The organism is Luteimonas sp. TWI382, assembly GCF_039674545.1.
Taxonomy (GTDB): domain Bacteria; phylum Pseudomonadota; class Gammaproteobacteria; order Xanthomonadales; family Xanthomonadaceae; genus Luteimonas.
In genome coordinates, this window is record NZ_JBDJNS010000004.1 from 1 (window position 1) to 55452 (window position 55452).

Sequence of the window (55452 nt, forward strand, 5' to 3'; positions counted from 1 at the left end):
ACTGGGCCTTATCGAGCGCCTTGACCGTGTGCCAACCCAGTTGGAAAAAGCGGGCAACAGCCAGGATGTTGCTGGATTCAAGCAGCTGGCTGACCGCCTCGGCCAACCGGTTGGTCACCCGCTGGTAGCGCCCCAGCCAGCTCAACTTTTCAGTCGCGGACCGCCGCACTGGTCGCACCAGACGCGCCGGCGCGGCACCAACAATCGCACTTGAAGTGCCATCAGCGGTAGGTCACGCACCCGCCGCGCAGTCGTCTCATGCACCTGCCGGCACCGACTGCCGCAGTGCTGGCAGTGCATCATGCGGGCGCTGGGCTTGAGGTAGATCGTCACGGTCCGGCTGCCGCCCTCGGGCCACGCGATGCGCTCCACCCGATAGCCTTCCCACCCGCCCAGCCTCTTGATCGTCTTCCGGTCGAACATCCCCTCACCCTTGCGCCCTGGAATCAGGCATCAAGCGTAACGGTGGCTGGCAAAGGACTCCCCGCTAATCTGCGAAGAACCTTCTTTTTGGCCCTCTCGGCGAGCCAGCGTCTGTGCCGCAACGCGCGCTCGATCGCGGGCATCACTGCGCTGGGCAGCAGATCCCACAGCGCGCCCGACGCATACGGGCGGCGAGACGGCCCCGCCCTGCCTCGCCAGCCGGCCGGATCCGGGTGCGGGCCACGACCGTGCCGAGACGATCAGTCCGCGCTTTCGCGTCGGTACCGCGGGCGCGGCGCGGGCGCCTACACCGCCATGTCGGGCGGTGCGATGCCGTACTGGCTCGCCAACCGCGCCAATGCGATCGCATCCTGGATCTGCAGTTTTTCGAACAGCCGCGATTTGTGGGTATTGACCGTCTTCGCGCTCAGGCTCAGCCGCCGGGCGATGTCCTCCTGCCGCAGGCCGTGCAGCAACAGCATCGCAACCTCGAGCTCGCGACTGGACAGCGCATCGAACGGCGTGCCATCGCCGTCGACGCCGGCCAGCGCCAGGTTCTGCGCAATCGTGCTGGCGAGATAACGCTTGCCGCGCGCGACGTCGCGCACCGCACGTACCAGCTCTGCGGCATCGCCGCCCTTGCCCACGTAGCCCGAGGCGCCGGCTTCGATCAGCCGACGCGGCATCGGCCCGTCCTCGAGGATCGAGACCACGATCACGCGCGTCGGCGAGCCGCCGCGCACGATGCGCTCGGTGACCTCCAGACCGCTGACGCCGGGCAGGTGCAGGTCGCACAGCACGATATCGGGCTGCAGCTTGCGGATCTGCGGCAGCGCGTCCTCGCCGCTGTGGGCCTCGCCGACGACCTCGATGTCGGACTGTCCGTCGAGGATCATGCGCATGCCGGTACGTACCAATGCATGGTCATCGACCATGAACACACGAATCTTCATCCTTGTTGTCCCGTTGTATTCCCCAGAACGAGGCTAAGCGGTGCATCGCGGTGGCCGCAAGTCGGAGAAGTCCGACCGCAAGGTCAGTCGGTTCCGCGCTCGCGCGTCATCAAGACCCGCAGGTCGTCGACCATCTGCGCGACCGGCTGATCGTACTGGAACGCCAGCTGCAGCCGGCCGTCCGGCCCGATCACGTAATTGACCATGGTGTGGTCCATCGCATACGACGAGCGGGTGGGCACCTGCCGGTAGGTCACACGGAAGGTCTGCGCCGCCAGTCGCGTCTGCATCGCATCGCCGCGCAACGCGACGATGCCGTCGCCGAACGCGCGCACGTACTCATCGAGCACCGCTCCGGTATCGCGCTCGGGATCGACGGTGACGAACACGATCCTGAGCCGGTCGCCGTCCTCGCCCAGCGCTCGGCGCACCTGGGTGGCCTTGAGCAGGCTCGTCGGGCAGACCTCGGGACAATGGGTGTAGCCGAACGAGAGCAGGACGTAATCGCCTCGGAAGTCGCCCAGGCCGCGCGGGCGGCCCTCGGTGTCCTGCAAGTCCAGGCTGCGCCCGTAGGACACACCCGACAGGTCGGTGCCGTGGAACGGGCCGGCAGGCGGCGACGCGCACGCAGACAGCGCGAGCGTGAGACAGAGAACGGACGGCAGCAACGATCGCACGGGGACGCTTGAGGGTTCGGGAAGGACAATCGCGGCGCCGCGTGGGCCGCGAGGTCCCATGATTCTAGGCGCTGGGCCCTGAAGGCGCGGTTGCGACCGATCGTCGCAGCCCCGCCACCACGGCCCGGCGGCCCGGCGGCCCGGCGGCCCGGCGGCCCGGCGGCAGGCTACAGCGTGCGCAGCCGCGCGATCGCCGCATCGAGCGTCGCCGGATTTTTCGCAAAGCACAGCCGCGCCAGCCGCTGGCCCTGCGGTGGCCTGGCGTAGAACGGCGAAAGCGGGATCGCGGCCACGCCCTTGTCGATCGTCAGCCAACGGCAGAACGCCACATCGTCGAGTTCGCTGACCTGGGCGTAATCGACGAGCTGAAAATAGCCGCCCGGGACCGGCAACGGCCGCAGGCGCGTGTTCGCCAACTGCGCGGCGAACGCGTCGCGCTTGGCCTGGTAAAACGCGCCGAGCTGCTCGTAATGCGCCGGCTCCTCGCGCAACATCTCGGCAAACGCATGCTGGGCCGGTGCGAACGTGCAGAACACGTTGTACTGGTGGACCTTGCGGAACTCCGCGCTCAACGCCGGCGGTGCGATGCAGTAGCCAAGCTTCCAACCGGTGCAGTGATAGGTCTTGCCGAAACTCGAGACCACGAATGCGCGCTCGCGCAGCGCCGGGTAGCGCAGTGCCGACTCGTGCCGCGCGCCGTCGAAGACGATGTGCTCATAGACCTCGTCCGACAGCAGGTAGATGCCGGTGTCGGCGACGATGTCGGCGATCGCCTGCATGTCGTGGGCCGCGAACATCGCGCCTGAGGGGTTGTGCGGGCTGTTGACGATCAGCAGGCGGGTGCGCGGTGTGACGGCCTCGCGCACGCGCTGCCAGTCCGGCGCAAAGGTGGCCGGATCCAGCGGCACATGCACCGCGACCGCACCGGCCAGTTCGATCGCCGGCGCGTAGCTGTCGTAGGCCGGGTCGAGCACGATCACCTCCTCGCCGACGCGCACGACCGCGTGGATCGCGTTGAACAGCGCCTCGGTCGCGCCGCTGGTCACGGTGACTTCGGTCTCGGGATCGGGAAGATGGCCGTAGACACGCGCGGTCTTCTCTGCGATCGCCTGGCGCAGCGCCGGGATGCCGGTCATCGGCGCGTACTGGTTGTGACCGTCGCGCATCGCCGCGGCGAGTGCATCGACCAGGCGCGGGGGCACCTCGAAATCCGGGAAGCCCTGCCCGAGATTGACCGCGCCGTGCTCGGCCGCCAGCTGCGACATCACGGTGAAGATCGTGGTGCCGACCTTGGGCAGCTTGGTCCGGATCATCTGGCCTGCGTCCATCGTGAAAGGGGCACCGAGTGTACGGGGCCACCCACCCCAAAACCGGGGTCAGCGTGCAAATCGCCCATTATTTTCCCCGCTGACCCCGGTTTTGGACCCCGGTTTTAGGGGCGGGCATCGGTGGCGGCATTGACCCAGCGCAATGCCGGGGTCGGCGGCAGTCCCTAGAATGCAACTCCGACGCGGCCCTTCCGCCCGCCGACCGCCCGCCCATGCCTGCTGCTGTTTCGCCCCTGCTCGCCACCCGCGGCCTGCGCTTCTCGCGTGACGAGCGGCCGGTCTTCGGGCCGCTGGACTTCGCGGTGCAGTCCGGCGAAGCGCTGCTGGTGCGCGGCGGCAACGGCGTCGGCAAGACCACGTTGCTGCGCGTGCTCGCCGGGTTGCTCGAGGCCGACGAGGGCACGGTCGAGGTCGCCGGCCGCCCGGTCGCGCGCGCGATGCGCGCCGGCACCATGGCCTATCTGGGCCATCTGCCAGGGCTGAAGGCCGACCTGGACGCGGCCGAGAACCTCGCCTTCCTGGCGCGCCTGCAGGGCTGCCGGGCCAGCCAGACCGCCGAGCGCGCGCTTGGTGTCGTCGGGCTGGCCGCGCACGCGCATCTGTTGGTGCGGCAGATGTCGGCCGGGCAGAAGAAGCGGCTGTCGCTGGCGCGGCTGTGGATGTCGCCCGCGCCCCTGTGGCTGCTCGACGAGCCTTACGCCAATCTCGACCTGCAGGGCATCGAGCTGGTCAATCGCATGGTCCGTGCCCAACTCGACGACGGCGGCGCGGCGCTGGTCACCACCCACGGCGCCTACGCCGCGCCGCCGGTGCGCACGCGCGAGCTGTGCCTGGACCCGGCCGCATGAGCACACCGCTGCCCACGCTGGCCGGCAGTGCCCGCGCGCTGATCGCGCGCGACCTGCGACTGCTGTGGCGCCGGCGCGGCGACGCGCTCCAGCCGGCCCTGTTCGCATTGATCGTGATCGTGCTGTTTGCACTGGCGCTGGGCAGCGACGCGGCGATGCTGGCCCGGGTCGCGCCGGGCGTGCTGTGGGTCGCGGCGCTGCTGTCGGGGTTGCTGGCCCTCGACACGCTGTTCCGCGGGGACGCCGACGACGGCTCGCTCGAGCAATGGATGCTCGCCCCGGTCCCCCTGGCCTGGCTGGTGCTGGTGCGCACGGTGTCGCATTGGGCGACCACGACGCTGCCGCTGCTGCTGGCCACGCCGCTGCTGGCCGAACTGCTTGGACTGCCGCGCGCGCAATTGCCGGTGCTGCTGGCGGGACTGGCATTGGGCACGCCGCTGCTGAGCCTGCTCGGCGCGGTCGTCGCCGCGCTGACCATCGGCATGCGGCGTTCCGGTATCCTGTTGGCGCTGCTCGCACTGCCGCTGTACGTCCCGGTGCTCGTGTTCGGGGCCGGCAGCGTGGCGATCTCGGCCCAGGGCCACGATCCGACCGGCGGCCTGCTGCTGCTCGGTGCCGGCCTTGCCGCCGCCGTGGTGTTGGCGCCCGTCGCCGCCGCCGCCGCCATTCGCATCGCGCTGACCTGACCGCATGCAGCGACCGCCCGCCATCGACGCGCCACCGTTCCGCCCGCGGCCGGATGCCGCGCCGCACGATTCCGCCAGCCCGTCCACGCCAGCACGCCCGCCCGCATGAATCCCATCGTCCTCTGGTTCCATCAGCTCGGCTCGCCGCCGACATTCGACCGCTTCGCGCGGCGCTGGGCGCCGTGGGCCTACGGGCTGGGGCTGCTGACGATGGCCGTCGGCCTGTACGGTGCGCTGTTCCAGGTCCCGGCCGACTACCAGCAGGGCGACAGTTTCCGGATCCTCTACATCCATGTGCCGAGCGCCTGGATGAGTCTGGCGGTGTTCGCGCTGATGGCGCTCTACGGCGCGATCGCGCTGGTCTGGCGGATCAAGCTGTGCGAGATCCTGGCGATGGCCTGCGCGCCGATCGGCGCAGCCTTCACTGTGATCACGCTGGTCACCGGGTCGATCTGGGGCAAGCCGATGTGGGGCACCTGGTGGGACTGGGACCCGCGCCTGACCACCCAGCTGATCCTGCTGTTCCTCTACCTCGGGGTGATCGGCCTGTACCAGTCGATCGAGGACCGCCGCACGGCGGCGCGCGCGGCATCGCTGCTGGCGATCGTCGGGGTCGCGTTGCTGCCGATCATCCGCTACTCGGTGGTGTGGTGGGACTCGCTGCACCAGGGACAGACGATCCGCGTATTCGGTCAGTCGAGCATGGACGCGAGCATGATCGGCCCGCTGCTGTGGATGATCGTGGCGACCAAGTTCTGGTTCGTCGGGTCGCTGCTGGCGCGCGCACGCGCCGACAACCTGCGCCGCGAGGCGGGCAAGGACTGGGTGCGGCGGATGGCCGGCGCACCGGGAGAACGCGCATGAGCTATCTGGAATACGTCATCGCCGCCTATGCGGTGTTCGCAGCCGTGCTGGTGTGGGACTTCGTCGCCCCGCGGATCCGCATCGCGCAAACGCTGCGTGCGGTGCGCACCCTCGAGGCCCGCCGCCGGGCCTCCGTCGTTCCCGCCCCCGATACGGAGCTGACCCGATGAACCCCATCCGCAAACGCCGCCTGGGCTTCGTCGTCGCGCTCGCCGCCGCCGGTGCGCTGTCGGCCACGCTGATCGCCTTCGCGCTGCAGCGCAACGTCTCCTATCTCTACACCCCGGCCGAGGTGCTGGGCGGCGCCGCAGGGCCGGCGGTCGCCTCGGGCGAGGCGCGCTTCCGCCTCGGCGGGATGGTCGCCGACGGCTCGTTCGCGCGTGAGAGCGGATCGATGGAGGCGCATTTCCGCGTCACCGATGGCGATGCAGAACTGCCGGTCAGCTATACCGGCATCCTGCCCGACCTGTTCCGCGAGAACCAGGCGGTGGTCGCGACCGGGCGCATGGCCGACGGCGTGTTCGTCGCCGAGCAGGTGCTGGCCAAGCACGACGAGACCTACGTGCCCAAGGAGGTCGCCGACAAGATGGGCCTGGCCCACGACAAGCACGGGGTCGCGACGCCGGCCGAGGGCGCGCAATGACGGCTTGGGTCTGCGGGCCGCGCCCGGAGCGCACCGATGCTGCCTGAACTCGGTCAGATCACTCTGCTGCTGGCGCTGGTCGCCTCACTGCTGCAGACCCTGTTGCCGCTGCTCGGCGCACGTCGCGGCATCGCGCCGTGGATGGCGACGGCGCGACCGGCCGCCTACGCGCAGGCGATCCTGCTGCTCGCCGCCTGGGGGCTGCTCACCGTCGCCTTCATGGTGCAGGACTTCTCGGTGCGCTACGTGGCCGAGAACTCCAACCTGCTGCTGCCGATGATTTATCGGATCACGGCGGTCTGGGGCGGTCACGAAGGCTCGCTGCTGCTGTGGGTGTTCCTGCTGGCGTGCTGGAACGGCGCCGTGGCCTGGGGCTCGCGCGAGGTGCCCGACCTGGTGCTGGCCCGCGTGCTCGGCGTGATGGGCGCGATCTGCTTCGGCTTCCTGGCGTTTCTGATCTTCACCAGCAATCCCTTCGATCGCATCCTGCCGATGCCGCTCGACGGCCGCGATCTCAACCCGCTGCTGCAGGACCCGGGGATGATCGTGCACCCGCCGATGCTCTATATCGGCTACTCGGGCTTCATGGTGCCGTTCGCGTTCGCGATCGCCGCGCTGCTCGACGGCCGCATCGATGCGCGCTGGCTGCGCTGGACGCGGCCCTGGACCAACGTGGCCTGGGCCTTCCTGACCATCGGCATCGCGCTCGGCTCCTGGTGGGCGTATGCCGAGCTGGGCTGGGGCGGCTGGTGGTTCTGGGATCCGGTCGAGAACGCGAGCTTCATGCCCTGGCTGGCCGGCGCGGCGCTGCTTCATTCGCAGGCGGTGACCGAGAAGCGCGGCAGCTTCCACGGCTGGACGCTGTTGCTGGCGATCGCCACGTTCTCGCTGTCGCTGCTGGGCGCGTTCCTGGTGCGCTCGGGCGTGCTGACCAGCGTGCACAGTTTCGCCGCCGATCCGGCGCGCGGCCTGTTCATCCTGGTGTTCCTGGGGATCGTCGTCGGCGGCTCGCTGCTGCTCTATGCGCTGCGCGCACCCGATGGCCGCGGCGGCAAGCCGTTCACCGCGACCTCGCGCGAGACGCTGCTGCTGGCCAACAACCTGCTGCTGGTGGCCGCGTGCGCGATGGTGCTGCTGGGCACGCTGTATCCGCTGCTGGCCGATGCGCTGGACCTGGGCAAGATCTCGGTCGGTCCGCCGTACTTCTCGCTGCTGTTCCTGGTGCTGATGGCGCCACTGGTGCTGCTGCTGCCGTTCGGGCCGCTGACCCGCTGGCAGAACGATGCCGCCAGCCGGCCGCTGCGGATGCTCGCGCCGTGGGCAGTGCTCGCACTGGTGCTGGGCGCGGTCGGCTTCTATCTCGCTCCGCAGGGCCCGTGGAAGGTTGCGATGGGCATCGCCGGCGCGGTGTGGGTCGCCGCCGGCACGCTGCGCTTCGTCTGGGTGCGGCTGCGCACCGGCTCCAGGCGCTTCACGCCCGAGATGACCGGCATGCTGCTCGGCCACCTGGGCATCGCGGTGTTCCTGGTCGGCGCACTGCTGGTCGAGGCGCTCAACGTCCAACGCGAAGTCGCACTGGCGCCCGGGCAGACGCTGGAGATGGGCCGCGATGCGTTCGTGCTCGATGGCGTCGAGCACCATGAGGGGCCGAACTACATCTCCGACCGCGGTACCGTGCGCATGCTGCGCGACGACCGCCTGATCGCCACGCTGCATCCGGAGAAACGCGCCTACGTCAGCGGCGGCCAGGTGATGACCGAAAGCGCGATCCGCGCGGGCGTGACTCGCGACGTCTACGTCGCGCTCGGCGAGCCGCTCGGTGGCGATGCCTGGGCATTGCGTGTGCACGTCAAGCCGTTCGTGCGCTGGATCTGGGCCGGCGCGTTCCTGATGGCGCTGGGGGCATTCGTCGTCGCCGGCGATCGCCGTTTCCGCCGCCCGCCATCGCCGCGCAGGGAGCCGTCCGCATGACCACGTCCCCGACCCGCCGCTCCCACGGCCGCTGGTTGCCGCTGGCGGTCTTCGCCGCGATCGCCGTGCTGCTCGCCGCAGGCGTCTGGCTCAGCCGCAATCCCAACCGCGACGCCCTCCCCTCGCCGCTGATCGGAAAGCCCGCGCCGGACTTTCGCCTGCCGGTGCTGCACGAACCGGGCCGAATGGTGACCGCGGCCGAACTGCGCGGCGAACCCTACCTGCTCAACGTCTGGGGCAGTTGGTGCCCGGGCTGCCGCGAGGAACATCCGGTCATCAGCGAGTTCGCCAAGACCAAGCGGGTGCGCGTCATCGGCTACAACTGGAAGGACGAGCACAGCGATGCGCTGCGCTGGCTGGAGCAGTTCGGCAATCCGTACTGGCTGGTGCTGGTGGACTACGAGGGGCACGCGGCGATCGACTGGGGCATCTATGGCGCACCGGAGACCTTCCTGGTCGATGGCGACGGCACCATCGTCTGGAAATACGTCGGCCCGATGACCCCTGAGGTGCTGCGCACGCAACTGCTGCCGCAGGTCGAACGGCTGGAGGCGCCATGATCCGTGCGCTGCTGCTCGCGCTGGCACTGTGCCTGGCCTGGCCGCCCGCGGCCCGCGCGCAGGCCGCCGTCGATCCGGCGCCGCTGACATTCGAGAACCCCGCCGAGGAAAAGCGCTTCCGCAGCCTGATCCTCGAGCTGCGCTGCGTGATGTGCCAGAACCAGTCGCTGGCCGATTCCAATGCCCAGATCGCCCACGACCTGCGCCGCGAAGTGCTCACGCTGATGCGTCGCGGGCAAAGCGATACGCAGATCCGCGAGCATCTGGTCGCACGTTACGGCGAGTTCGTGCTCTATCGCCCGCGCGTCGGGCCGGCGACCTGGCTGCTGTGGTTCGGCCCGCTGGTGGTGCTCGGTGCCGGTGGCGTGGTGATCTGGCGGATCGTGGCCGCGCGTCGCCGCGAGCCACTGTCGCCGATCGATGACTCCCAGGAGTGGTAATGGCCGTTTTCGTTGCGATCGCGATCTGCATCACGCTGGCGACCGTCGCCATGCTGGTCCACGCCCTGCGCGCCGGGGCGCCACGCGTGGCGCTGGCGGTGGCCGTGCTGGTGCCGGTGCTGGTCGGCGGCCTGTACACGATCGTCGGCACCCCCGCCGCGCTCGATCCGCAATCGCTGCGCGCGCCCGGTTCGCTGGAAGAGGCGATCACCCGGCTGCAGGCCGACCTGGAACGCGACCCGCGCCAGCCCGAAGGTTGGCTGCTGCTGGGCCGCAGCTATGCGGCGATGCAAGAGCCGGGCAAGGCGCGCGACGCGATCGAGCGTGCGGCCAAGCTGCTGCCCGACGACGATGCGCTGCAGGTCGAGTACGCACGGGCGCGCGCCGAGGCGCATCCACAGCGCCGCTTCGATCAGACCGCCGTCGAGATCCTGCGCACGGTGCTCGCACGCAATCCCGAACAGCAGCACGCGCGCTGGTTCCTGGGCATCGCCCAGCGCCAGGCCGGCGACGATGCGGCTGCGGTCGCGACCTGGGAGCCGCTGCTGGCCCAGCTCGACGGCGAGACCGCCGCGACGCTGCGCGAGCAGATCGCTGCCGCACGCGAGGCTGCGGGCATGCCCGCGTCGACCGCCCCGGCCACCGAGGCGACGGCCGCGGTCCCGGCGCGCGCACTGCACGTGCGCGTGCGCATCGCGGGCGACGCTGCGGCCCTGGCCGCGCGACTGCCGCCCGAGGCCAGTGTGTTCGTGATGGCCCGCCAGCCCGGCGGCCCGCCGATGCCGGTGGCCGCGCAGCGCCACCGCCTGTCCGCGCTGCCGCTGGACATCGTGCTCGACGACGGCGACAGCCCGATGCCGACCCAGCCGCTGTCGGCGCTCGACGAGGTCGAAGTCGTCGCCCGGATTGCGGCCCGCGGCATCGCCGAGCGCAGCGCCGACGCCCTGGAATCGGCGCCGGTGCGCGTGAGCCTGCCCACCACGGACACGATCGAGCTGGTGATCGAAGCCCCCCGCCCCTAGCGGCGAGGGGCGCGGCTGGCGATGGCTTTTCGCCGGTCGAACCGCGATCATGCAACGCCACGCGCCACCGGCACGCCATCGCGCCTCCGGGCGCCAGATCCGATGACCGAATTCATCCCGCCGGGCAGCCGCTTCGTCGCGCTGCCCTCGCCGTTCCCGATGAAACGCGGCGGCATGCTGCACGGCGCACGCGTCGCCTATGAGACCTGGGGCCGGCTCGACCCCGCCGCCGGCAATGCGATCCTGATCGTCACCGGCCTGTCGCCCGACGCCCATGCCGCCGCGCACAGCGACGACCCGTCGCCGGGCTGGTGGGAGGCGATGGTCGGCCCGGGCCGTCCGATCGACACCGATCGCTGGTTCGTGGTCTGCGTCAACTCGCTGGGCAGCTGCAAGGGCTCCACCGGGCCGGCCTCGGCCGATCCGACCACCGGCGCGCCGTATCGCCTGGCGTTTCCCGAACTGGCGATCGAGGACGTCGCCGACGCCGCCGCGCATGTCGTGCGTGCCTTGGGCATTGCGCAACTGGCCTGCGTGATCGGCAACTCGATGGGCGGCATGACCGCGCTGTCGCTGCTGGCACGCCACCCGGGCCTGGCGCGCACGCACGTCAACATCTGCGGCGCGGCGCGCGCGCTGCCGTTCTCGATCGCGATCCGCTCCCTGCAGCGCGAGGCGATCCGGCTCGACCCGATGTGGAACGGCGGCGACTACAGTGATGCGGCCTACCCCGAGAGCGGCATGCGCATGGCGCGCAAACTCGGCGTCATCACCTATCGTTCGGCGCTCGAATGGGACGGCCGCTTCGGGCGCGTGCGCCTGGAGTCGGACCGCCGCGACGACGAGGATCCATTTGGCCTGGAGTTCGAGGTCGAAAGCTACCTCGAAGGCCATGCACGGCGCTTCGTACGCCGCTTCGATCCCAACTGCTATCTCTACCTGAGCCGGTCGATGGACTGGTTCGACATCGGCGATCACTGCGGCGGTGATACCGATGCGGGCCTGGCGGCGCTGCGGGTCGAGCGCGCGCTGAGCATCGGCGTGCACACCGACATCCTGTTCCCGTTGCAGCAGCAGCGCCAGATCGCCGACGGCCTGCGCGCCGGCGGTGTCGATGCGCAGTTCCTGCCGCTCGCGTCGCCGCAGGGCCATGACGCGTTCCTGGTCGACATCGCTCGCTTCGGGCCGGCGCTGCGCGGCTTCCTCGATGCGCTCGCGCCCTGAGCGCAGGGCCGCGACACGGCGCACCGATCGCAGCGGCTAGACTGGACCGCATGCCCGAGACCACCTCGCCACTGCCCGACATCCGTTATCCCGGCCGCGATCGGCTGATCGCCGCTGTCGATGCCGCACTCGTCCACGACGACGCGCATACCGTCACCGCGGCGCTGCGCGAGACGATGCAGGCGTTGATCCGCGATCCTGCGGTGCGCCTGCCGCCGTGCGTGCATGCGCCGGTCGACGGCCACTACGCGCGCCGCGAGCTCTACCGCAGCCCGCAGCACGGCTACAGCATCGTCGCGATGACCTGGGCCCCCGGCCAAGGCACGCCGCTGCACGATCACGACGAACTGTGGTGCGTGGAAGGGGTGTGGCACGGCGCGCTCGAGATCGTGCAGTACGAACATCTCGCCCAGGACGGCGCGCGCCACCGCTTCCGGCCGGCGAGCACCGTGCAGGCGCAGACCGGCAGCGCCGGCAGCCTGATCCCGCCGCACGAGTACCACATCATCCGCAACGTCGACCCCGCGCTGGTCGCGGTTTCGCTGCACATCTATCAGGCGCCGATCCTGCGCTGCGCACTGTTCGATCCGCAGGATGGGGACTGGTACCTGCGCCGCGAGACGCTCATGCAGACCGACGCCTTCGACCCAGGCGACTAGCTGCACGCGCAGATCGCGGCGCAGCGTCTGCAAACACGGCTAGTCGAGCAGGCGCTCGACCTCAACGCGCAAGGTCTGGCCACCGTCGTCGAGCCAGGCCCGGCCCTGCACGACGATCCCGTCTCCCTGATGCGCCCGGTCGACCAGGCCATCTTCGATCGGCCCGCCCGAGGCCGCATCGAAGCGCACCTGCTGCGGCAACCGCGAGACCGGTTGGGGCACATCGGGGCGCAACGCCGCAGGCTGTCCCTCGACGTCGGACACCATGTAGCCGTTGGGACAGGGCGCACGCACGCAGCGGATGTTGCTCAGGTGCACGCGGAAGACGCCCTGCGCCAGACGCAGCTGTCCGGATGGCTGCACCGGCACCCGCAACACTGCAGGATCGAGCACCCGTTCGCCGACGGGCTCGGCGGCGCCCACGTGCCGGCCGGATGGGCTTGCGCATGCGGCCAGCGCCAGGAGCAGCATGCCGACCGGCACGCCTACGAGCCGTCGCCCCAAGCGGTCTGCGCGCCCGCGTCCACGTTGACTGCCCGCCATGCCCGTCTCCTGCTGCCACCGGCACGCGCCGGCCCGCGGAGCATGCCAGGCGGGATGTTCGGATGGCGCGAATGCGTTGTCCGCTCCACCGCCGGACGATCCGCTATACTCGCCCTCCGCGCCGGAGTGGCGGAATGGTAGACGCAGTGGACTCAAAATCCACCGCCTTTAAAAGCGTGCGGGTTCGAGTCCCGCCTCCGGTACCAGCAGGCCGCATCCCGATCGGCCTGGACGCAATCTTGGCGTCATTTCAGCAGGGCAGCCCAGCCAGTGCGCACGGCGCCGCCCCGCATTCGACTAGCATCGGCGCATGTGCCTGATCGCCGTCGCCTGGAACACCCGCCCCGACCTGCCGCTGGCGCTGATCGCCAATCGCGACGAGGCGCATGCGCGTCCGACCGCGGCGGCCGGCGCCGACCCCGAGGCGCCGCATGTGTTCGGCGGCCGCGACCTGCGGTCGGGCGGCAGTTGGCTGCAGGCCTCGTCGCGCCGCCGGTTGGCGGCGGTGACCAATGTCCGCGCCGGCGTGGCGCCGGAGACCGCGCCATTGTCGCGCGGCTGGCTGGTGCGCGACTTCGTCCGCGGCGACGCGTCGGCCGAACGCTTCGCCCATGCCTTGGCCGACAATGCTGCAGGCTACGGGCGCTTCAACCTGCTGCTGTGGGACGGCGACGCGCTGTGGTTCGCCAGCAACCATCCCCGCTTCGCGGTCGCCGAGGTCGCACCGGGATTGCACGCGATGTCCAACGGCGCATTCGATGCGCCCTGGCCCAAGAGCAACGCGGCCACACGCACTTTGCACGACTGGCTGGCCGCGTCGCCTGACGCTTCAGGGTCTCTGGCGCCGCTGTTCGCCGGCCTGCGCGACGTGCGCCCCGCCGACGATGCGCAACTGCCCGATACCGGCGTCGGCCTCGCGCTGGAACGGCGCCTGTCGCCGCCCTTCATCGAGGATCCGGTCTACGGCACGCGCAGCAGCACCGTGGTCCTGGCAGGCAACGACGACATCATGTTCGCCGAACGGCGCTTCGCTGCAGACGGGGTGCCGGCGGGTGAAACCTGCGTGCAGCTCGGGCGCTGAATCGGGACGCCTCCAGTCACGGCGTCGGCCACGGCCACCAGCCGTGCCCGGTCAGCGCATAGCGGTCGGCGGCGCGTTCGAAGCGGTTGCGCACGCTGACGCCGCCGCACAGCAGATACAACGGCAAGAACAGCGGACCGAGCACCATGTACTGGTAGACATGGGCGCGCTCGTGGTCGCTCAGGCGGATCGGCGCCTCCACGCACAGTGCGGCGCGGTGCGCGTACGTGTAGCAGGCGCAGTCGAGCGAGTCGCCGGTATGCAGGATCGTGTTGCCGAACGTGATCGCCCCGCCCGGCCCCCAGGGCCAGCGGTCGAACACCAACGCCCAGTCGTCGCCGCGCCATCGGGCGCGCGCGCCGAACGGCAGGCCGGCCAGCCCGCCGAGCAGGCCGATGGCGGTGTTGGGCAAGGTCCACACCGCCCCCAAGGCCGGCAACAGCGCACGCAATGGGGCCGGCAGGCGTCGCCCACGCTGCATCGCCTCAGGTCTCGCCTTCGGGCATCAGCAGCCACAGCAACAGGTAGACCAGCACGCCAGGAAACGCTGCCGAGAGCACCGACACCACGACATAGAGCGCGCGCACCAGCGTGGAATTCCAGTCGAACCGACGCGCCACCCCGCCCAGCACGCCGGCCAGGACACGGTCGCTGCGGGAACGGCTCAAGCTTGGGGCGGGGCTGGACATCGATCGGCTCCTGACGGACGGGGAAGACAGCGGTTAGGCGGCGCGATCAGTTGCGCTGTGCGAGCCAGTCGCAGATGGCCGCAGGCACCTGCGCCTGCGCCCGTCCGGACACGTAGATGCCGATATGCCCGCCGCGGAACGAGAACTCGGTGTAGTCGTCGGTGCCGACCAGACCGCGCATTGCGCGCGATGCGTCGGGCGGCACCATGTGGTCCTGCTCGGCGTAGATGTTGAGCACCGGCATCGTGACCCGCGCCAGCTCCACCGCGCGCTCGCCGATCACCAGGCTGCCGGCGACGAAGCCGTTGTCCTGGTAGAACTGGCGCACGAACTGGCGGAACGCCTCGCCGGCCTGGTCGGGCGAATCGAAGATCCACTTTTCCATCCGCAGGAAATCCTCGACCCCCTTCGGATCGTCGAGGATGTCGATCAGCCCCACGTACTTGTGCACCAGCAGCCGCCACGGCTTCATCATCAGGTAGCAGGCATTCATCATGTCCGCCGGGACGTTGCCCAGCGTCTCGACGAACAGGTCGACATCCAGATCCCGCGCCCAATGCGCGAGCATGTTGTCGTCGGTGTGGAAGTCCACCGGCGTGACCATCGTGATCAGATTGCGCACGCGCTCGGGATGCAGCGCCGCATAGCTGAGCGCGAACGTGCCGCCTTGGCAGATGCCGAGCAGGTCGATCGCAGGCAGACCGAAGCGGCGGCGCAGATGATCCACAGCGCCGCCCAGAAAGCGCTCGATGTAATCCTCCAGCGTGAGGAACCGGTCCGAGCGATCGGCATAGCCCCAGTCCAGCACGTAGACGTCCTGCCCGCGCGCCAGCAAGCCGGCCACGATCGAGCGGTCGGCCTGCAGGTCGATCATGTACGGCCGGTTGACCAGCGCATAGGCGACCAGCAGCGGCGTACGCGAGGTCGGCGCCTGCGCGCCGATGAAGCGGTACAGCACGACCTTGCCGTCGCGCCAGACCTCCTCGCGGGGCGTGGCGCCATAGTCCACGTCGCCGACATCGCGCAGCGTCGCCAGGCCGGCCAGGAGCTTGCGCTGGACCTGCAGGGCCTCTTCGGCAATGCGTTCGGGCGTGATGCGCACCGGTCCCGCCATGTCAGCGCTTCCGGGTACGCGGCTTGGCGGACGTCAGCGGTGCGGGCGCCTGCGGGATCGTCGCCGACAAGTGCTTGGCCTTGGCCGCACGCTTGGCGGGCGCACGCTTTGCGCCCGGGCGCTGCGCCGCGGCGGTCTTCCTCGCAGCCTGCCGCGGCGCGGTCTTGGCAGCCGCCTTCTTCGGCGCGCGGCTTGGCCGTGCAGGCTTCTCGGGCTCCTGACTGGACCCGGCTGACGGCGCGGTGCGCGCCGCCTCGACGTCATCGAGGCGATCGCGCATCCGGCGCACGGTCCGCTCCAGATCGGCGATCTTGCGGTGCGCGCCGTCGAGTTCGCTGCGCGTCGGCAGGTCGAGCAACCGACAGGCCTGCTCGACCTCGCGCTGCAGCGCCTGGCGCAGGCGCATCTGCCCGGCGACCATCTGCGCATAGGCGCTGCGGAACCCCGGCGACAATGCGACTTCGGCGTAGGCCTCTTCGGCGGCCTCGACCCACAGATCGAACAAAGCACGTGGCGACTCGATCGTCACCGCCTCGGCATCGAGGTTGGACAGTCGGCGCTCGAAGCGTGCGAACGCGGCCTGCGAGGCCTGCAACAGCAGGCCCTGGTAGGCCTGCTGCGTCCTGGGATACTCGGCGAACGCGTGGAGCAGCGCCTGCCAGCGCAACTGGTGCTCGCGCAATGGCCCCAACGCGGGCCAGGGCCCGTCAGCGGACCCATCGCCGCGCAGGGCATCGACCAGCGGCTGCAGCGCCCGCAGCCAGCCATCCCAGCCCTCGACGCCGGTGCCGCCCAGCCCACCGAACATCTGTGCGAACGGATTGGCCGCATCGCCGCCCAGCGCGTCGCGCCAGGTGCGTGCCACGGTCTCGGGCGACGGCTGCTGGCCGGCGAACCCCTCGGCCACGCGCTGCATCCGCGTCCACCAGTCACCTGCCTGCCGGTTGAAGCGCTGCAACACGTCCTCGATGCCGGCCTTGCCGCTCGGCGACGACGGCATCCAGGCCTCGAACATCGCCTGCCAGGGCGCGGTCGGCCGGGCGGCCGCGTCGTTCGGGAAGCCGGGCGCAGCGCCGGGCATCGTGCGTTGCAATGCGGCCTGCCAGGCATCCCAGTAGCGGCGCGCGAGCCGCTCGAGTTCCTCGCCCGGCGCTGCCGGGTCCCACGCACTGTTGGCCATCGTTCGCTCCCGCCGCGATGGCCCGATCATAGCAACAGCGGCGGCGCGCCCGGCGCCCTTGCACGCCCCATCTCGAGCCGCCACGAAGCTGCCCTAAGGCTTGGGAATGCGCAGCGTCTTGCTGATCATCAGCGACCCCGACAGCGCGAACATCAGCACCAGCGGGTGCAGCGACCAGGGGCCGAGCCGAACGTCGCCCAGCCACAGCGCATCGCCGATCCGGCCCTGCGATGCGGCGATTGCGAGCACCACGACCAGCAGCAGGCTGCTGGGGATCGGCGTGCCCTCGAAGAACTTCACTTTGTCGCCGCCATCGGCCAGGGTCTCAGCGGTGACGTTGTAACGGGCCAGCCGGCTGACGCCGCAGCCGACGAAGAAACTGAGCACGATCCAGTCCCAGCCGCCCTGCATGCCGCAGGCATAGGCCAGCGCCGCTGGTGCCAGGCCGAACGAGATCACGTCGGCCAGCGAATCGAGCTCGCGCCCCAGCGTGGAGGCAACCTTGCGCCAGCGCGCGATGCGGCCGTCGAGCGCATCGAACACGAACGCCAATGGAATCAGCGCCATCCCGATCATCAGATCGCGCACGCCGCCGTCCTGGAGGAACCGCATTGCCGCAAACACCGCGCCGGTACCGCAGAACGCGTTGGCCAGCGTGAACCAGTCGGCCAGATGGAAGTCGCGCAGCATCGAGAAATGACGAGGGCGGTGCATCGGGGCTCCAGGGCTGGGGGGCATCCGCATCGTGCCGCGGCGGCAGGCAGGCGCATGTGAGCGCCGCTTGACAGAATGATATCGCATCGATATCACTTGGCGAACTCTTGGGAGATGCCGCATGAAAGAGAATCCGATCCGCTCCTTCCCCGGCATCCCGGTGGTGGGCCTGCAACTGGTCGCGATCGCCGCCTGCGCCTGGATGATGCTCAACACCGGCGGCGCCCTACCCGTGCTTGCGGTCGTGGCCGCGCTACTGATCGCGTTCTCCGCGCTCGGCCTGTACATGGTCGAGCCCAACCAGGCCGCCGTGCTGAGCCTGTTCGGCCGCTATGTCGGCACCGCCAAGGACAACGGGCTGCGCTGGAACAACCCGTTCCTGACCAAGAAGAAGGTGTCCTTGCGCGTGCGCAACTTCGAGAGCGGTCGGCTGAAGGTCAACGAGCTCGACGGCAGCCCGATCGAGATCGCGGCGGTGATCGTCTGGCGCGTGGTCGACTCGGCCGAAGCGGTGTTCAACGTCGACAACTACGAGAGCTTCGTGCACATCCAGTCCGAAGCCGCGTTGCGCGCGATGGCCACCAGCTATCCCTACGACCAGCACGAGGACGGGCAGATCTCGCTGCGCAGCCACCCGGTCGAGATCTCCGACCGGCTCAAGGAACATCTCGACGAGCGCCTGGCGGCGGCAGGCGTGGAGGTGCTCGAAGCGCGGATCAGCCACCTGGCCTACGCGCCGGAGATCGCCCACGCGATGCTGCAGCGCCAGCAGGCCAACGCGGTGATCGCGGCGCGCACGCGGATCGTCGCCGGCGCGGTGGGCATGGTCGAAATGGCGCTGTCGGAGCTGCAGAAGAGCGGCGTGGTCCAACTCGACGAGGAGCGGCGCGCGGCAATGGTCAGCAACCTGCTGGTCGTGCTGTGCGCCGACCGCGGCACCCAGCCGGTGGTCAACGCCGGCTCGCTGTACTGATGGCGGCCCATCATGTCGTCGCGCTGGTGTTCGCGGTCTTCGCGCTGCCGGCGTTCGTGTTCGCGCGCTGGCTCGGCGATGGCCGGCTGCCGCTGGCCGGCGACAGTCGCATGACGGTCCGCGACAAGGCGTTGCTCGACAGCCGACTGGCGCGGCTGATGCGGATGGTCGGCGTGGCCACGCTGGCCACCGCGGCCGGTATCGCACTGTGGGGCGACGACGACCGCCGATTGTCGATCCTGGCGGTGGTCATGGTGCTTGTGGTCAACGGGCTGGCGATCGCCTTCGTCTACACCGTTGCCCGCAGCAAGCGGCGCGCGCGTGGCGGGCGCGGGTGAGCGCCCGCAAGGCCTATCCGCTGCGGATCGATGCCACGGTGCTGGCCGCAGTGCAGCGCTGGGCCGATGATGAACTGCGCAGCGTGAACGCGCAGATCGAATACGTATTGCGCGACGCGCTGCGCCGGTCCGGCCGGCTGCCGGCCCCCGGGCACCCCGATCGCACGCCATCCAAGGGAGATTCGCATGAGTGAGCGCTGGCAGTACAAAGTGCAGGAGATCAAGCCGGGCATGTTCGGCCTCAAGACCGAGACGGTCGAAGCCGAACTGCAGGCGCTCGGCCAGCAGGGCTGGGAGCTGGTCGATGTCGTGCAAGCAGCACCGTGGCAACCGATGATGTTGTTCCTGAAGCGCCGGACATGAGCGCCGCCGCAGCACCCCGCGTCCGTCAGGACCTGCGCGTGGCGGTCGCGCTTGCCGCGGCCGCGGCGCTGTCGACGGTCGCGGTGTTCCCGTACCTGATGCAGCTCGCCCCCGGACAGATCGAGGCGTTGCCGGTGTCGCTGCCGGCACTGATCGCGATCCAGGCGATGCAGATGTTCGTGCTCGCCGCGCTGTTGGCGTGGGCCGGATTGCGCATGGGGCATCGCGTCGGGCTGGGCGCACCGCTGCTGCAACGCTGGCTCAACCGCCATGGTCAGGCGCGACTGGCGCCGCTGCAGCCCTGGCGCGCCGCCGGCCTGGGCGCTGCCGCAGCGGTGGTCGTGCTGGTCTTGTCCGCCCTGCTCGACCCGCTGCTGCTGCCGCCGGCCAAGGTCGCGATGCAGGACATCGACGGCGCGCGCAGCGCGGCATACGGGCTGCTCGCCTCGTTCTACGGCGGCATCGTCGAGGAACTGCAACTGCGGCTGTTTCTGATGACCCTGCTGGCCTGGGCTGTCACCTGGCTGCTGCGACGCGGCCGCGGGTATGACGGCGGCTTGCCGCCCGCCGCAGCGTGGATCGCGATCCTGGGCGCGGCGCTGCTGTTCGGCGCCGGTCACCTGCCGGCGGCCGCCGCCGTCTGGGAGCTCGATGCCGGGGTGGTCGCGCGCACAGTGCTGCTCAACGCGCTCGCCGGCATCGCGTTCGGCTGGCTGTACTGGACGCGCGGCCTGGAGATGGCGATCGTGGCGCACTTCACGGCCGATCTGGTGCTGCACGTGCTGATGCCGCTGCTGATGCCACACACGGTGCTGTGAACGCCACTGCCCGCGGGCGTCGTGCGTGGCCGGCGCCCGGCCGGTAAGCTGGGGCGATGCGTCGACCGCCCGCCGCCCTTCTGGTCAACACCCCGGACATCGAACTGTGGCCAGCCACCTTGCTGCGTGCGCGCGCCAATCGCGATGCCCGCGTGCTGGTGCGCGCGTCGTGGGTGCTGCGGCGCAAACGCGACGGCCGCTATCTGGCCGCGCTGCTGCCCGAAGGGCTGATGCCGCTGCTGCCCGAGTGGCGTCGCAGCCCCGGGCTCGATGCGGCACTTGGCCTGCTCGACACGTCCCCGTCCGCGATCCCGTCCACCCCGGCCGACACGCTGCCGGTCGCGCGGCTGCAGGGGCGGCTCGACGGCCTGGGCATCGAGGCGCAGGCCTACGCGGCCCGCACCGGCCTGTCGCTGGTGCCCGAGCCTGCCTGGCTGGCCTTCGCCGGCGTGGACCGCTACCGCCGGCCGCTGTGGCTCCAAGCCACGGCCGCTCGCGCCTGGGCGCGGATGCGCGAGGCCGCGCGAGGCGACGGCATCGTGCTGGAGGCAATTTCCGGCTACCGCAGCCACGACTACCAGCTTGGCATCTTCGAGCGCAAGCGCGCCCGCGGCCTCGACGTGGACACCATCCTCGAGGTCAACGCCGCCCCCGGCTACAGCGAGCACCATTCGGGCCGCGCGCTCGACATCGGCACGCCTGGCGAGCCCAGCGCGGAGACCTCGTTCGAGGCGACGCCGGCATTTGCCTGGCTGACGCACCATGCCGGTGACCACGGCTTTGCGATGAGCTACCCGCAGGGCAATCCCCACGGCATCGTCTACGAGCCGTGGCACTGGCGCCACGGCTGAGCCGCTCGAACGCGGCTGCGCGGCCTCAGCGTCGCGGTGTGCGCAATGCCGAGATCGCGTAGAGCAGCCACCCGAACATCGTCAGCCCGCCGCCCCAGGGCGCGAACGCCGACGGGCCACCGAGCAGATGGCGCGAGACGACGGCACCTGCGAACAGCAAGGTGCCGCCCAGCAGCGCCAGCAAGGCCAGTTTCGCCATCGGATCGCACAGGCCCCGCGACAGCGCGGCCAGGGCGACGCCGTGACCGAACGCGAACACCGCGGCCGACTGCAGCGCCGCGCGCGCATCGCCTTCCATCCCGTGGCTGGCATAGGCCGCCAGTGCGACTGCCACCCCGGCCAGCAGTGCCCCAGCCGCGGCCAGGCCCGATGCATTTCCTTCGTATCTGCGCAAGACACTCCCCCCTGTCCTGGGGCACCGTGACGATGCCCGGTTTCCCAACGCAACACGCCGCATCCAATGGATGCGGCGTGCGCGTGATCCTGTGTCGCGGTACGAAGACCGCCGCTTACGGCTGCTGGCGCAAGGTCCAGAAGACTTCGAACTCGCCGTTCTCGGTGAACGCGGACTCGATACCGTTGCGGTAGGACTCGTACGGACGATCGGTGACTTCGTAGCCCTGGGTCAGCGCCCAGGCGCGCACGGCGTTGCGGACGTTGTCCAGCTCGGCCATGAAGCCCTTGTAGTTGGCCTTGGCGACGCGGCCGCGCGGCAGGTGCACGTACTTCACCGGGCCCAGCAGCTCGAGATCGGACAGCTCGGCGGCGTCGGTGGCCGGGGCCTCCGGTGCTGCGGCGACCTGTGCGTCAGCCTCGCCTTCGCCTTCACCCTCGGCGGCAGCGGCGGGCGCGGCCGGGCCGGTGCCCTTGGCGCGGACCGGCAGCGCGATGTCGAAGGTATAGGTCTCGCGGCCCAGTTCGGTGGTGATGATGCGCAGCGGGCCGGCGGCTTCCAGATCGTTGGCCGCGATCGTGCGGTTGATCCACTCCAGGTTGGCCTTCATCGAATCCTGGATGACCTGGTTGTTGCGCTCCACCGCGCCGGCGCTGACGACCAGCAGGTTCTCGGCCGGACGGTTGACCGCCGCCAGATCCGACAGCGAGCTGCCTTCGACCCGGTAATCGACGTTGGGCACGGCGGCCAGCAGGTTGCTCATCTGGCCCAGCCCCAGCTTCATGTCGTCGCCGACGTTGCGGCTGACGTACAGGCCGGCAAAGCGACCGAGCAGATCCCAGCCGTAATCGACGTTGTAGGTCTGGGTGATCTCGATGTTGCGGTTGTTGCGGCCGGTGGGCTTCAACGTGAAGGTCATCTTCTTGTTGTCGCCGCGCTGCGGGTTCTCGACCGCGTAGACCACGCGCTTGTCGGCGTCGGACTCGGTGATCTCCCAGTGGCCCTGGCCGATGCGCTTGTCCTTGGAGGTGTAGTCGACGCGGGCGCCGACGCCGGCATCCGGGCCGGAGAGCTTGAGCTGGACGGCGGGGTCGTAACGCGGGATCGGCGACCAGTCCTTGAAGCGACGGACGCTATTGATCGTGTCGAACACGATCGACTGCCGACGGTTGGTCTCGACAGATTCGGTCAACGTGCGGCTGGACGGGAGCAGCACGGCCACCACCAGGAACAGCACGGCAACGATGACGCAAGAGATCAGCAGTTCGAGCAGACGGGTCATTCAGGGTTCTCCAGGACCAATTCCGGCCTGAGGCGGCACAGACCGGCAATCGTAGCAAGATTGTATTGCCGCGGGCGAGCGATGTTGCGAGTGAATCGACGGTCGTAAGCGCGGCTTCGCGCCGGGCTCGGCAGCTGCCATGCGCGGCGCGGCAGGCAGCGCACGACACCGGTGTCGTCCAGGCGCCGCCGGGCCGGCGTTTGACGCCCCACGCCGCCGGCGTGATGGCCCCCGCCTCCGCTCAGACCAGTTGCAGCTCGAAGGCCTTGAGCACGGCCCGGGTGCGGTCGCGCACGCCCAGCTTGGACAGAATGTTGGACACGTGATTCTTGATCGTGCCCTCGGCCACGCCCAGCGAGTTGGCGATCTCCTTGTTGGAGAAGCCGCCGGCCATCAGCCGCAGGATCTCGGTCTCCCGGTCGGTCAGCGGATCGGGCCGGTCGAGGCTGACGAACTCGTTGCGCATCTGCTCCAGGCCGGTCAGCAGGCGCTGGGTCACGGCCGGCTGCACCAGCGAACCACCGTCGGCGACCGTGCGGATCGCACCGACCAGTTGCTCGAGCGACACGTCCTTGAGCAGGTAGCCCTTGGCGCCGGCCTTCAGGCCGGCCAGTACCAGTTGGTCGTCATCGAAGGTGGTCAGGATGATCGTCGGCGGCAGCGCGTCGGCGCGCGCCAGCGACTGCAGCGCCTCGAGTCCGGACATCGCCGGCATGCGCATGTCCATCAGCACCACGTCGGGTTTGAGGCCGGGGATCAGGTCGACCGCCTGGCGGCCATCGGCGGCCTCGCCGACGACCTCGATGCCGCCGTCGAGCGCGAGCAGCGAGCGGATGCCCTGGCGGACTAGGGTCTGGTCGTCGACCAGGCAGACTCGGATCATGGGGCCTCCCAACGGATGCGGGCTCACGGCGGCGGGGCCGCAGCCGTGCGGGGTGCAGCATCGCGCAGGCGGGCGTCGTCCGCCAGCGGCAATTCCAGGTGCAGCACGAAGCCGCTGCCCGGCGCGGTCTCGACCTGCAGGGCGCCCCCATAGGCGGCCAGCCGCTCGCGCATGCCGGTCAGGCCGTTGCCGGCGCGGGCGACGTCGGCGCCGCGGCCGTCGTCGCGGGCATCGAGCCGGATCGCGCCGGCGTCCTGCACGTAGCGCAGGCGCAGCAGACTGGCGCCCGAATGGCGCACGGCATTGGTGATGATCTCCTGGGTGCAGCGCAGCAGCACGTGCGCGCGCTCAGGATCGTCGACCAGGAACTGTTGCGGCATCTGCATGTCGATCCGCAGGCTCGGCACGTTCTCGGCCAGCGGCAGCAGCGTGGCGCGCATGTCGATGGCATCGTCGTCGCGCAGTTGGCTGACCGCCTCGCGCACGTCGCTGAGCAGTAGCTTGGCCAGCGTCTGCGCCTGGCCGACGTGTTCCTGCGCCTGGCCGCTGGCCAGATGGCTGGCGATCTCCAGGTTCAGGCTCAGCGCCGTCAGGTGGTGGCCCAGCAGATCGTGCAGCTCGCGCGAGATGCGTGTGCGCTCGTTGACGCGCACGCTCTCGGCGAGCAGCGCACGGGTCGCGCGCAGCTCGGCGTTGAGCCGGCGCTGCTCCTCCCGGGCCTGCGCCTGTTGCCGCGCGACCAGGCCGGTCACGAACGCAAAGCCGGTGAAGCCCACGTACAGCGCGGCCTGCAGCACCGCCTCGGCCCAGGTGAAGTCGAAGCCGCGCACATAGACCGGCACGATCACGAACTCGCAGGCCACCAGCAGCGCCACCCCGACCCACAGCGGCAACAGCCACGGCAGCACGCAGGCGACGACCATCAGCAGGATGCTGCCCAGGCCACTCTGGCTGTAGTAGCTGATCGCGATCGCACTGCCGGCCAGCACCAGCACCAGCAGCCGATCGAAGACGCCGATGCGGCGCTCGCCCAGGCCGCGCGTGAGCCAGGCGTAGCTGGTGCCAAAGACCGCCCAGGCCAGCCAGGAGCGCCAACTGTCGAGCCAGAGCCGCGACCCGCCCTCGACCAGTTGGTCGGCCGGCGCCAGCGACAGCATCAGCAACGGCAGGCCGATCACCGCCCAGGTGAACAGGCCGGCGACGCGCAGCAGGCGGTTGTGGTTCAGGGCACGGATCATGCGCCATGGTAGGCGCGCACCGGACCTCGCGCAGAGGGCCTGAAGTCATGCCGGCGCCCGTGCCATGCCTCGCCCACGCGCAGCGGGCATGCAATAATCCGCCCTTGCGACGCATTGCGGCCAAAATTGCCGTCTGCGGTCGATTCGTGTGTCTGTCGTCGTCTCACATGGAGTCTGGAATGTCGATCGTCGTCCGCGACGTGCATGCGCACGAGCTGGATTCCATCCTCGAACTCAACAATGCCGCTGGCCCGTCGATCCTGCCGCTGGATGCCGCCCGCCTCCGCCGTCTGCACGACACCGCCGAGTACTTCCGCGTCGCCGAGCGCGACGAGGCCATGGTGGGCTTTCTGATCGGCTTCGGCTCGGGCAGCGGCCACGACAGCAGCAACTACGCCTGGTTCGGCGCGCACTATCCCGAATTCTTCTACATCGACCGCATCGTGGTCGCCAGCCGCCGCCGCGGCGGCGGCGTCGGGCGGGCGTTCTATGCCGACGTGCAGAGCTACGCCGAGGTCCGCTATCCGCTGTTGACCTGCGAGGTGTTCGTCGAGCACGACAACGATCCGGTCCGTCTGTTCCACGGCGGTTTCGGCTTCCGCGAGGTCGGCCAGCACGTCATGCCCGGCACCGATCTGCGTGCCTCGATGCTGGTCAAGGACATGTGCAGCTACCCGTGGGTGCGCGACACCTACGGTGGCCGGCTGCCCGACACCGCCTGGCTCAGGCCCAGGCAGTTACCCGCCCGCGCAGGGGCGGCAGCCTGATGGCCGGCCAGCCCGCGCCCGCGCCGGCAGCCGATTTCGAACCGGCCGGCGAACTGAAGATCGGCCAGGTCGGCATCGCCAACCTGCGCATCCGCACGCTCGACGTCGCCCGGCTGGGCGAGGAGATGCGCAGCCGCGTGACCCGCGCGCCCAAGCTGTTCGAGCGGGCGGCGGTGATCCTCGACTTCGGCGGCCTGCCCGCGACCCCGGACCCGGCGACCGCACAGGCACTGATCGACGCGCTGCGCGAGGCCGGCGCGCTGCCGGTCGCACTGGCCTGGGGCAGCAGCGACAACGCCCTGCTCGCGCAGGCGCTCGGCCTGCCGCTGCTGTCGAAGTTCCGCGCCCAGTACGAGAACGCGGACACAGCTGCCGTGCCCGCCCCGGCGCCTGCGCGCGCAGCGCCCGCCCCTGCGGCGCCGGCGCCTGCGCCTGCACCGCCCCAGGCGGCCGCCGAACCGGGCCTGATGCAGACCTCGGCGGTGCGCTCGGGCCAGCAGGTCTACGCCCGCAACCGCGACCTGACGGTGATGTCGCAGGTCGGTGCCGGCGCCGAGGTCATCGCCGACGGTTCGATCCACATCTACGGCCCGCTGCGCGGTCGCGCACTGGCCGGCGCCCAGGGCAACCGCAATGCCCGCATCTTCTGCCGCAGCTTCCATGCCGAACTGGTGGCCGTGGCGGGGCAGTACAAGGTGCTGGAAGATATCCCACGAGAACTCCACGGCAAGGCCGTCCAGGTCTGGCTGGAGCATGAAGAACTGAAGATCGCCGCACTCGAGTGACGGCGGCACACCCCAGGAGACGTGTTTTGGCTGAAATCATCGTAGTCACATCGGGCAAGGGCGGGGTCGGCAAGACCACCACCAGCGCCAGCATCGCCAGCGGCCTGGCCCGGCAGGGCAAGCGCACCGCGGTCGTCGACTTCGACGTCGGCCTGCGCAATCTCGACCTGATCATGGGCTGCGAGCGCCGCGTGGTGTACGACCTGGTCAACGTCGTCCAGGGCGAGGCCTCGCTCAAGCAGGCGATGATCAAGGACAAGCGTTTCGACAACCTCTATGTGCTCGCCGCCTCGCAGACCCGCGACAAGGACGCGCTGACCAAAGAGGGCGTGGAACGGGTGCTCAAGGAGCTCGCCGACGACGGCTTCGACTTCGTGATCTGCGACTCGCCGGCCGGCATCGAGAAAGGCGCCTTCCTCGCGATGTACTTCGCTGACCGCGCGATCGTGGTGGTCAACCCCGAGGTCTCCTCGGTGCGCGACTCCGATCGCGTCATCGGCCTGCTCCAGTCCAAGACCCGGCGCGCCGAGTCGGGCGAGCGCGTGCAGGAACACCTGCTGCTCACCCGCTACAGCCCGGTCCGGGTGGAAAGCGGCGAGATGCTGTCGATCGCCGACGTCGAAGAGGTGCTGGGGCTCAAGACCATCGGGGTGATCCCCGAATCGGGCGACGTGCTCAACGCGTCCAACAAGGGCGAGCCGGTGATCCTCGATGCTCAGTCGATTGCCGGCCAGGCCTACGACGACGCGGTCGCGCGACTGCTCGGCCAGGAGCGCCCGCTGCGCTTCACCACCACGGAGAAGAAGGGCTTCTTCAGCAAGCTGTTCGGAGGTTGATGATGGCCCTGTTCGATTTCCTCAAGCCCAAGAAGAACACTGCGACGATCGCCAAGGATCGCCTGCGGATCATCGTCGCCCAGGAGCGGACCAACCGCGACGCCCCCGACTATCTGCCACTGCTGCAGCGCGAGTTGCTCGAGGTGATCCGCAAGTACGTCAGCATCGACGTCGAGGCGGTCAAGGTGGACCTGGTCAAGGACGGCGACAACGACGTGCTCGACATCTCGGTCGCCCTGCCCGACGAGCGCATCACGCCGGCCTGAGCCGACATGCCCTCGCCCTCAGTCGGCTCGGCGACGTCCACTGCGGCGCCGCACGCCGCCGCCGAGCCCGTGCTGCGTCTGGCCGACATCGGCTTCGAGGCCCCGACCGCCCTGTTGCGGGGCTATGGGCTGCGGCTGCATCGCATCGCCCCGGGGCTGCCGATTCCCGGCAGCTACTGGGGCGAGAGCGAGGCGGGCATCATCGGCTGCGACGTGCATGCGCGCGACGACACGCCGGTGCACTCGTTGTTGCACGAGGCCTGCCACTTGATCGTGCTGCCGTCCGAGCGCCGCGCGACGGTGCATACCGACGCCACCGATTCGGTCGCGGAGGAGGATGCGGCCTGCTATCTGCAGATCCTGCTCGCCCAGGCGCTGCCCGGCGTCGGCAGCGCACGCTTGATGGCCGATATGGACGCGTGGGGTTACACCTTCCGGCTGGGCTCGGCCCAGGCCTGGTTCGAGCGCGACGCCGAGGATGCGCGCGCGTGGCTGGCCGCACGCGGCCTGTTACCGGCGCCCGTTTCGGGCTGAATAGGCCTGCGGCAACGCCGCCACACCGCGTTGCCGGCCGTGCCGCCTGACTTGCGGCCCCGCAACCGGCGCACTAGCCTCCCGGTTCCTTCTGTACACCGGATGCCGTCGTGACCCATCGCCATGCCCTGCTCGCCCTCGCGGTCGCCGCGAGCCTGACGCTCGCCGGCTGTAACCGCTCCCCCTCGCCCGAGGCCACGACGCCGGCTGCATCCACAGCGCCCGAGGGCGAGACGGCCGACCAGTTCATCGCACGCGTGAACGACGAGATGCGCACGCTGATGCCGGAACTGACCGCCTCACAGTGGCTGTCGGCGACCTACATCAACGACGACAGCCAACTGCTGGCGGCCAAGTACAACGAGCGCTACCTCGCCCAACTCAACAGCTGGATCGAGCAGTCGCGCAAGTTCGAAGGCCAGCAGATGTCGCCCGAGACCGCACGCGCCATCAACCTGCTCAAACTCGGCGCTTCGATGCCGCCGCCGCGCAATCCCGAACACCTTGCGGAGCTGACCAAGATCGCCTCGAAGATGGAAGGCACCTACGGCGCCGGCCAGTACTGCACCGGCGAAGGCGAGGCGCGCAGCTGCCGCCAGCTCGGCCAGCTCGAGGACGTGCTGCGCAACAGCCGCGACTACGATGCGCAGCTCGACGCCTGGCAGGGCTGGCACACGATCGCCCAGCCGATGCGCGGCGACTACACGCGCTTCGTCGAACTGGTCAACGAAGGCGCGCGCGACCTGGGCTTCGCCGATGCCGGCGAGGCCTGGCGCTCGGGTTACGACATGCCGCCGGCCGAACTGGCCGCCGAGACCGACCGCCTCTGGGGCCAGGTCAAGCCGCTGTACGAACAGCTGCACTGCTACGCGCGCGGCCGGCTGGAAGCCCGGTATCCGGGTCGCGGCACGGTCGACGGCGGCCTGCTGCCGGCACACCTGCTGGGCAATATGTGGCAACAGGACTGGGGCAACCTCTGGGACGTGCTGCAGCCCTACCCCGACGCCGGCGATCTCGACATCACCGGTGCGCTGGAGAAGAACTACCAGGCGCTGCTCAACGAGCGGATGGTCAAGGAGAACGCGCTGATCGATTCCGACCGCCGCGCCGACATCGCGCACGCCGCCCAGGTCGACAACGCCAAGCGCATGAACGAGCGCGCGCAGGACTTCTACGTCTCGCTCGGCATGCCCAAGCTGCCCGACAGCTACTGGGCCAAGACGCAGTTCATCAAGCCGCGCGACCGCGACGTGGTCTGCCATGCCAGCGCCTGGGACATGGGCGGCAAGATCGACGGCCAGCCGGACGTGCGCACCAAGATGTGCACCAAGCCGAACGAGGAAGACTTCACGACGATCTACCACGAGCTCGGTCACGTCTACTACTACCTCGCCTACAACGGCCGCCCGCCGCTGTTCCAGAGCGGTGCGCACGACGGCTTCCACGAAGCGATCGGCGACACGATCGTGCTGGCGATGACGCCCAAGTACCTGCAGTCGATCGGTCTGGTCGGCGAACAGCGGCAGTCGCAGGAATCGCTGGTCAACTCGCAGATGCGCATGGCGCTGGCGAAGGTGTCGTTCCTGCCGTTCGGGCTGATGATCGACCGTTGGCGCTGGGGCGTGTTCGACGGCTCGATCACGCCCGACAACTACAACGCCGCATGGTGGTCGCTCAAGGCGCAGTATCAGGGCGTGGCACCGGCGACGCCGCGCGGCGAGGACTTCTTCGATGCCGGCGCCAAGTACCACGTGCCGGGCAACACGCCCTACACGCGCTACTTCCTCTCGCACGTGCTGCAGTTCCAGTTCTACAAGGCGCTGTGCGATGCATCGGGGCACACCGGCCCGCTGTACGAGTGCAGCTTCTACGGCAACAAGGCGGCCGGCGAGAAGTTCTGGGCCATGCTCGAAAAGGGCAACAGCCAGCCCTGGCAGCAGACGCTCAAGGAACTGACCGGCGGCGAGACGATGGACGCAGCGCCCGTGCTTGAATACTTCGCGCCGCTGCAGACCTGGCTCGAGCAGCAGAACGAAGGCCGCAGCTGCGGCTGGAGCGCACCGGCGGCCGCGCAGTCCCCTGCTCCGGTCGCGACGCCTGCACGGAGCTGAGCGACCTGCGAAGTACCGCGGCCTGTCTGCGGGATGCGCGCTCCAGTTCGGACAGGCCAGCCCGCCGACCAGTCGCCGCGCCTCCCTCAGTCGGGCCGCTTCGCGGTCCGGCCACAAGTCCTCGGATCTGGCCCCGGCCACCAACGGACCGGATCAAAACGGGGGTCAGTGCGCAATTTCGCCCCGCTAATTTGCACACGCACCCCGGTTTTGATCCCTGCTACAGCGGTTCGGTCGGCGGCATCGGGGCAACCTCGCGCGCGGGGGTTGAAGGCGGTGCGCCACGCGCCAGCTCGGCGCGCCAGAACAGCCAGCCGACGCACATGAAACCCGCCGAGGTCAGCGCGAGCACGCGCGGATGATGGCTGACCAGCGGTGAGAGCACACCCGCAGCGATCGCATTGAGGACCAGGACGACGAACGCCTGCATCGACGACGCCGACCCGCGCTGGCGGGGATACATGTCCAGCACCGCGAGCGCCAGGATCGGAGACACCAGCGCGATGCCGAAGGAATTGAGCATGATCGGCAGCATCGCCCACGGCACCGCAGGCTGGTCGACCAGCAGGTTGTAGCCGAGATTGGCGACCATCGCCACGCCACTGCACGCAAAGCCGATGTTCGCCAGCCGCGGGCCGCTGATCCGTCCTGCGGCCCGGCCCGACAGCCAGGCACCGAGCATCATGCCGGTGATCATCGGGATGAAGAACCAGCCGAACTGGCGCTCGTTGAGGCGCAGCACGTCGACCACGAACACCGGCGTCGAAGCGATGTACAGGAACAGCGCCGAGAAATTGAACGCGCCCGCCCCAGCGATGCGCTGGAACCTGCGGTTGGCGACAATCGCTGCATAGCCGCGCAACAGGCGGAGCGGCGCCGGTGAGATCCGCGCCGACGCTGGATGGGTCTCCGGCAGCCTCAGCCAGCACACCACCAGCAGAAACAGCGAGAACGCGACCAGGAACCAGAAGATCAGCGGCCAGCGTCCCCAGCCGAGCAGCCAGCCGCCGATCACAGGGGCGATCGCCGGGGCGATGGCGAAGATCATCGACACCTGGCTCATCAGCCGCTGCGCATCGTCGCCATGCAGCACGTCGCGGATCACTGCGCGCCCGACGATCAGACCCACGCCCGCCGACAGCCCCTGCAACGCACGGAACGCCAGCAGCGCGCCGAGACTGGTCGACAGTGCGCAACCGATCGAGGCGACCACGAACACCGCCAATCCGCCCAGGATCACCCGCCGCCGCCCGAGTGCGTCCGACAGCGGTCCGTGCACGACGCTCATCAGCGCGTAGGCCACCAGGTACACCGAGATGGTCTGCTGCATCGCGGTCGCATCCGCGCCCAGGTCCGCACCGATCGCCGGGAACGCCGGGAAGATGGTGTCGATCGAGAACGGGCCGAACATCGCCAGCCCGGCCAGCAGCAGGGTCAACAGGCGAATCGGGACTTGCGGGGACGTAGACGAGGTCATGGCCATCGTCGGCGGCCCCCGGATGGGCAAACGCACATAGGTGGGAGGTTCGAGAACGGCCGCGCAGCATAGCAACGCGCCCCCGGTCGTCGGGCCGGACGCAGCGTTCCCGGCAAGACCCTCGGCCGCTTAGCAGCGACACGGGCGTGCGGCCAGGCCAGCCGGACCTGGCCGAAGCCCGAGCATCGATCCCCCGCGCGATGCTGGCCAAGGCGGCGGCGCGCGGTCACGGTATAATCGGCGCGCAGCAACCAACCGGTGGGAGAAGCGGGTCCGCCCCGCTGCCGAAGGCGCAACGCCCGTAATCGCTCAGGCCCACGTACTGCCGGCGGGAAAACTCTGGAGAGACCGGTTCGATCCGGCGCCGAAGGTGCATGGGGACGCGTCACCCCCGAACTCTCAGGCAAAAGGACAGAGGGGCACGAGGAAGGCCGGCGCCTTCCGTCGCCGCATGCCGTCCCGGGCGCGGCGCGGCATCCGTCGGCCCGCCGCCCCTGCCGCCCTACCGGATGCCCGCCATGACCGCATCGCCTCTGCGCGACCTCGAACACCCCTCGGCTTTCGTCGAGCGCCACATCGGCCCGAACGACGCCGAGATCGCCCATATGCTCGAGGTCGTCGGCCACGCCTCGCTCGACGCGATGACCGATGCCATCGTCCCGGGCAGCATCAAGTCGGCCGCCGAACTGGCGCTGCCGACCGCGACGACCGAGGTCGAGGCGCTGGCGAAGATCCGCGCCGTGGCGAAGAAGAACACCGTGCTGCGCAGCGTCATCGGCCAGGGCTACTACGGCACCCACACGCCGAACGTGATCCTGCGCAACATCCTCGAGAACCCGGCCTGGTACACCGCCTACACGCCGTACCAGGCGGAGATCTCGCAGGGCCGCATGGAAGCCTTGATCAACTTCCAGACCATGGTCGCCGACCTGACCGGCATGGATATCGCCAATGCCTCGCTGCTCGACGAGGCGACCGCCGCGGCCGAGGCGATGACCCTGGCCAAGCGCTCGGCCAAATCGAAGTCGAATGTGTTCTACGTGGCCGACGACGTGCATCCGCAGACGCTCGACGTGCTGCGCACGCGCGCAGCGGGCCTGGACATCGAACTCGAGGTCGGCCCTGCCGACGCTGCAGCCCAGTCCGACAGCTACGGCGTGCTGCTGCAGTACCCCAACACCTTCGGCCGCATCGACGACCACCGCGCGGTCGCCGCCGCGGTGCATGCGCGCGGCGGCATCGTTGCCGTCGCGGCCGACCTGCTGGCGCTGACGCTGATCGAGGCGCCCGGCGCCTGGGGCGCGGACATCGTCGTCGGGAGCGCGCAGCGCTTCGGCGTGCCGTTCGGCTTCGGCGGCCCGCATGCCGGCTACATGGCCTGCCGCGACGCATACAAGCGTTCGATGCCCGGCCGCCTGATCGGCGTGTCGGTCGATGCCGCCGGCAACCCCGCCTACCGGCTGACGCTGCAGACCCGCGAGCAGCACATCCGCCGCGAGAAAGCGACCTCCAACATCTGTACCGCCCAGGTGCTGCTGGCGGTCATGGCCTCGATGTACGCCGTCTACCACGGCCCGGAAGGCCTGACCCGCATCGCCCGCCGTACCCATCGGTTGACCGCGATCCTGGCCGCCGCGCTGCGCCAGGCCGGCGTCTCGGTCGGCGACGCGTTCTTCGACACGCTGCACGTGACCGGCGTCGACGCCGACGCGCTGCACGCCAAGGCGCGCGCGGCCGGCTTCAACCTGCGGGCGATCGATGCCGCGTCGGTCGGCATCAGCCTCGACGAGACCACCACGCGTGACGACGTCGTCGCCCTGGCCAAGGTGTTCGGCACCGACGCCGACATCGACGTGCTCGACACGGCGACCGCCGACGCGCTGCCGCAGGCGCTGCGCCGCAACTCGGGCTTCCTGCAGCATCCGGTATTCAACACCCATCACAGCGAACACGAGCTGCTGCGCTACATGCGCACGCTGGCCGACCGCGACCTGGCGATGGACCGCACGATGATCCCGCTGGGCTCGTGCACGATGAAGCTCAACGCCACCGCCGAGATGATTCCGGTCACCTGGCCCGAGTTCGCTAACATCCATCCGCTGGCCCCGGCCGATCAGACCGCCGGCTACACCGAGCTGATCGACGGCCTGGAAGCGATGCTGGTGGAGATCACCGGCTACGACGCCGTCAGCTTCCAGCCCAACTCCGGCGCGCAGGGCGAGTTCGCCGGCCTGCTGGCGATCCGCGCCTACCAGCGCGCGCAGGGCCAGGGCCATCGCGATATCTGCCTGATCCCCGAATCGGCGCATGGCACCAACCCGGCGTCGGCGCAGATGGTCGGCATGACCGTGGTGGTGACCCGCTGCGACAAGGACGGCAACGTCGACATCGACGACATCCGCGCCAAGGCCGAGAAGTATTCCGATCGCCTGGCCGCGATCATGATCACCTACCCGTCCACGCACGGCGTGTTCGAGGAAGACGTGGTCGCGATCTGCGACATCGTCCACCAGCACGGCGGCCAGGTGTACACCGACGGCGCCAACATGAACGCGCTCGTCGGCTTGGCCAAGCCCGGCAAGTGGGGCTCGGACGTGAGCCACCTCAACCTGCACAAGACCTTCTGCATCCCGCACGGCGGCGGCGGGCCGGGCGTGGGCCCGTGCGCGGTGAAGTCGCATCTTGCGCCCTATCTGCCCGCCGCAACCCCGCTTCCCCCGCTCGCGGGGGAGGGTGCCCGCAGGGCGGATGGGGGCGATGGCGCCACTGGCACGGTCGGCATGGTCTCGGCCGCCACCCACGGCTCGGCCTCGATCCTGCCGATCAGCTGGATGTACATCGCGATGATGGGCGCCGACGGCCTGCGCCGCGCCACCCAGGTCGCCCTGCTCAACGCCAACTACGTCGCCAAGCGTCTGGCGCCGCATTTCCCCACGCTCTACACCGGCCGCAACGGCCTGGTCGCGCACGAGTGCATTCTTGACCTGCGCCCGCTCAAGGACGCGACCGGCATCAGCGCCGAGGACGTGGCCAAGCGCCTGATCGACTTCGGCTTCCATGCACCCACGCTCAGCTTCCCGGTCTCGGGCACGTTGATGGTCGAGCCGACCGAGAGCGAATCGCTGCATGAACTCGATCGGTTCATCGACGCGATGATCCAGATCCGCGACGAGATGCGTGCGATCGAGGACGGCCGCCTGGACCGCGAGGACAATCCGCTCAAGCACGCACCGCACACCGCGATGCAGGTCGCCGCCAGCGAATGGACGCATGCCTATCCGCGCGAGCTGGCCGCGTTCCCGCTCGCGAGCCTGCGCCAGACCAAGTACTGGCCGCCGGTCGCGCGCGTGGACAATGTGCACGGCGACAAGAACGTGTTCTGCAGCTGCATTCCGATCGGCGCCGCCGAAGACGCCCCCGAAGCGTTCAGCGAGCCCGACGTCGCCTGAGCGCGGCCCCGTTGTACCGACGCGATCCCGGGCTCTTTGCCCGGGATCGCCGGATGGACGGACCGCACACTCCCGCCCCGCACATACTGGGGCCGTTCGACATGACGCGCCTACGCGGCCGCGCGTCGCCGTTTGCGCCAGGTCACGACCTGACCGACGATCGCAGTGATCAGGATGCAGACGTTGGTGACGATGAACACCCAGTCGCCGACCAAAGCGCTGTAGGTGACGAAGCCCGTCGAGGCCGCGATCTGGCCGAGGAACAGCCATTTCGATACCCCACGCGCGCTGTCGTCGCGCAACTGCGTGGCGATCTGCCGCGCCAGTGTGGCCAGCAGGATCACCGAGGCCGCCCAGCCGATCAGTTCAGGGCCCATGCGCCACCGGGAGCGGATCGACCGGGTGCCGTTCGCCGCTGCCGCCCAGGACTGTTGCCGACTGGACGCGCGCCTCGAGCGCGCGCAGGTAGTCGCCGAACCCCTGCCGCGCGCGCGGGCTGCGGCGCGCACTGGTGAGCACGATCGGCGCCGCGCAGCGCGCGATCTGCGCACCGCAGGCGACCAAGGCATCGACCAGCGCAACATCCTCGTGGGCGGCGATCGCCGGGAATCCGCCGCAGCGCAGATAGATCTCGGCGGCCAGTCCCAGATTGGCGCCATGGACATGCAGATGGCCGTCGCGCCGTGGATGTCGATGCTCGTGCGCAGTGCGGACGTCGCATGCGTAGTCGAGCCAGTCGTCGACGGCCACCATGCCGCAGAACGCATCGCCCCCACAGGCCAGTTGGCTCGACAGCCAGTCGGGCGGGACCACGGAGTCTGCGTCGGTACTCGCGAGCCAGCGCGCACCGGTGGCGATCGCGGCGCGCATCCCGGCATCGCGGGCGCTGCCGACATTGCCGCCGCAGACCACGAGCCCGGTCGCACCGTGCGCCGCGGCGATCTCGGCACTGCGGTCGCTGCAGCGATCGAGGGCCACGACCACGTGGACCGTCTCGCCTCCAAGCCGAGGATCGGCGGCAGCCATGCGTACCGATGCCAGACATCGGCCGAGCAAGACCTCCTCGTTGTGGGCCGGCACCACCACGCCGATCATCGCAATGCCTCGCGTTGCGCGACCGAGTGCGGCGAGGCCGACCAGCCTTCGAGCAGAAGGTCGGCATCCTCGTAGCGGATCGTCGGCGCACCCAGCGCCTGCGCGATGACGTCATGGACCTGGCGGCCGGTTTGGGGCGCTTCGTCGAACGGGTGCAGCCAATGACAGGCAACGAACGTCCCCGCATCGCGCAGGCTCGTCGGCAGTCGCGCCAACAACCCGTCGAGCGTGTCGGGCGCCAGGTAATAGCCGACCTCGCTGAGCACGATCAGATCGAACGTGCCCTGTGGCCACTGCTGCGGATGGCGCATGGCCTCCACGTGCACGTCGATGCAGGTCGCGGTGCGCGCGCGCGCCAGTTGGACTGCGCGTGGATCGAGATCGGTCGCGAGCAAGCTGCGGCATCGATCCGCGAGCACGGCGGTCAGTTCTCCGTTGGAGCAGCCGATCTCCCAACCGGCGTCATAGGCAGCTGCCGGCAGGCTGGCCAGCAGCAGCGCGCGTTTGCGCGCCTCGTACCAGCGGTGCCGGTAGCCGAATGGATCGTCGTCGGCATACAGCGCGCGGAAATAGTCCGGCGATGTCGAGGCAACAGCCGTCATGGCAGCAGGACCTCGAAGTCGCGCGAGAAGCGCGCAATCACGTGCGGCGGCAGGATCGGCGCCGGATGCCCACCCGTGCGCTGCGAAACGAAGCAGTCCAGGGCGCGGGCCTTCCTGGCGACGGCCTGCGCCGACAGTCGGATCGCGCGCGCATCGGCGAACGGCGGTGTCGCCGCGGTCGGATCCAGCCAGTGCCAGCCCCAGACGGGAAACTCCTGCACGGTCGCACCGATGCGATGCGCAGCGGTGGCCGTGGCACGCGCGGTCGCCTCGTGGTCGGGATGGCCGTCGTGCCGCCAGGTGGTCAGCACCCGATCGCCGGCGCGCAATTGCGTGGCAATCCGCTCGGCCAGCGCCGATTCGCCTGCACCGACCCGGCCGTCGCCCAGCGCCAGTGTCGCGACAGTTGCCGGGGCACCGCTGCCGCCCAGCATGTCCAGCGCAGCCCGAAGTTCGGCACGCCGCACGGCCCGTGTATGCGCCGGCGGCCACTGCGGGTCGTCCGCGTAACAGGCTTCGCCATCGGTCACCGAGACCACGTGCACTGGCAGTCCGCGCATGCCCGCCTCGACCATCAGGCCGCCGCATCCGAGCACTTCGTCATCGGGATGCGGCGACACCACCACCAGGCGGGCGACACCGGCCAAGCAAGCATCGGCGGTGACGCGCGGCAGCGCCTGCAGCCAGGCGGACGCACGCCAGTCGCCTTCATGCTGGCCGTCGCCGACGATCGTCGGCGCCGCCGGGGCCCGACGTTCGGCTACAGCGTCCACGCTGCCTCCTGGCGTGCCACTGCTTCGCCCAATGCCGTCCAATCGCGTTCGGCATGACTCTGGCGGATGAACGTCGTGAGGTCCGCGCAACGCCGCGCATGGTCGAAGTCCTCGCACAAGGGGCCCGGGCCCAGTGCACGGCCGACACGGTCGACGACCTCGGTTGCCACACGCTCGAGCAAGGAGCGCGCCCGGATCACCGCCGCGGTGTGCGGCGCGGCGGGCGCCGTGTCGATCAGCGCTGCGGTCTCGCGCAGCACCGCGGCCGCGGCCGACAACGCGATGTCCACCGCGCCCAGATGCGCGGCCGCATGCGCATCGCTGCCGATGCGCGGGTGGGTCCGCAGCCGTTCGGCGATCGCGGCGGCCGCGCCGAACCAGCAGGCGGCGATCCCTGCCCCGCCGTGCCAGAAACCCGGCCGCGCCAGATAGGCGCCAGGTGCGCCCACCCGGCTCGCGCGGGCGTCGTCGAAGGCCACGCGCCCACTGTGGACGCGGCCCATGCCCACGGCGTGCCAGCCACTGCGCAGGCGCGCCACGCCGGGCTGGCGCAACTCGACCAGGACCAGGACGCGCTCGTTGTCCTGGTACGCGGTCACCAGTGCGGCATCGACCAGGTCGGCGCCCGAGCACCAGGCCTTGACCCCGTCCAGCCGCCCCTCGGCCCCGTCCTGCGCGACGAACTGCACACGCGCATCCGGCGGCTCGGCGGCCCAGACCGCGAGCAGCCTGTCTGCGGGCGGCGACGCGGCGTCGAGTTCGTCTAGGATCGCCAAGGCATCGTAGTGCGCTTCCATCACCTTGACCACGCACAGGTCGCCGGCGGCGATGTGGGCCAGCGCGCGCCATCGCGCAAGCGTCGCACCCGCGCCCGGATGCGGTAACGCAGGCCGCTGCGCCAGGCAGGCGCGGACGTCGGCATGGAGCGGCGTCGTGGCGGCGACCATGCGGCCGCGTTCGGACACCGGAGGCAGCGACGATTTCGGTATCGCGGACAGGGGCATGGCGTCGGTTCCCGGGAAAGAGGCGACGGGCGCGACCCGCGGCGACACGAGCGGCGTGGTGCGCGCTGCCGGACGCCGCGCACGCCGTGCGGGGCGTCCGCTCAGATCAACGGCGGGTCGCGTTCGCGATCGAAGTTGCGATGCTGCGCCAGTGCCTTGACGAAGCGTGCGATCGATGTCTTGCCGGCATCGCGCGCCACGATCAGCGCGGCGTCCTCGCCATCGAGCGCAATGCCCGCCGCCTCGAGCAGATCGGTTCCGTTGCCAAAGGCGAGAATCGCCTTGCAGTGGCGGAACTGGTCGCCGACGAACTCCACCGCGCGCCCGTCGCCGGCCAGGCGTGCGACCGCCTTGCCGCCCGGGATCGCGACCCCGTCGAACAGCACCGACGGTTCGTTCTCCAGCGAGGCGTCGGCATCCAGGCTGGCGCCGTCGGCGGCGGTGAACGCGCCCACGCGCGGACCGACCAACCGGCCGACCGCGCCTTCGGCCAGCAACGCCTTCTGCAATGCGGCGACCTGGTCGGCATCGCTGCCCTCACCGATCAGGATCGCGATCTTGCGGGTACGGATGCCCGCCTCGCCCGGCCGCGCCAGCATCGACAGCGCCGGTGACATCTCGACTTCGGGCGACGGCGGGTCGGGCAACACGCGCGGCATCGGCTCGGGCAGCGGCATGCCTAGGCCCTCTGCGACCCGGCCGGCGAGATCGTCGGAGACATTGCGCAGCATCGACACCACCCGCTCGCGGATTGCCGGCACCGTCACCTTCGACAACTCGAAGCGGAACGCGGCGACGATATGCGCCTGTTCGATCTTGGTCTGGCTGTTGTAGAACAACGTCGCCTGGTTGAAATGCTCGGCGAACCGCTCGGGCTTGCCGCGCACCTCATCCTGCTCGACGGGCTCTGGAAACGGCACGAAACCGGCCTTGCCCGCCTGGAACGGGCAACCGCCGCCGAGCGAGTTGGGTTCGTAGGCGACCCTGCCGCGATGGATCGCTTGCCGGTGCATGCCGTCGCGCTGGTTGTTGTGCACCGGTGCGATGGGCGCGTTGATCGGCAACTCGTGGAAGTTCGGGCCGCCGAGCCGCGAGATCTGGGTGTCGACGTAGGAATGGATGCGACCGGCGAGCAGCGGATCGTTGGTGAAGTCGATGCCCGGGACCACGTGCGCGGTACAGAACGCGACCTGCTCGGTCTCGGCGAAGAAATTGTCCGGATTGCGGTTGAGCACCAGACGGCCCAGCGGGGTCAGCGGCACCAGTTCCTCGGGCACGAGCTTGGTCGCGTCGAGCACGTCGAACGAGAAACGCTCGGCATCGTCTTCGGAGAACACCTGCACCGCCAGTTCCCACTCCGGATACGCGCCCGCCTCGATCGCATCCCACAGGTCGCGGCGATGGAAATCGGGATCACAGCCGGAGGTCTTGACCGCCTCGTCCCACAGCTGCGCGTGCGTGCCGAGCACGGGCGTCCAGTGAAACTTCACAAACGACGACACGCCCTCGGCGGTCACGAAGCGGAAGGTGTGCACACCGAAGCCCTGCATCATGCGATAGCTGCGCGGGATCGCCCGGTCCGACATCTGCCACAACAGCATGTGCGTGGACTCGGGCATCAGCGAGACGAAGTCCCAGTACGTGTCGTGTGCGGAGGCCGCCTGCGGCATCGCATGGTGCGGCTCGGGCTTGACCGCATGCACCAGGTCCGGAAACTTCATCGCATCCTGGATGAAGAACACCGGGATGTTGTTGCCGACCAGGTCCCAGTTGCCTTCGTCGGTGTAGAACTTCACCGCGAACCCACGCACGTCGCGCGCGGTGTCCTTCGAGCCCCGCTCGCCGGCCACGGTTGAAAAGCGCACGAACACCGGCGTGATCTTGCCCGCCTCCTGGAACGGCGCCGCACAGGTCAGCGACGGCACCGCGTCGTAGCATTCGAAGTAGCCATGCGCGCCGGACCCGCGCGCGTGCACGATGCGCTCGGGAATGCGCTCGTGATCGAAGTGGGTGATCTTCTCGCGGAGGATGAAGTCCTTGAGCAGCGCCGGGCCGCGCAGGCCCGCCTTGAGCGAGTCCTGGTTGTTGGCGACAGGCACGCCCTGATTGGTGGTCAGCCGCTGCCCGGCGGGGTCGACGCGGACGCGGTCGAGCGACTCGACGGTGGGATTGGCACCGGGCGCGGGCCGCGTGCCGACCTTCGCCGACGTATTGGACTCGCCCAGCGTGCTGGCCGTCGGCAGGTCCGAGGGCGGCGTCGCCTGCTGCCCGGCCGGTGGCGTGGTGGCGCGATCGCGGCCGTACTCGGACGCCTTGTTCTGGTTGTGGGTGAACGCGGCGGCAAGATGCTCGGTGTCGGCCGCCTGGCCGGCCTGCAGATCACCGGTACCGGGCGCGGGCGCCTTCGACGCGGCGCTGTCGGAAGCACGCGCGGCGGATGTCTGCTGCGCGGCGGCATTCGACGACGCGGACCGCTTGGGGGACTTTGGGGACTTGGCCATCTCGGTGCTGCTCCTGGGTCGCCGGGGATCCAAGCTCCGCACGCTAGAGCGGGCGATGTGCGCAAGCCGTGCACAGCGATCGCCGGCCCGCGACCGACCACGTCAGTTGTGCCGGCCATGCGCACAGGTTCCGCGCGCACGTCCGGCATACCGCCATTCGTCACCTTGCCTGCAACAGCGCGAGCGCATCCTCGAACGGCATGGGCCGCCCGAAGTGGTAGCCCTGCGCCTGATCACAGCCATGGGCGATCAGCCAGTCGCATTGCGCCGCGTCCTCGACGCCTTCGGCGATGATCGACAGCCCCAGGCCGTGGCCCAGGTCGATCAGTGCACGACAGATCGCTGCGCTGTGCACATCATGGGCGACGTCCCGGACAAAGACGCGATCGATCTTCAGCGCATCGAGCGGCAGATCGCGCAGGTACGCCATGCTGGAAAAGCCGGTGCCGAAATCGTCGATCGACAGACACACACCTTCGTCGCGCAGCCGGCCCATCTGTGCGCGCACCGCATCGGGATCGCGCAACAGCACACTCTCGGTCAGTTCGAGATGCAGGGCGCCTGGGCGGAGCGCCTGCGTCTGGCGCAGCGCGCGGATCGCCTCGACGGGCAGTCCGGCCTCGAACTGTACCGCCGAGACGTTCACCGCGATCGCGACCTCCGCCCCGGCCTCGGCCAGACGCTGACTCGCACGCGCGGCTTGATCGATGACCCAAGTGCCGATCGGCACGATCAGACCCGACTCCTCGCACAGCGGCACGAACTGCGCGGGCGGTACGAAACTGCCGTCGGCCTGGCGCCAGCGCAGCAGCGCCTCGAAGGCCACGATGCGGCCATCGTCCAGGCGTTGGATCGGCTGATAGAACAGCTCGAACTGCCGCAGGTCGAATGCCTTGCGCAGCCGCCTGAGCAGCGCCAACCGCTCGGCCGCCTGGGCGGCCATCTCCGTGTCGTAGCGGACCACCGCAGTCCGCCCGCGCCGTGCCTGGAACGCGGCCAGTGCGGCATGCGCGATCACGTGCTCGGCGCCGCCGTCCTCGCACGGTCCGTCGGCCAGCCCGATCCAGGCCTCGAGCGGGAACATGCCCGCGTCGGCTTCCACCGGCGACTGGCTGGCCGCGACCAGGTCCTCGACCAGCGCCGGCAGGTCCGCAGGATCGAACGCTGCAATCGCGAAAGTCTCGGGCGGCGCATGGCCGCCGAGTCCGTAACGCTCGGCGATCCGCGCAAAACGGCCGGCCGCTTCGCGCAGCACCGCCTCCCCCGTCCGGCGCCCCAGGGTGGGGGCGATCAGTTCCAGGTCGCGCAGTTGCACGTAGGCGACCGCGAACCCATCGCAGGGCTGCAACGCACACTGCGCGTCGATCTGCTGGGCCAGCGCGGCGAGCGTCAACATGCCGGTCGCCGGGTCGTGGCTGGCGCGCCAGGCAAGTTCGCGCTCGTAGGCCAGGCGCGCGCCGATATCCTCGGCCAGCACCAGCCGCGCGCGTCCGACCTCCATCTCGATGTCGCGGGCGTGGACGCGGGCCTGGATCCGTCGTCCATCCCGCGTGACCAGCGTCCAGGTCCGCTCGCTGCTGCCCTCGCCGCGACGCAGGATCACGTCGGTGCCGGCGTCGCGATCCTCAGGCGCGAGCAGATCGGTCACGCGCATGCCGACGAAGGTCTCGCGGCTGTAGCCGTACACCTCCATTGCCGCCTCGTTGACCGCGAGCACGTCCAGCGTGCCCACGTCGTAGAGCCAGGCCGGCAGCGGATTGCGCTCGAACAACTGGCGGAACTGCATCTCCGCACGCTCGATCCGCATCTGCGCATCGCGGCGCTCGGTGATGTCGATCACCGTCCCGGTCATCACCTCGCGACCGCCGTCGGACACGGTCGCCCCACTGCCCTTGAGCCAGCGGGTGCGCCCGTCGGGCAGCATCACCCGGTACTCCTGCTCATAAGGCTGGCGCCTGCGGCGCAGATCGCTGAACTGCTCGAACGCCCGCGCACGGTCGTCGGGATGCATGTGCTCGAAGAACGCCTCCAGCGCAATGGTGCCGCCTTCGGGCACAAGGCCGAACAGCGCCGCCATCTCATCGGTGACGCGTACCCGGTCGTCGCCGGCCTCGACCCGCCACACACCGATCTGCGAGGCCAACTGCGCCTGGCGCAGCCAGCGGGTCTGGGTCTCGATCTCGGCCAGCAGATCGGCCTGCGCACGTTCGTTGGCGCGCAGCCGGACCAGCACCGCGGCCAGGGCGATCCAGTACGCCACGACCAGCGCCAGCGCCGTCCCGACATAGACGCGCCAGGGCGCGAGCACCTCGCGCACGCTCAGCCCGCCACTGACCACAAGCGGATAGTCGCTGGTCCGGCTGAAGCCCATCGCCCGCTCGATGCGGTCGAGCTGACTGACCCGAAGAATGTTGAAGCGCGCGCCATGCAACGCCGCCGAGGCCGGCAATTCGACCTGCTGGCCGACCTGCGAGGGCCCACGCCCGAACCGCGACACCACCCAGCCATCGTGGGTGTAGATCACGATGCTGCCGAAGCGCCCGACATCGAAGCCTTCGGTCATCGCGTCGAACTCCCGGGTCAGCAGCCTGGCCGCCAACCAACGGCCATGGCCGTCGGGAAAGGCCAGCGGCAGCTCCCAGCCGGCATCGCCGTGCCGCAGCGCGCCCACGCGAAGCGCCGTCGCCCCGGACGCCGCCGTCTTCCAGACATGCAGCTCGGATGCGTCGGGACCTACCGAAAGCGCGCGCCCCTGCGCGTCGTAGAGCACGATCGAAGCGAGCTCGGCATGACGCGCGACGACGCCGGCTATCGCGTCCTGCGCTGACGCCGGCTCACCGCCGATTTCGGCTGCGATGCCGCCCAGGGCGCGCTCGATGTTGCGCAGTTCCAGATGCAGCAACCGGTCCACGCCGGTCGCCATCGTCAGGCTTTGGCGATCGGCGGCCTGCATGCGCGTCTGCCGGTCGAGCAGCAGCAACACGATCAGGCCGACGGTCATCGCCGCGCCCAGGGCGATGCCGATCGCGCGCACAGTCGCCACCGACGGCCGGCGCCTGCTGTCCCCTCTCATGGCCTGCTTCCTCGGCATCCCGGCTCCCCTGGCCTGGCCACGCGCTTGACCCCCTCCGACGGCAGCAGACGTCACCATGCGGCAGCCACTCACCATACGAGGATGGCCACAGTCACCGTGTGCGCCGCGTCACGCTCTTCGATACACAAAGCTACGCCCTGCGACACCCACGGACAAGCGATTCACGCCCCGCTCGCGCGCCGGCTGGCCACCATGGCGCTCCCCCGCCCTCCAGGAGCGCTGCCATGTCGCGCAAACCCGACACCGGCTCGGATGCCCATTCCGACCAGCCGCAGCAGGCCGACAATGTCGCCGTCAACGACCGGATCGCCGCCCGCGGCGCCGACTATGCGCACGACAACAACCCGTCGGCCGAGGGCAACGATCCAGCGCTGATCGCCGGTCCGAAGTTCGCCCGTCGGGTCAAGGCCGACGGCACGGTCGAAGCGGCATCGCCGGATGCCGACCGCCAGAGGTCCGACGACGACACGGGCGACACGGCGCCCGGCTGAGCCGGCCACACGGTCTCGCGCTGTGTCCGGCATGGCGCTGTGTGAGGCGGTCGGCACGGGCCGCGCCTTCGGGACGCCGGTCCGGATTCGCTGATGCGGTACCGCGACAACCGGTCGCCCGACATGGGATGCCCCCCTCATCCTGCGCGCGCGTTCGCGCGGCCTTCCGCGCAGCCGCCTTGCGACCGGCCGCCCCCTTAGGTCTTGGCGGCCTTCTTCGCCGCGGCCGAGCGGTCGGCCGCCGTGCGCTTGGACGCCGCCTTCTTGGCCTGGCTCGATAGCGCCTGCTTGCTGGCGACCTTCTTGGCCGGCGTCTTCTTGCTCGCGGTCTTGAGCGCCTGCTTGGCGCCGCGCGACCGGGCCGCCGAGGGCTGCGCATCAGTGCCGGCCTTGGCGGCGTCCTGTGCGGCTTTGGTCTTCGTCGCCTTGGACGCCGTCTTGCCCGGCTTGACATCGATCCCCGCGCGTCGCGCCTTCGACAGGCCGATCGCGATCGCTTGCCTGGTCGATTTGGCACCGTGCTTGCCCTGGCGGACGTGCGCGATCTCCTCGCGCACGAACTCACCGGCCTGGGTGCTGGCGGACTTGCCCGCCCGCTTGGCCCTTGCGGCCCGGGCGGTGGTTGTCTTCTCCGGCATGGCTCGCTCCCGCGATGGACGAGGGCTGCAATTAGCAAGTCATCGATCAAGCGTACGCGAACGATCCCTGCGGTTTCGCCCTGCCTTGCGCGAAAAATGCGGCACACGACGTGAGCGCGAATGGCGTCGATCTTCTAGAATTCACGCGCCCCCAACCTCCGGAGTCCGCCATGACCTCACCTCTCGCCTATCGCCGCGTCCTGCTCAAGCTGTCCGGCGAGGCGCTGATGGGGGACGAGGACTACGGCATCGACCCGAAGGTGATCGGCCGGTTGGCCGAAGAGGTCATCGAGGCGCAGAAGGCCGGCGCCGAACTCGGCCTGGTGATCGGCGGCGGCAATATCTTCCGCGGCGCCGGACTGGCCGCCGGCGGCATGGACCGGGTGACCGGCGACCAGATGGGCATGTTGGCCACGGTCATCAATGCGCTGGCGATGCAGGACGCGCTGGAAAAGCGCGGTGCGCGCGTGCGGGTGATGAGTGCGATCAAGATCAACGACGTCTGCGAGGACTACATCCGCCGCCGCGCGATCCGTCATCTGGAAAAGGGCCGGATCGGGATCTTCGCCGCAGGCGTCGGCACCCCGTTCTTCACCACCGACTCGGGCGCGGCGCTGCGCGCGATCGAGATCGGCGCCGACCTGTTGCTCAAGGCGACCAAGGTCGACGGCGTCTACGACGCCGACCCCAAGAAGGTGCCCGGCGCCAAGCGCTACGACCGCCTGACCTACGACGAGGTGCTGGGCCAGGGCCTGGAGGTCATGGACACCGCAGCCTTCGCGCTCGCCCGCGATTCCGACCTGCCGCTGCGCATCTTCGACATGGGCCAGCCCGGCGTGCTGCTGCGGATCCTGCGCGGCGAGCCGATCGGCACCCTCGTCCAGGGACGCGGCTGAACCCGCCAACAGGCACGGGGCGACCGCCGCCCCGCGCCAGTCCCGGCCGCTTATAATCCCCCGATTCAGCACACGGACCGGGGGCGCGCATGCTCAACGACATCAAGAAAGACACCCAGACCCGCATGGCCAAGAGCGTCGAGGCCCTGCGCCACGCCCTGGTCAAGGTCCGCACCGGCCGCGCCTCGACCGCACTGGTCGACCACCTGAAGGTCAATTACTACGGTTCGGACATGCCGCTGACGCAGGTCGCCAGCGTCACCGTGACCGACGCCCGCTCGCTGACCATCACCCCCTGGGAAAAGCAGATGGTGGGCGCTGTCGAGAAGGCGATCCTGGGTTCCGACCTCGGCCTGACCCCCAATACCGCCGGCACCACGATCCGCCTCAACATCCCGGCCTTGACCGAGGAGCGTCGCCGCGACCTGACCAAGCTCGTCCACGGCGAGGGCGAGGACGCCAAGGTCGCGATCCGCAACATCCGCCGGGACGCCAACCAGCAGGTCAAGGAATTGCTGAAGGAAAAGCTCGTCTCCGAGGACGACGTGCGCCGTAGCGAGGACGAGATCCAGAAGATCACCGACAAGGCGATCAAGGACGTCGACGACGTGGTCAAGGCCAAGGAACAGGAACTGATGGCGGTCTGAGGGCCCGTGATGGGTGATTCGCCCTTCGTGATTGGTCAACAGCCAGAACCAGAGCCAGAGGCCATTCCCTTGTCCGAACCCTCGCCCCCGCAGGACTCCGCCGTTCCCGATCACCCATCACCCAGCACCAATCCCGGCGATGTGCCTCGGCACGTGGCCATCATCATGGACGGCAACGGCCGCTGGGCGGCGCGCCGACGGCGCCCGCGCGCGATCGGGCACCGCGCCGGTGCGCGGACGGTCAACCTGTGCATCGACTTCTGCCTGGAACGCGGCATCGAGGCGTTGACGCTGTTCGCGTTTTCCAGCGAGAACTGGGGACGGCCCGAGGACGAAGTCGGGGCACTGATGAAGCTGTTTCTCGGCGCGCTCGATCGCGAGGTCGGCGAGCTGCACCGCCGTGGCGTGCGCCTGCGCTTCATCGGCGAACGCGCGCGTTTTGGCGAGGCGCTGGGGGCCCGCATGGCCGCGGCCGAGGCGCAGACCGCCGGCAACACGCGGCTGGCGCTGAACGTGGCGGCGAGCTACGGCGGCCGGCAGGACATCGCGATGGCGGCGCGCGCCCTGGCCCAGGACGTGGCCGCGGGTCGCCTGCGCCCGGAAGACATCGACGAGGCGGCGGTCGGCGCGCGGGTCGCCCTGGCCGACCTGCCGGCACCGGACCTGTTCATCCGCACCGGGGGCGATCTGCGCATCAGCAACTTCCTGCTGTGGCAGCTGGCCTACACCGAGCTGTGGTTCACGCCGACCCTATGGCCCGAACTGGGGGTGGCGGAACTCGAGCAGGCCCTGGCCGCCTACGGCTCGCGCGAGCGTCGATTCGGCCTGACCGGCGAGCAGATCGCCGCGACTGCGCCGCACAAGGAGAGCATCGAATGACAAGCACGCGCATCCTCGCCGCGCTGCTGATGGCCCCGACTGCCATCGCCGCCGTGCTGCTGCTCAACACCCCGTGGATGGCGGCGGTCTCGGCCATGGTCTTCCTCGCCGCGCTGTGGGAATGGCTGCGGCTGGCCGGCGTCGAGGACACGCTCGCGCGCACTGCGCTGCTGCTGCTGAACCTGCTGCTGATGGTCGCCATCGTCTGGGGATCGGCCACCGGCGGCGGCTCGCTGGTGCTGCTCAAGATGCTGGCCATGGTCGGCGTGCTCTGGTGGCTGGCGGCGGCGCTGTGGCTGCGCCACTACGATTTTGCCGCCGCCCCCGATGCCCGCGGGCGGATCCTCAAGCTCGCCGCCGGCACGCTGGCGGTGATCCCGGCCTGGGCGGCGCTGTGCGTGATCCATGCCAACGAGGGCGGCGAGCACGGCAACCGCTGGCTGCTGCTGGCGCTGGCGATCGTCTGGGCCACCGATACCGGCGCCTATTTCGCCGGCCGCCGCTTCGGGCGCCGCAAGCTGGCGCCGCGGATCAGCCCCAACAAGACCGTCGAAGGCCTGGCCGGCGGCATCGTTGCCGGCCTCGTCGTCGCGCTGGCTTTCGCGCCGCTGGCCGGCGCGCAGGTCGCACAGCTGCCGCTGGTCACCGTGGTCGCGGTGTTGACGGTGCTGGCCTCGGTGGTCGGCGACCTGTTCGAAAGCCTGCTCAAGCGTCAGGCCGGCGCCAAGGACTCGGGCACCCTGATTCCCGGCCACGGCGGTGTGCTCGACCGCATCGACAGCGTGCTCGCCGCGCTGCCGGTGTTCGCGTTCGGGCAGATCTGGCTGGGCTTTTGAACACGATGGCCGCCCCACTGCGCCGCCGGGCCGACGCCCGATGATCCGCCACGTCGCCGTGTTCGGCGCGACCGGCTCGATCGGCACGTCGGCGCTGGACGTCATCGCCCGACATCCGCAGCGCCTGCGCGCCAGCGTGCTCGCGGCCGGCAGCAACGTGTCTGCACTGATCGCGCTGTGCGTCGCGCATCGGCCCGACCACGCGGTGATCGCCGACCCGTCGGGCCTGGAGGCGCTGCGCACTGGGCTGCACGCGGCCGGCCTGGGCACGCAGGCCCACGCCGGCATGGCGGCGCTCGAAGCGCTCGCGGTCGACCGCCAAGCCTGCGACACGGTGGTCGCGGCGATCGTCGGCGCCGCCGGACTCGACTCCACGCTCGCCGCCTTGCGTGCCGGCAAGCGGGTCCTGCTGGCCAACAAGGAGTCGCTGGTGCTGGCCGGGGACCTGATGATGCGCGCCGCACGCGAGGCCGGCGCGACCATCGTGCCGATCGACAGCGAACACAACGCGATCCACCAGTGCCTGCCCGCCGACGGCGACCGCAGCGGCGTGGCGCGGATCGTGCTCACCGCGTCCGGCGGTCCATTCCGCGGCCGCAACCGGGCGGCGCTTGCCGAAGTGACCCCGGCCCAGGCGGTCGCCCACCCCAAGTGGTCGATGGGGCCGAAGATCTCGGTCGACTCGGCCACGCTGATGAACAAGGGGCTGGAGCTGATCGAGGCCCACCATCTGTTCGCCACGCCCTCCGAGCGCCTGGACGTGCTGGTGCACCCACAGAGCCTGGTGCACTCGCTGGTGGAGTTCATCGACGGTTCCACCCTCGCCCAGCTCGGATTGCCGGACATGCGCACCGCGCTCGCGGTCGGCCTGGGCAGCCCGGAGCGCATCGCCTCGGGCGTCTCAGGCCTGGACCTGCTGCAGCATGGCCGGCTCGACTTCGAGGCGCCCGACACCGACACCTTCCCCTGCCTGGCCCTGGCGCGCGCGGCGTTGATCGCCGGCGGCACCGCGCCAGCGTTGCTGAACGCGGCCAACGAAGTGGCGGTTTCAGCGTTTCTTCAGGGACGGATTCGTTTTCTAGCCATTCCGGCGCTGGTCGAGCATGCGCTCGCCGCGCTGCCCACCCTGCCCGCCGATTCGCTGGATGTGTTGCGCGATGCCGATGCGCAAGCCCGGCGCGCCGCTGGGCAGGCGATCGATTCCGGCGTGGTCCATTGAGCGTGCGCGATGTCTGAATTCCTCGGCTCGGTGTGGTGGCTGATCGTCAGCCTGGGCGTGCTCGTGACCTTTCACGAGTTCGGGCACTACTGGGTTGCGCGTCGCTGCGGGGTCAAGGTGCTGCGCTTTTCGATCGGCTTCGGGCGTCCGTTGTGGTCGCGCCGCGGACGCGACGGCACCGTGTACCAGATCGCGATGCTGCCGCTGGGCGGCTACGTCAAGATGCTCGACGAGCGCGAAGGCGCGGTGCCCGCCGACCAGGCCGCCCAGGCCTTCAACCGGGCCTCGGTGTGGAAGCGCATCGCGATCGTCGCCGCCGGCCCGCTGGCCAACTTGCTGCTGTGCGTGGCGCTGCTGTGGGCGATGTTCGTGATCGGACGGCCCGACTACGCGCCGGTGGTGGGCCAGAGCACGGGCATCGCCCAGGCGTCGGGCCTGCAGCCCGGCGATCGGGTCGACCAGGTCGGCAACCGGGCCACCCCGACTTGGTCTGAGGTCCACCAGGCACTGCTGCCGGCCGCACTCGACCATCGCGACATCGCACTGCGCGTCACCGATGCCGGCGACCGCCAGGTCGTGCGCGACCTGCGCCTGTCGCAATTGCCCGACGGCTTCGACCAGCGGCGCTTCATCCAGGCCATCGGCCTGCTGCCGCGGCACCTGCTGGTGCCGCCGCTGGTGGGACGGGTCGAGCCCGACAGCGCGGCCTGGGGCATCCTCGCCGAAGGCGACCGTGTGACTGCGGTCGACGGCAGCCCGGTGCGCGCATTCGAGGACATCGGCCCGCTGGTCCAGCGGTTGGGGGAGCGCGGCGGTGCGGCGATGGTCGAGGTCGCCCGCGACGGCGAGCGCCTGGCGCTGGAGATCACCCCCGGACGCATGGACCTGCCCGACGGCCGCGGCCAGTACTGGGCGCTGGGCATCGCGCCCCCGCGCAACCTGCCCATGCCCCCGAAGGATGCGATGCAGCGCTACGGTGTGCTCGCCGCCGCGCCGGTCGCGGTGCGCGAAGTCGGCCATCTGACCGGCCAGTTGGTCGGCATGATCGGGCGGGCGTTCTCCGGCCGGGTGGCCCTGGAGAACACCGTCGCCGGGCCGATCACCATTGCCCGGGCGGCCAATACCTACGCCCAGCAAGGCGCGGCCTGGTATCTGACGATCCTCGCCCTGCTGTCGCTCAGTCTTGCGATCCTGAACCTGCTCCCGATCCCCCTGCTGGATGGGGGCCACCTGTTGTATTACCTTATCGAGTTGGTCAAAGGCAGCCCCGTGAGCGAGCGCACGATGGTGGCCGGGCAGTACGTCGGCCTGGCCCTGCTGGCCAGCCTGATGGGCCTGGCGTTCTACAACGACATCCTGCAACTGGTGCGCTAGACAACCGCCCCGACCCGGTTTCCGTCGCCCTGCGCCGGACTCCCTCCCCTACCCGGACCCGAAGAATGACGCGTATCCCCGACCGCCGCCTGCTCGCCCTCGCCCTCGCCGCGGTGATCGCCGCTCCGGCCTGGGCCCAGACGACGGCCAACGCACCTGCCGCGCCCGCCGCGGCGCTGCCACCGCTCGCGCCGCCGGCTGCCAGCAGCTTCACCGTCAGCGACATCCGCGTCGACGGCCTGCAGCGCATCGGTGCCGGCACGGTGTTCACCTACCTGCCGATCGAGCGCGGCGACGCGGTCAACCAGACCCGCATCTCCGAGGCGGTCCGCGCGCTCTATCGCACCGGGTTCTTCGAGGACATCCAGGTCGCGCGCCAGGGCGACATCCTGGTGTTCACGGTCACCGAACGCCCGGCGATCAATCGGCTGACACTGACCGGCAACAAGGACATCAAGACCGAGGACCTGACCAAGGGCCTCAACGACATCGGTCTGTCGGAAGGCGAGACCTTCGACCGCCTCGATCTCGACCGCGTGACCCAGGAACTGGTCCGCCAGTACAACAACCGCGGCAAGTACAACGTCAAGATCACCCCGACCGTTTCGCGACTGGACCGCAACCGGGTCGACATCGCGATCAACATCGAGGAAGGCAAGGCGGCCAAGATCCGCCACATCAACATCATCGGCAACGAGGTCTACGACCTCGATACGCTGACCGACAACTGGGAGTCGGGCGAATCCAACTGGCTCAGCTGGTACCGCCGCGACGACCAGTACTCGCGCGAAAAGCTCGAGGGCGACCGCGAGAAGCTGCACAACTTCTACCTCGACCGTGGCTACATCGACTTCAGCGAAGACAGCATCCAGGTCGCGATCAGCCCCGACAAGGCCGACATGTTCATCACCGCCGGCATCACCGAAGGCGAGATCTACAAGGTGTCGGACGTGCAGATCACCGGCAACACGGTGCTGCCCAAGGAGGAGATCGAGAGCCGCGTCTTCGTCAAGAAGGACCAGGTGTTCTCGCGCGCGTTGCTCGAGCTGAGCTCCGATGCGATCACCGCCACGCTCGGCAACATCGGCTACGCGTTCGCGCAGGTCAATCCGATCCCCGAAGTCGATCGCGAGAACCGCACCGTGGCGATCAACCTGCAGGTCGTGCCCGGCCCGCGCGTGCAGGTGCGGCGCATCCAGTTCAAGGGCAACAGCCGCACCTCCGACGAGGTCATCCGCCGCGAGATGCGCCAGTTCGAGGGTAGCTGGTACTCGCAGGCCGCGATCGACCGCTCCAAGGTCCGACTCCAGCGCCTGGGCTACTTCGAATCGGGCAGCGTCAATGTCGAGACCCAGCCGGTGCCGGGCAGCAACGACCAGGTCGATGTGGTGTTCAGCATGACCGAGACCACGTCGGGCAGCTTCGTGTTCGGCCTGGGCTACTCCCAGCTGGCCGGCGTGACCACATCGGTCCAGCTGTCGCAGAACAACTTCCTGGGCAGCGGCAACAGGGTGTCGGTCGAGGCGCAGCGCAACACCTACTTGCAGCGCTACTCGTTCTCGTTCATGAATCCGTACTTCACCGACGGCGGCATGTCGCTGGGCTACAACCTGTGGTGGCGCGAGTTCGACAACTCCAAGTTCAACACCGCGCAGTACTCGTCGACCAGCGCCGCCGGCCAGGCCATCCTGGGCATCCCGCTGACCGAGAACGACTCGATCTCGCTGCTGTTCGGCGTCGACCGCAACCAGATCTTCGCCTGGCGCGGCTCCTCGCCCGACTCGATCGTCGACTACATCGAGGCGTTCGGCTCGCGCACCTTCCACGCCTGGCGCAGCGAACTGGCCTGGGCCCGCGATACCCGCAACGACTATCTGCAGCCCACCCGCGGCATGATGCAGCGCGTCTCGCTGGAGGCCACCCTGCCCGGCTCGACCGCCGAGTACTTCAAGCTCAACTACGAGATCTCCAAGTACTGGCCGCTCAGCCGCTATCTGGTGCTCAACACTCGTGCCGAGATCGGCTACGGCGACAGCTACGGCGACGACATCGTGCGCAACACCTGCTACGTCGCATCGACCGAGGCCAATCCCAATCCGACGCCGAGCTCGCCGTGCGAGCCGACCTCGCCCGATTACGTGCGCACGGTGACCGCCTCCGGCCTGCCGTTCTTCGAGAACTTCTACGCCGGTGGTGCACGCTCGGTGCGCGGCTTCCGCGACAACACCCTGGGCCCGCGCGAGACCGCGTTCGCCAGCAGCTACCGGCAGCCGATCGGCGGCGCGGTCAAGACCGTCGGTTCATTCGAGATGTTCTTTCCGCAGCTGATCAAGTCCCCGGCCGCGCGCATCTCGGCGTTCGTCGACTTCGGCAATGTGTTCCGCAACATCGATTCCTGGGATGCCAAGGAACTGCGCGCCTCGGCGGGCGTGGCGCTGATGTGGCGTGCGCCGGTCGGCCCGATTTCGATCAGCTACGCCTACCCATTGCGCAGCCAGAAGGAAGTCCGCGGCGGCTCGGGCGAGCTGATCCGTGGCGGCGACGAGCTCGAGCGCCTGCAGTTCACGTTCGGCGGCGCGTTCTGAGCCGCCTGGACCGATGACTGCCCATGCGCCCCTCACCGCCCGCGCGCTCGCCGACCGCTTCGCGCTGACCGTCCACGGCGATCCCGGCGTCGCCGTCGTCGGCGTCGCCACACTGTCGGCGGCCGGTCCCGACCAGCTCGCGTTCCTGTCCAACCCCCGCTACCGGCCGCAGCTCGCGCACACCGCGGCCGGCATCGTCGTGTTGCGCGAGGCCGATGCGGCGGAATTTGCGGGCACGGCGCTGATCGCGCGCGATCCCTACGTCGCTTACGCGAAGATCGCCGCGCTGTTCGCGCCGCGCGCCGATGCGCCTGCAGGCGTCCATCCTTCCGCCGTGGTCCATGCGACCGCGTCGGTCGATCCCACGGCGTCGATCGGCCCGATGACCACGATCGGCGCGCGCAGCGTGATCGCTGCCGGCGCGACCATCGGCCCGGGCTGCACGATCGGCGAGGACTGCGTGGTGGGTGAAGGTGCGCGGCTCGTCGCACGGGTGTCGCTGGTCAAGCGCGTCCGACTGGGCCAGCGTGTGACCGTCCATCCCGGCGCCGTGCTCGGCGCCGACGGCTTCGGCCTGGCGATGGAGGGCGGCCGCTGGCTCAATGTGCCTCAGCTCGGCGGCGTGGTGGTCGGCGACGACAGCGACATCGGCGCCAACACCACGATCGACTGCGGCGCCCTCGAGGACACGGTGATCGAGGAGGATGTGCGCTTGGACAACCTGATCCAGGTCGCGCACAACGTCCACATTGGTGCACATACCGCGATCGCCGGCTGTGTCGGCATCGCCGGCAGCACCCGTATCGGCCGCTACTGCATGCTGGCCGGCAAGGTCGGCGTGGCCGGCCATCTTGAAATCTGCGACAAGGTCGTCGTCCACGCGATGACGATGGTGTCGGCTTCGATCACCGAGCCGGGCGAGTACTCGTCCGGCATTCCTGCCCAGCCCACCCGGGAATGGCGCAAGAATGCCGTGCGGATCCGCCAGCTCGATTCGCTCGCCCGCCGCATCGGCGCGCGCGCAAAGGGGGATGAATGACGTTGGACCTGACGCTGCCGATCGACATCGGCGGCATCCGCAAGCTGCTGCCGCACCGCTACCCGTTCCTGCTCGTCGACCGCGTCGTCGAGTTCGAGTCGGGCAAGCGCGTGCTCTGCTACAAGAACGTCTCGGCCAACGAGCACTTCTTCCAGGGCCATTTCCCCGACCATCCGGTGATGCCGGGGGTGCTGGTGATCGAGGCGCTGGCGCAGGCCGGCGGCATCCTGAGCCACCTCAGTCGCGGCCGCACCTGCGAGGGCGCGCTGTCGTACCTGGTCAAGGTCGATGCGGCGAAGTTCTCGCGCATGGTCGTACCTGGCGACCGGCTGGAGCTGGAGGTGAGCATCAAGCGCGAGATCCGCAACATGACGCTCTACAGCGGCATCGCTCGCGTGGACGGCCACCAGGCCGCATGCGCGGACATCCTGTGCGCGGAAGTGAAGGACTGACGATGACCGAGGCCGCGATCCACGCCACGGCCGTCGTCGATCCCGGCGCCAGGCTCGGCGCCGGCGTGCGCATCGGCGCCTTCACGATCATCGGCCCCGAGGTCGAGATCGGCGATGGCACCGTGATCGGGCCCCATTGCAGCATCCACGGCCCGACCACGATCGGACGCGACAACCGCGTCCACGGCCACGCCGCGATCGGCGGCGAACCGCAGGACAAGAAGTTCCGCGGCGAGCGGGTCGAACTGACCATCGGCGATCGCAACACGATCCGCGAGTTCGTCACGATCAACCGCGGTACCGGCGACGGCGGCGGCGCGACCCGCATCGGCGACGACAACTG

The 55452-nt window shown here is 69.6% G+C and carries 57 protein-coding genes, 1 tRNA gene, 2 pseudogenes and 1 riboswitch (1 of these 61 only partly in view); of the genes and pseudogenes, 37 read left to right on the plus strand and 23 right to left on the minus strand.

Going from position 1 to position 55452, the window contains the following annotated elements; all coding sequences use genetic code 11:
- From ABE505_RS03670 to ABE505_RS03685, 4 genes and pseudogenes are all read right to left on the minus strand, one after another.
- Nucleotides 1–423 (minus strand): annotated as a pseudogene (locus ABE505_RS03670) (helix-turn-helix domain-containing protein); the annotation flags it as partial.
- A gap of 305 nt (nt 424–728) precedes the next feature.
- Entirely contained in the window at nt 729–1376 is a 648-nt protein-coding gene (locus ABE505_RS03675) for a response regulator (RefSeq protein ID WP_346445837.1), read from the minus strand.
- A gap of 83 nt (nt 1377–1459) precedes the next feature.
- The gene (locus ABE505_RS03680) at nt 1460–2053 is read right to left on the minus strand and encodes an SCO family protein (RefSeq protein ID WP_346445838.1); all 594 of its coding nucleotides are present in this window, start codon (nt 2051–2053) and stop codon (nt 1460–1462) included.
- A 167-nt stretch (nt 2054–2220) separates the two neighbouring features.
- Nucleotides 2221–3366, minus strand: a complete 1146-nt coding sequence (locus ABE505_RS03685; protein WP_346445839.1) for a pyridoxal phosphate-dependent aminotransferase — start codon at nt 3364–3366, stop codon at nt 2221–2223.
- Between the two features lie 227 nt (nt 3367–3593).
- On the opposite strand from ABE505_RS03685, the gene ccmA reads away from it, so the two are divergent.
- From ccmA to ABE505_RS03740, 11 genes are all read left to right on the plus strand, one after another.
- Entirely contained in the window at nt 3594–4229 is a 636-nt protein-coding gene (gene ccmA / locus ABE505_RS03690; protein ID WP_346444933.1) for a heme ABC exporter ATP-binding protein CcmA, read from the plus strand.
- On the plus strand, nt 4226–4915 hold the full coding sequence (gene ccmB / locus ABE505_RS03695) for a heme exporter protein CcmB (protein WP_346444935.1): 690 nt from the start codon (nt 4226–4228) through the stop codon (nt 4913–4915). Before ccmA ends, ccmB begins: the two co-directional genes overlap by 4 nt.
- 105 nt (nt 4916–5020) lie before the next feature.
- Nucleotides 5021–5779: a heme ABC transporter permease gene (locus tag ABE505_RS03700; RefSeq protein ID WP_346444937.1), complete on the plus strand. Its 759-nt coding sequence runs from the start codon at nt 5021–5023 to the stop codon at nt 5777–5779.
- The gene (ccmD, locus tag ABE505_RS03705) at nt 5776–5949 is read left to right on the plus strand and encodes a heme exporter protein CcmD (RefSeq protein ID WP_346444939.1); all 174 of its coding nucleotides are present in this window, start codon (nt 5776–5778) and stop codon (nt 5947–5949) included. The genes ABE505_RS03700 and ccmD overlap by 4 nt, the downstream gene beginning before the upstream one ends.
- Entirely contained in the window at nt 5946–6422 is a 477-nt protein-coding gene (ccmE, locus tag ABE505_RS03710; protein ID WP_346444941.1) for a cytochrome c maturation protein CcmE, read from the plus strand. Before ccmD ends, ccmE begins: the two co-directional genes overlap by 4 nt.
- Before the next feature lie 36 nt (nt 6423–6458).
- Nucleotides 6459–8393 carry a heme lyase CcmF/NrfE family subunit gene (locus ABE505_RS03715; RefSeq protein WP_346444943.1) on the plus strand — a complete coding sequence of 645 codons (1935 nt, stop codon included), beginning with the start codon at nt 6459–6461 and terminating at the stop codon, nt 8391–8393.
- A complete protein-coding gene (locus ABE505_RS03720; RefSeq protein ID WP_346444945.1) occupies nt 8390–8953 on the plus strand; it encodes a DsbE family thiol:disulfide interchange protein in 564 nt (187 codons plus the stop codon). The genes ABE505_RS03715 and ABE505_RS03720 overlap by 4 nt, the downstream gene beginning before the upstream one ends.
- Complete coding sequence (locus ABE505_RS03725) at nt 8950–9393, plus strand: cytochrome c-type biogenesis protein (protein ID WP_346444947.1); 444 nt, start codon at nt 8950–8952, stop codon at nt 9391–9393. Before ABE505_RS03720 ends, ABE505_RS03725 begins: the two co-directional genes overlap by 4 nt.
- Nucleotides 9393–10415, plus strand: coding sequence for a tetratricopeptide repeat protein (locus tag ABE505_RS03730; protein ID WP_346444949.1), 1023 nt, complete (start codon nt 9393–9395; stop codon nt 10413–10415). Before ABE505_RS03725 ends, ABE505_RS03730 begins: the two co-directional genes overlap by 1 nt.
- 102 nt (nt 10416–10517) lie before the next feature.
- The gene (locus tag ABE505_RS03735) at nt 10518–11639 is read left to right on the plus strand and encodes a homoserine O-acetyltransferase (protein WP_346444951.1); all 1122 of its coding nucleotides are present in this window, start codon (nt 10518–10520) and stop codon (nt 11637–11639) included.
- Between the two features lie 50 nt (nt 11640–11689).
- A complete protein-coding gene (locus ABE505_RS03740) occupies nt 11690–12298 on the plus strand; it encodes a cysteine dioxygenase family protein (protein WP_346444953.1) in 609 nt (202 codons plus the stop codon).
- A 39-nt stretch (nt 12299–12337) separates the two neighbouring features.
- On the opposite strand, the gene ABE505_RS03745 is transcribed toward ABE505_RS03740, so the two are convergent.
- The gene (locus tag ABE505_RS03745) at nt 12338–12841 is read right to left on the minus strand and encodes a hypothetical protein (protein WP_346444955.1); all 504 of its coding nucleotides are present in this window, start codon (nt 12839–12841) and stop codon (nt 12338–12340) included.
- Nucleotides 12842–12961: 120 nt separating this feature from the next.
- On the opposite strand from ABE505_RS03745, the gene ABE505_RS03750 reads away from it, so the two are divergent.
- Nucleotides 12962–13047, plus strand: a tRNA-Leu gene (locus tag ABE505_RS03750).
- A gap of 104 nt (nt 13048–13151) precedes the next feature.
- Complete coding sequence (locus ABE505_RS03755) at nt 13152–13922, plus strand: NRDE family protein (RefSeq protein ID WP_346444957.1); 771 nt, start codon at nt 13152–13154, stop codon at nt 13920–13922.
- 16 nt (nt 13923–13938) lie between these two features.
- Here the strand turns inward: ABE505_RS03755 and ABE505_RS03760 are convergent, their stop codons facing one another.
- The 5 genes from ABE505_RS03760 to ABE505_RS03780 form a co-directional block, all read right to left on the minus strand.
- Nucleotides 13939–14403 (minus strand): hypothetical protein, encoded by a 465-nt coding sequence (locus ABE505_RS03760; protein WP_346444958.1) that lies wholly within the window; start codon nt 14401–14403, stop codon nt 13939–13941.
- Between the two features lie 4 nt (nt 14404–14407).
- Entirely contained in the window at nt 14408–14611 is a 204-nt protein-coding gene (locus ABE505_RS03765; protein ID WP_346444960.1) for a PspC domain-containing protein, read from the minus strand.
- Nucleotides 14612–14657: 46 nt separating this feature from the next.
- A complete protein-coding gene (gene phaC, locus ABE505_RS03770) occupies nt 14658–15725 on the minus strand; it encodes a class III poly(R)-hydroxyalkanoic acid synthase subunit PhaC (protein ID WP_346444961.1) in 1068 nt (355 codons plus the stop codon).
- A gap of 1 nt (nt 15726) precedes the next feature.
- The gene (locus tag ABE505_RS03775; protein WP_346444963.1) at nt 15727–16905 is read right to left on the minus strand and encodes a poly(R)-hydroxyalkanoic acid synthase subunit PhaE; all 1179 of its coding nucleotides are present in this window, start codon (nt 16903–16905) and stop codon (nt 15727–15729) included.
- A 93-nt stretch (nt 16906–16998) separates the two neighbouring features.
- Nucleotides 16999–17619 carry a CDP-alcohol phosphatidyltransferase family protein gene (locus tag ABE505_RS03780; protein WP_346444965.1) on the minus strand — a complete coding sequence of 207 codons (621 nt, stop codon included), beginning with the start codon at nt 17617–17619 and terminating at the stop codon, nt 16999–17001.
- Between the two features lie 121 nt (nt 17620–17740).
- Here ABE505_RS03780 and ABE505_RS03785 point away from each other — a divergent pair, with 121 nt between their 5' ends.
- The 6 genes from ABE505_RS03785 to ABE505_RS03810 are packed head-to-tail and all read left to right on the plus strand — an operon-like array spanning nt 17741 to nt 20962.
- Entirely contained in the window at nt 17741–18592 is an 852-nt protein-coding gene (locus tag ABE505_RS03785; RefSeq protein WP_346444967.1) for an SPFH domain-containing protein, read from the plus strand.
- Nucleotides 18592–18930, plus strand: a complete 339-nt coding sequence (locus ABE505_RS03790; RefSeq protein WP_346444969.1) for a hypothetical protein — start codon at nt 18592–18594, stop codon at nt 18928–18930. Before ABE505_RS03785 ends, ABE505_RS03790 begins: the two co-directional genes overlap by 1 nt.
- A complete protein-coding gene (locus ABE505_RS03795) occupies nt 18927–19124 on the plus strand; it encodes an Arc family DNA binding domain-containing protein (protein ID WP_346444971.1) in 198 nt (65 codons plus the stop codon). Before ABE505_RS03790 ends, ABE505_RS03795 begins: the two co-directional genes overlap by 4 nt.
- Nucleotides 19117–19293 (plus strand): DUF4177 domain-containing protein, encoded by a 177-nt coding sequence (locus tag ABE505_RS03800; RefSeq protein ID WP_346444973.1) that lies wholly within the window; start codon nt 19117–19119, stop codon nt 19291–19293. Before ABE505_RS03795 ends, ABE505_RS03800 begins: the two co-directional genes overlap by 8 nt.
- Complete coding sequence (locus ABE505_RS03805; protein ID WP_346444975.1) at nt 19290–20111, plus strand: CPBP family intramembrane glutamic endopeptidase; 822 nt, start codon at nt 19290–19292, stop codon at nt 20109–20111. Before ABE505_RS03800 ends, ABE505_RS03805 begins: the two co-directional genes overlap by 4 nt.
- Nucleotides 20112–20167: 56 nt before the next feature.
- Nucleotides 20168–20962, plus strand: a complete 795-nt coding sequence (locus tag ABE505_RS03810; protein WP_346444976.1) for a M15 family metallopeptidase — start codon at nt 20168–20170, stop codon at nt 20960–20962.
- A gap of 25 nt (nt 20963–20987) precedes the next feature.
- On the opposite strand, the gene ABE505_RS03815 is transcribed toward ABE505_RS03810, so the two are convergent.
- The 4 genes from ABE505_RS03815 to ABE505_RS03830 all read right to left on the minus strand — a co-directional run bounded on the left by ABE505_RS03815 (nt 20988) and on the right by ABE505_RS03830 (nt 24759).
- Entirely contained in the window at nt 20988–21356 is a 369-nt protein-coding gene (locus ABE505_RS03815; RefSeq protein WP_346444978.1) for a DUF423 domain-containing protein, read from the minus strand.
- Nucleotides 21357–21471: 115 nt separating this feature from the next.
- Nucleotides 21472–22638: an SRPBCC family protein gene (locus tag ABE505_RS03820; protein WP_346444980.1), complete on the minus strand. Its 1167-nt coding sequence runs from the start codon at nt 22636–22638 to the stop codon at nt 21472–21474.
- A 241-nt stretch (nt 22639–22879) separates the two neighbouring features.
- Nucleotides 22880–23521, minus strand: a complete 642-nt coding sequence (locus tag ABE505_RS03825; protein WP_337246030.1) for a response regulator transcription factor — start codon at nt 23519–23521, stop codon at nt 22880–22882.
- Nucleotides 23522–23544: 23 nt separating this feature from the next.
- Nucleotides 23545–24759, minus strand: a complete 1215-nt coding sequence (locus tag ABE505_RS03830; protein ID WP_346444982.1) for a histidine kinase — start codon at nt 24757–24759, stop codon at nt 23545–23547.
- Nucleotides 24760–24938: 179 nt separating this feature from the next.
- Here ABE505_RS03830 and ABE505_RS03835 point away from each other — a divergent pair, with 179 nt between their 5' ends.
- The 6 genes from ABE505_RS03835 to ABE505_RS03860 all read left to right on the plus strand — a co-directional run bounded on the left by ABE505_RS03835 (nt 24939) and on the right by ABE505_RS03860 (nt 30058).
- Entirely contained in the window at nt 24939–25526 is a 588-nt protein-coding gene (locus ABE505_RS03835; protein WP_346444984.1) for a GNAT family N-acetyltransferase, read from the plus strand.
- Complete coding sequence (gene minC / locus ABE505_RS03840; RefSeq protein WP_346444985.1) at nt 25526–26311, plus strand: septum site-determining protein MinC; 786 nt, start codon at nt 25526–25528, stop codon at nt 26309–26311. The genes ABE505_RS03835 and minC overlap by 1 nt, the downstream gene beginning before the upstream one ends.
- 26 nt (nt 26312–26337) lie before the next feature.
- Nucleotides 26338–27147 (plus strand): septum site-determining protein MinD, encoded by an 810-nt coding sequence (gene minD, locus ABE505_RS03845; RefSeq protein WP_346444987.1) that lies wholly within the window; start codon nt 26338–26340, stop codon nt 27145–27147.
- A 2-nt stretch (nt 27148–27149) separates the two neighbouring features.
- Nucleotides 27150–27413: a cell division topological specificity factor MinE gene (minE, locus tag ABE505_RS03850; protein WP_346444989.1), complete on the plus strand. Its 264-nt coding sequence runs from the start codon at nt 27150–27152 to the stop codon at nt 27411–27413.
- Nucleotides 27414–27419: 6 nt separating this feature from the next.
- Nucleotides 27420–27947, plus strand: a complete 528-nt coding sequence (locus tag ABE505_RS03855) for a hypothetical protein (protein ID WP_346444991.1) — start codon at nt 27420–27422, stop codon at nt 27945–27947.
- Nucleotides 27948–28057: 110 nt separating this feature from the next.
- Entirely contained in the window at nt 28058–30058 is a 2001-nt protein-coding gene (locus ABE505_RS03860; RefSeq protein ID WP_346444993.1) for a M2 family metallopeptidase, read from the plus strand.
- A 220-nt stretch (nt 30059–30278) separates the two neighbouring features.
- Here ABE505_RS03860 and ABE505_RS03865 read toward each other — a convergent pair whose 3' ends face one another.
- A complete protein-coding gene (locus tag ABE505_RS03865) occupies nt 30279–31535 on the minus strand; it encodes a multidrug effflux MFS transporter (RefSeq protein ID WP_346444995.1) in 1257 nt (418 codons plus the stop codon).
- A 329-nt stretch (nt 31536–31864) separates the two neighbouring features.
- Nucleotides 31865–31960, plus strand: a riboswitch (glycine riboswitch).
- Between the two features lie 93 nt (nt 31961–32053).
- On the opposite strand from ABE505_RS03865, the gene gcvP reads away from it, so the two are divergent.
- The gene (gene gcvP, locus ABE505_RS03870) at nt 32054–34984 is read left to right on the plus strand and encodes an aminomethyl-transferring glycine dehydrogenase (RefSeq protein WP_346444996.1); all 2931 of its coding nucleotides are present in this window, start codon (nt 32054–32056) and stop codon (nt 34982–34984) included.
- A 110-nt stretch (nt 34985–35094) separates the two neighbouring features.
- On the opposite strand, the gene ABE505_RS03875 is transcribed toward gcvP, so the two are convergent.
- The 7 genes from ABE505_RS03875 to ABE505_RS03905 all read right to left on the minus strand — a co-directional run bounded on the left by ABE505_RS03875 (nt 35095) and on the right by ABE505_RS03905 (nt 44032).
- Nucleotides 35095–35361, minus strand: coding sequence for a hypothetical protein (locus ABE505_RS03875; RefSeq protein ID WP_346444998.1), 267 nt, complete (start codon nt 35359–35361; stop codon nt 35095–35097).
- Nucleotides 35351–36079 carry a glycosyltransferase family 2 protein gene (locus tag ABE505_RS03880; protein ID WP_346445000.1) on the minus strand — a complete coding sequence of 243 codons (729 nt, stop codon included), beginning with the start codon at nt 36077–36079 and terminating at the stop codon, nt 35351–35353. Before ABE505_RS03880 ends, ABE505_RS03875 begins: the two co-directional genes overlap by 11 nt.
- Entirely contained in the window at nt 36076–36681 is a 606-nt protein-coding gene (locus ABE505_RS03885) for a class I SAM-dependent methyltransferase (RefSeq protein WP_346445002.1), read from the minus strand. Before ABE505_RS03885 ends, ABE505_RS03880 begins: the two co-directional genes overlap by 4 nt.
- Nucleotides 36678–37454, minus strand: a complete 777-nt coding sequence (locus ABE505_RS03890; protein WP_346445004.1) for a PIG-L family deacetylase — start codon at nt 37452–37454, stop codon at nt 36678–36680. The genes ABE505_RS03885 and ABE505_RS03890 overlap by 4 nt, the downstream gene beginning before the upstream one ends.
- Nucleotides 37442–38458: an acyl-CoA dehydrogenase gene (locus tag ABE505_RS03895; protein ID WP_346445005.1), complete on the minus strand. Its 1017-nt coding sequence runs from the start codon at nt 38456–38458 to the stop codon at nt 37442–37444. The genes ABE505_RS03890 and ABE505_RS03895 overlap by 13 nt, the downstream gene beginning before the upstream one ends.
- 101 nt (nt 38459–38559) lie before the next feature.
- Nucleotides 38560–40959, minus strand: a complete 2400-nt coding sequence (locus tag ABE505_RS03900) for a catalase (RefSeq protein WP_346445007.1) — start codon at nt 40957–40959, stop codon at nt 38560–38562.
- A 160-nt stretch (nt 40960–41119) separates the two neighbouring features.
- Nucleotides 41120–44032, minus strand: a complete 2913-nt coding sequence (locus ABE505_RS03905; protein WP_346445009.1) for an EAL domain-containing protein — start codon at nt 44030–44032, stop codon at nt 41120–41122.
- A gap of 245 nt (nt 44033–44277) precedes the next feature.
- On the opposite strand from ABE505_RS03905, the gene ABE505_RS03910 reads away from it, so the two are divergent.
- A complete protein-coding gene (locus ABE505_RS03910; RefSeq protein ID WP_346445011.1) occupies nt 44278–44544 on the plus strand; it encodes a hypothetical protein in 267 nt (88 codons plus the stop codon).
- 136 nt (nt 44545–44680) lie between these two features.
- Here ABE505_RS03910 and ABE505_RS03915 read toward each other — a convergent pair.
- A pseudogene (locus ABE505_RS03915) lies at nt 44681–45182 on the minus strand (DNA-binding protein); the annotation flags it as partial.
- A gap of 170 nt (nt 45183–45352) precedes the next feature.
- Here ABE505_RS03915 and pyrH point away from each other — a divergent pair.
- The 10 genes from pyrH to lpxA all read left to right on the plus strand — a co-directional run.
- Complete coding sequence (gene pyrH, locus ABE505_RS03920; protein ID WP_183425800.1) at nt 45353–46078, plus strand: UMP kinase; 726 nt, start codon at nt 45353–45355, stop codon at nt 46076–46078.
- Between the two features lie 89 nt (nt 46079–46167).
- Nucleotides 46168–46725: a ribosome recycling factor gene (gene frr / locus ABE505_RS03925; protein WP_346445013.1), complete on the plus strand. Its 558-nt coding sequence runs from the start codon at nt 46168–46170 to the stop codon at nt 46723–46725.
- Nucleotides 46726–46866: 141 nt separating this feature from the next.
- The gene (gene uppS, locus ABE505_RS03930) at nt 46867–47604 is read left to right on the plus strand and encodes a polyprenyl diphosphate synthase (protein ID WP_346445047.1); all 738 of its coding nucleotides are present in this window, start codon (nt 46867–46869) and stop codon (nt 47602–47604) included.
- Nucleotides 47601–48440: a phosphatidate cytidylyltransferase gene (locus ABE505_RS03935; RefSeq protein WP_346445015.1), complete on the plus strand. Its 840-nt coding sequence runs from the start codon at nt 47601–47603 to the stop codon at nt 48438–48440. The genes uppS and ABE505_RS03935 overlap by 4 nt, the downstream gene beginning before the upstream one ends.
- 40 nt (nt 48441–48480) lie before the next feature.
- Nucleotides 48481–49659, plus strand: coding sequence for a 1-deoxy-D-xylulose-5-phosphate reductoisomerase (dxr, locus tag ABE505_RS03940; RefSeq protein ID WP_346445017.1), 1179 nt, complete (start codon nt 48481–48483; stop codon nt 49657–49659).
- A gap of 9 nt (nt 49660–49668) precedes the next feature.
- The gene (gene rseP / locus ABE505_RS03945) at nt 49669–51033 is read left to right on the plus strand and encodes an RIP metalloprotease RseP (protein WP_346445019.1); all 1365 of its coding nucleotides are present in this window, start codon (nt 49669–49671) and stop codon (nt 51031–51033) included.
- Nucleotides 51034–51098: 65 nt separating this feature from the next.
- Nucleotides 51099–53618, plus strand: a complete 2520-nt coding sequence (bamA, locus tag ABE505_RS03950; protein ID WP_346445021.1) for an outer membrane protein assembly factor BamA — start codon at nt 51099–51101, stop codon at nt 53616–53618.
- A 13-nt stretch (nt 53619–53631) separates the two neighbouring features.
- Nucleotides 53632–54657: a UDP-3-O-(3-hydroxymyristoyl)glucosamine N-acyltransferase gene (gene lpxD, locus ABE505_RS03955; protein WP_346445023.1), complete on the plus strand. Its 1026-nt coding sequence runs from the start codon at nt 53632–53634 to the stop codon at nt 54655–54657.
- The gene (fabZ, locus tag ABE505_RS03960; protein WP_346445024.1) at nt 54654–55109 is read left to right on the plus strand and encodes a 3-hydroxyacyl-ACP dehydratase FabZ; all 456 of its coding nucleotides are present in this window, start codon (nt 54654–54656) and stop codon (nt 55107–55109) included. Before lpxD ends, fabZ begins: the two co-directional genes overlap by 4 nt.
- A 2-nt stretch (nt 55110–55111) precedes the next feature.
- Nucleotides 55112–55452: the start of an acyl-ACP--UDP-N-acetylglucosamine O-acyltransferase gene (lpxA, locus tag ABE505_RS03965; RefSeq protein WP_346445026.1), read on the plus strand. 445 nt of this gene lie beyond the right edge of the window; 341 of the gene's 786 nt are visible here — the first part of the coding sequence; its start codon is at nt 55112–55114; its stop codon lies off the right edge, out of view.

Coding starts and splice junctions, on each gene's coding strand:
- ABE505_RS03675 (WP_346445837.1), bottom strand. CDS start 1,376: ATGAAGATTCGTGTGTTCATGGTCGATGACCATGCATTGGTACGTACC.
- ABE505_RS03685 (WP_346445839.1), bottom strand. CDS start 3,366: ATGATCCGGACCAAGCTGCCCAAGGTCGGCACCACGATCTTCACCGTG.
- ccmA (WP_346444933.1), top strand. CDS start 3,594: ATGCCTGCTGCTGTTTCGCCCCTGCTCGCCACCCGCGGCCTGCGCTTC.
- ccmB (WP_346444935.1), top strand. CDS start 4,226: ATGAGCACACCGCTGCCCACGCTGGCCGGCAGTGCCCGCGCGCTGATC.
- ABE505_RS03700 (WP_346444937.1), top strand. CDS start 5,021: ATGAATCCCATCGTCCTCTGGTTCCATCAGCTCGGCTCGCCGCCGACA.
- ccmD (WP_346444939.1), top strand. CDS start 5,776: ATGAGCTATCTGGAATACGTCATCGCCGCCTATGCGGTGTTCGCAGCC.
- ccmE (WP_346444941.1), top strand. CDS start 5,946: ATGAACCCCATCCGCAAACGCCGCCTGGGCTTCGTCGTCGCGCTCGCC.
- ABE505_RS03715 (WP_346444943.1), top strand. CDS start 6,459: ATGCTGCCTGAACTCGGTCAGATCACTCTGCTGCTGGCGCTGGTCGCC.
- ABE505_RS03720 (WP_346444945.1), top strand. CDS start 8,390: ATGACCACGTCCCCGACCCGCCGCTCCCACGGCCGCTGGTTGCCGCTG.
- ABE505_RS03725 (WP_346444947.1), top strand. CDS start 8,950: ATGATCCGTGCGCTGCTGCTCGCGCTGGCACTGTGCCTGGCCTGGCCG.
- ABE505_RS03730 (WP_346444949.1), top strand. CDS start 9,393: ATGGCCGTTTTCGTTGCGATCGCGATCTGCATCACGCTGGCGACCGTC.
- ABE505_RS03735 (WP_346444951.1), top strand. CDS start 10,518: ATGACCGAATTCATCCCGCCGGGCAGCCGCTTCGTCGCGCTGCCCTCG.
- ABE505_RS03740 (WP_346444953.1), top strand. CDS start 11,690: ATGCCCGAGACCACCTCGCCACTGCCCGACATCCGTTATCCCGGCCGC.
- ABE505_RS03745 (WP_346444955.1), bottom strand. CDS start 12,841: ATGGCGGGCAGTCAACGTGGACGCGGGCGCGCAGACCGCTTGGGGCGA.
- ABE505_RS03755 (WP_346444957.1), top strand. CDS start 13,152: ATGTGCCTGATCGCCGTCGCCTGGAACACCCGCCCCGACCTGCCGCTG.
- ABE505_RS03760 (WP_346444958.1), bottom strand. CDS start 14,403: ATGCAGCGTGGGCGACGCCTGCCGGCCCCATTGCGTGCGCTGTTGCCG.
- ABE505_RS03765 (WP_346444960.1), bottom strand. CDS start 14,611: ATGTCCAGCCCCGCCCCAAGCTTGAGCCGTTCCCGCAGCGACCGTGTC.
- phaC (WP_346444961.1), bottom strand. CDS start 15,725: ATGGCGGGACCGGTGCGCATCACGCCCGAACGCATTGCCGAAGAGGCC.
- ABE505_RS03775 (WP_346444963.1), bottom strand. CDS start 16,905: ATGGCCAACAGTGCGTGGGACCCGGCAGCGCCGGGCGAGGAACTCGAG.
- ABE505_RS03780 (WP_346444965.1), bottom strand. CDS start 17,619: ATGCACCGCCCTCGTCATTTCTCGATGCTGCGCGACTTCCATCTGGCC.
- ABE505_RS03785 (WP_346444967.1), top strand. CDS start 17,741: ATGAAAGAGAATCCGATCCGCTCCTTCCCCGGCATCCCGGTGGTGGGC.
- ABE505_RS03790 (WP_346444969.1), top strand. CDS start 18,592: ATGGCGGCCCATCATGTCGTCGCGCTGGTGTTCGCGGTCTTCGCGCTG.
- ABE505_RS03800 (WP_346444973.1), top strand. CDS start 19,117: ATGAGTGAGCGCTGGCAGTACAAAGTGCAGGAGATCAAGCCGGGCATG.
- ABE505_RS03805 (WP_346444975.1), top strand. CDS start 19,290: ATGAGCGCCGCCGCAGCACCCCGCGTCCGTCAGGACCTGCGCGTGGCG.
- ABE505_RS03810 (WP_346444976.1), top strand. CDS start 20,168: ATGCGTCGACCGCCCGCCGCCCTTCTGGTCAACACCCCGGACATCGAA.
- ABE505_RS03820 (WP_346444980.1), bottom strand. CDS start 22,638: ATGACCCGTCTGCTCGAACTGCTGATCTCTTGCGTCATCGTTGCCGTG.
- ABE505_RS03825 (WP_337246030.1), bottom strand. CDS start 23,521: ATGATCCGAGTCTGCCTGGTCGACGACCAGACCCTAGTCCGCCAGGGC.
- ABE505_RS03830 (WP_346444982.1), bottom strand. CDS start 24,759: ATGATCCGTGCCCTGAACCACAACCGCCTGCTGCGCGTCGCCGGCCTG.
- ABE505_RS03835 (WP_346444984.1), top strand. CDS start 24,939: ATGTCGATCGTCGTCCGCGACGTGCATGCGCACGAGCTGGATTCCATC.
- minC (WP_346444985.1), top strand. CDS start 25,526: ATGGCCGGCCAGCCCGCGCCCGCGCCGGCAGCCGATTTCGAACCGGCC.
- minE (WP_346444989.1), top strand. CDS start 27,150: ATGGCCCTGTTCGATTTCCTCAAGCCCAAGAAGAACACTGCGACGATC.
- ABE505_RS03855 (WP_346444991.1), top strand. CDS start 27,420: ATGCCCTCGCCCTCAGTCGGCTCGGCGACGTCCACTGCGGCGCCGCAC.
- ABE505_RS03865 (WP_346444995.1), bottom strand. CDS start 31,535: ATGACCTCGTCTACGTCCCCGCAAGTCCCGATTCGCCTGTTGACCCTG.
- gcvP (WP_346444996.1), top strand. CDS start 32,054: ATGACCGCATCGCCTCTGCGCGACCTCGAACACCCCTCGGCTTTCGTC.
- ABE505_RS03875 (WP_346444998.1), bottom strand. CDS start 35,361: ATGGGCCCTGAACTGATCGGCTGGGCGGCCTCGGTGATCCTGCTGGCC.
- ABE505_RS03880 (WP_346445000.1), bottom strand. CDS start 36,079: ATGATCGGCGTGGTGGTGCCGGCCCACAACGAGGAGGTCTTGCTCGGC.
- ABE505_RS03885 (WP_346445002.1), bottom strand. CDS start 36,681: ATGACGGCTGTTGCCTCGACATCGCCGGACTATTTCCGCGCGCTGTAT.
- ABE505_RS03895 (WP_346445005.1), bottom strand. CDS start 38,458: ATGCCCCTGTCCGCGATACCGAAATCGTCGCTGCCTCCGGTGTCCGAA.
- ABE505_RS03900 (WP_346445007.1), bottom strand. CDS start 40,959: ATGGCCAAGTCCCCAAAGTCCCCCAAGCGGTCCGCGTCGTCGAATGCC.
- ABE505_RS03905 (WP_346445009.1), bottom strand. CDS start 44,032: ATGAGAGGGGACAGCAGGCGCCGGCCGTCGGTGGCGACTGTGCGCGCG.
- ABE505_RS03910 (WP_346445011.1), top strand. CDS start 44,278: ATGTCGCGCAAACCCGACACCGGCTCGGATGCCCATTCCGACCAGCCG.
- pyrH (WP_183425800.1), top strand. CDS start 45,353: ATGACCTCACCTCTCGCCTATCGCCGCGTCCTGCTCAAGCTGTCCGGC.
- frr (WP_346445013.1), top strand. CDS start 46,168: ATGCTCAACGACATCAAGAAAGACACCCAGACCCGCATGGCCAAGAGC.
- ABE505_RS03935 (WP_346445015.1), top strand. CDS start 47,601: ATGACAAGCACGCGCATCCTCGCCGCGCTGCTGATGGCCCCGACTGCC.
- dxr (WP_346445017.1), top strand. CDS start 48,481: ATGATCCGCCACGTCGCCGTGTTCGGCGCGACCGGCTCGATCGGCACG.
- rseP (WP_346445019.1), top strand. CDS start 49,669: ATGTCTGAATTCCTCGGCTCGGTGTGGTGGCTGATCGTCAGCCTGGGC.
- bamA (WP_346445021.1), top strand. CDS start 51,099: ATGACGCGTATCCCCGACCGCCGCCTGCTCGCCCTCGCCCTCGCCGCG.
- lpxD (WP_346445023.1), top strand. CDS start 53,632: ATGACTGCCCATGCGCCCCTCACCGCCCGCGCGCTCGCCGACCGCTTC.
- fabZ (WP_346445024.1), top strand. CDS start 54,654: ATGACGTTGGACCTGACGCTGCCGATCGACATCGGCGGCATCCGCAAG.